Annotated in this window: 59 protein-coding genes (2 of these 59 only partly in view); 23 read left to right on the top strand and 36 right to left on the bottom strand. The window is 46.2% G+C overall.

Translation table 11 applies throughout. The features are described 5' to 3' along the window. Together LRP50_RS12985 and LRP50_RS12980 are read right to left on the bottom strand one after the other, a co-directional pair. Positions 1-281: the 5' end (the start) of an aspartoacylase gene (locus LRP50_RS12985; protein WP_274164891.1), read on the bottom strand. Its footprint begins 610 nt before the window's first position; the window shows 281 of its 891 coding nt (coding positions 1-281); the start codon lies at positions 279-281; its stop codon lies off the left edge, out of view. Positions 282-387: 106 nt separating this feature from the next. Then, on the bottom strand, positions 388-1,047 hold the full coding sequence (locus tag LRP50_RS12980; RefSeq protein ID WP_274164890.1) for a pyridoxamine 5'-phosphate oxidase family protein: 660 nt from the start codon (positions 1,045-1,047) through the stop codon (positions 388-390). A 127-nt stretch (positions 1,048-1,174) separates the two neighbouring features. Between LRP50_RS12980 and pdxR the strand changes: the two genes are divergently transcribed. Further along, a complete protein-coding gene (gene pdxR / locus LRP50_RS12975) occupies positions 1,175-2,674 on the top strand; it encodes a MocR-like pyridoxine biosynthesis transcription factor PdxR (protein ID WP_274164889.1) in 1,500 nt (499 codons plus the stop codon). Between the two features lie 2 nt (positions 2,675-2,676). Here the strand turns inward: pdxR and LRP50_RS12970 are convergent, their stop codons facing one another. After that, positions 2,677-3,276: a pentapeptide repeat-containing protein gene (locus tag LRP50_RS12970; RefSeq protein WP_274164888.1), complete on the bottom strand. Its 600-nt coding sequence runs from the start codon at positions 3,274-3,276 to the stop codon at positions 2,677-2,679. Positions 3,277-4,071: 795 nt separating this feature from the next. Here LRP50_RS12970 and LRP50_RS12965 point away from each other — a divergent pair. The 3 genes from LRP50_RS12965 (at position 4,072) to LRP50_RS12955 (ending at position 6,868) form a co-directional block, all read left to right on the top strand. After that, positions 4,072-5,427, top strand: a complete 1,356-nt coding sequence (locus LRP50_RS12965; protein ID WP_274164887.1) for a sigma 54-interacting transcriptional regulator — start codon at positions 4,072-4,074, stop codon at positions 5,425-5,427. A 311-nt stretch (positions 5,428-5,738) separates the two neighbouring features. Further along, a complete protein-coding gene (locus LRP50_RS12960; RefSeq protein WP_274164886.1) occupies positions 5,739-6,053 on the top strand; it encodes a hypothetical protein in 315 nt (104 codons plus the stop codon). 83 nt (positions 6,054-6,136) lie between these two features. After that, positions 6,137-6,868: a UTRA domain-containing protein gene (locus LRP50_RS12955; protein ID WP_274164885.1), complete on the top strand. Its 732-nt coding sequence runs from the start codon at positions 6,137-6,139 to the stop codon at positions 6,866-6,868. Between the two features lie 46 nt (positions 6,869-6,914). Here LRP50_RS12955 and LRP50_RS12950 read toward each other — a convergent pair whose 3' ends face one another. The 4 genes from LRP50_RS12950 to LRP50_RS12935 form a co-directional block, all read right to left on the bottom strand. Next, on the bottom strand, positions 6,915-7,304 hold the full coding sequence (locus tag LRP50_RS12950; protein ID WP_274164884.1) for a response regulator: 390 nt from the start codon (positions 7,302-7,304) through the stop codon (positions 6,915-6,917). A gap of 185 nt (positions 7,305-7,489) precedes the next feature. Next, positions 7,490-8,704: a glycosyltransferase family 4 protein gene (locus LRP50_RS12945; RefSeq protein ID WP_274164883.1), complete on the bottom strand. Its 1,215-nt coding sequence runs from the start codon at positions 8,702-8,704 to the stop codon at positions 7,490-7,492. Between the two features lie 183 nt (positions 8,705-8,887). Next, positions 8,888-10,735 (bottom strand): GGDEF domain-containing protein, encoded by a 1,848-nt coding sequence (locus LRP50_RS12940; protein WP_274164882.1) that lies wholly within the window; start codon positions 10,733-10,735, stop codon positions 8,888-8,890. A gap of 258 nt (positions 10,736-10,993) precedes the next feature. Then, a complete protein-coding gene (locus LRP50_RS12935) occupies positions 10,994-11,158 on the bottom strand; it encodes a hypothetical protein (protein WP_274164881.1) in 165 nt (54 codons plus the stop codon). 367 nt (positions 11,159-11,525) lie between these two features. On the opposite strand from LRP50_RS12935, the gene LRP50_RS12930 reads away from it, so the two are divergent. Continuing rightward, complete coding sequence (locus tag LRP50_RS12930) at positions 11,526-11,873, top strand: hypothetical protein (protein ID WP_274164880.1); 348 nt, start codon at positions 11,526-11,528, stop codon at positions 11,871-11,873. An 86-nt stretch (positions 11,874-11,959) separates the two neighbouring features. On the opposite strand, the gene arsJ is transcribed toward LRP50_RS12930, so the two are convergent. Beyond that, the gene (arsJ, locus tag LRP50_RS12925) at positions 11,960-13,198 is read right to left on the bottom strand and encodes an organoarsenical effux MFS transporter ArsJ (RefSeq protein WP_274164879.1); all 1,239 of its coding nucleotides are present in this window, start codon (positions 13,196-13,198) and stop codon (positions 11,960-11,962) included. 13 nt (positions 13,199-13,211) lie between these two features. Continuing rightward, on the bottom strand, positions 13,212-14,228 hold the full coding sequence (locus tag LRP50_RS12920; protein WP_274164878.1) for an ArsJ-associated glyceraldehyde-3-phosphate dehydrogenase: 1,017 nt from the start codon (positions 14,226-14,228) through the stop codon (positions 13,212-13,214). A gap of 467 nt (positions 14,229-14,695) precedes the next feature. Between LRP50_RS12920 and LRP50_RS12915 the strand changes: the two genes are divergently transcribed. Continuing rightward, positions 14,696-15,070: an NADH:ubiquinone oxidoreductase gene (locus LRP50_RS12915; protein ID WP_274164877.1), complete on the top strand. Its 375-nt coding sequence runs from the start codon at positions 14,696-14,698 to the stop codon at positions 15,068-15,070. Here LRP50_RS12915 and LRP50_RS12910 read toward each other — a convergent pair. Further along, positions 15,056-15,304 carry a hypothetical protein gene (locus LRP50_RS12910; RefSeq protein ID WP_274164876.1) on the bottom strand — a complete coding sequence of 83 codons (249 nt, stop codon included), beginning with the start codon at positions 15,302-15,304 and terminating at the stop codon, positions 15,056-15,058. The genes LRP50_RS12915 and LRP50_RS12910 overlap by 15 nt on opposite strands. A 98-nt stretch (positions 15,305-15,402) precedes the next feature. On the opposite strand from LRP50_RS12910, the gene LRP50_RS12905 reads away from it, so the two are divergent. Next, positions 15,403-16,929 carry a sensor domain-containing diguanylate cyclase gene (locus tag LRP50_RS12905; protein ID WP_274164875.1) on the top strand — a complete coding sequence of 509 codons (1,527 nt, stop codon included), beginning with the start codon at positions 15,403-15,405 and terminating at the stop codon, positions 16,927-16,929. 58 nt (positions 16,930-16,987) lie between these two features. Here the strand turns inward: LRP50_RS12905 and LRP50_RS12900 are convergent, their stop codons facing one another. Next, the gene (locus LRP50_RS12900) at positions 16,988-18,160 is read right to left on the bottom strand and encodes a GNAT family N-acetyltransferase (RefSeq protein WP_274164874.1); all 1,173 of its coding nucleotides are present in this window, start codon (positions 18,158-18,160) and stop codon (positions 16,988-16,990) included. Positions 18,161-18,458: 298 nt separating this feature from the next. On the opposite strand from LRP50_RS12900, the gene LRP50_RS12895 reads away from it, so the two are divergent. After that, on the top strand, positions 18,459-19,094 hold the full coding sequence (locus tag LRP50_RS12895) for a 2OG-Fe dioxygenase family protein (protein WP_274164873.1): 636 nt from the start codon (positions 18,459-18,461) through the stop codon (positions 19,092-19,094). Continuing rightward, the gene (locus LRP50_RS12890; RefSeq protein ID WP_274164872.1) at positions 19,072-20,325 is read left to right on the top strand and encodes a cysteine desulfurase-like protein; all 1,254 of its coding nucleotides are present in this window, start codon (positions 19,072-19,074) and stop codon (positions 20,323-20,325) included. The genes LRP50_RS12895 and LRP50_RS12890 overlap by 23 nt, the downstream gene beginning before the upstream one ends. 81 nt (positions 20,326-20,406) lie before the next feature. Here the strand turns inward: LRP50_RS12890 and yqfB are convergent, their stop codons facing one another. After that, a complete protein-coding gene (yqfB, locus tag LRP50_RS12885; RefSeq protein ID WP_274164871.1) occupies positions 20,407-20,730 on the bottom strand; it encodes a N(4)-acetylcytidine aminohydrolase in 324 nt (107 codons plus the stop codon). A gap of 297 nt (positions 20,731-21,027) precedes the next feature. Here yqfB and rluF point away from each other — a divergent pair, with 297 nt between their 5' ends. Continuing rightward, a complete protein-coding gene (gene rluF / locus LRP50_RS12880) occupies positions 21,028-22,308 on the top strand; it encodes a 23S rRNA pseudouridine(2604) synthase RluF (RefSeq protein WP_274164870.1) in 1,281 nt (426 codons plus the stop codon). Between the two features lie 287 nt (positions 22,309-22,595). On the opposite strand, the gene LRP50_RS12875 is transcribed toward rluF, so the two are convergent. The 3 genes from LRP50_RS12875 to LRP50_RS12865 all read right to left on the bottom strand — a co-directional run bounded on the left by LRP50_RS12875 (position 22,596) and on the right by LRP50_RS12865 (position 26,374). Further along, positions 22,596-23,126 carry an MltR family transcriptional regulator gene (locus tag LRP50_RS12875; RefSeq protein WP_274164869.1) on the bottom strand — a complete coding sequence of 177 codons (531 nt, stop codon included), beginning with the start codon at positions 23,124-23,126 and terminating at the stop codon, positions 22,596-22,598. Between the two features lie 76 nt (positions 23,127-23,202). Continuing rightward, positions 23,203-24,351, bottom strand: coding sequence for a mannitol-1-phosphate 5-dehydrogenase (locus LRP50_RS12870; RefSeq protein WP_274164868.1), 1,149 nt, complete (start codon positions 24,349-24,351; stop codon positions 23,203-23,205). A gap of 73 nt (positions 24,352-24,424) precedes the next feature. Continuing rightward, the gene (locus tag LRP50_RS12865) at positions 24,425-26,374 is read right to left on the bottom strand and encodes a PTS mannitol transporter subunit IICBA (RefSeq protein ID WP_274164867.1); all 1,950 of its coding nucleotides are present in this window, start codon (positions 26,372-26,374) and stop codon (positions 24,425-24,427) included. A 573-nt stretch (positions 26,375-26,947) separates the two neighbouring features. Here LRP50_RS12865 and LRP50_RS12860 point away from each other — a divergent pair. Both LRP50_RS12860 and LRP50_RS12855 read left to right on the top strand, forming a co-directional pair. Beyond that, positions 26,948-27,211: a DUF5062 family protein gene (locus LRP50_RS12860; RefSeq protein ID WP_274164866.1), complete on the top strand. Its 264-nt coding sequence runs from the start codon at positions 26,948-26,950 to the stop codon at positions 27,209-27,211. A 64-nt stretch (positions 27,212-27,275) separates the two neighbouring features. After that, the gene (locus LRP50_RS12855) at positions 27,276-27,740 is read left to right on the top strand and encodes a DUF3429 domain-containing protein (protein ID WP_274164865.1); all 465 of its coding nucleotides are present in this window, start codon (positions 27,276-27,278) and stop codon (positions 27,738-27,740) included. A gap of 37 nt (positions 27,741-27,777) precedes the next feature. Here the strand turns inward: LRP50_RS12855 and LRP50_RS12850 are convergent, their stop codons facing one another. After that, positions 27,778-28,050: a hypothetical protein gene (locus tag LRP50_RS12850; protein WP_028023959.1), complete on the bottom strand. Its 273-nt coding sequence runs from the start codon at positions 28,048-28,050 to the stop codon at positions 27,778-27,780. Between the two features lie 271 nt (positions 28,051-28,321). Between LRP50_RS12850 and LRP50_RS12845 the strand changes: the two genes are divergently transcribed. Further along, positions 28,322-28,561: an RNA recognition motif domain-containing protein gene (locus tag LRP50_RS12845; RefSeq protein WP_274164864.1), complete on the top strand. Its 240-nt coding sequence runs from the start codon at positions 28,322-28,324 to the stop codon at positions 28,559-28,561. Between the two features lie 89 nt (positions 28,562-28,650). Here LRP50_RS12845 and msrB read toward each other — a convergent pair whose 3' ends face one another. Continuing rightward, complete coding sequence (msrB, locus tag LRP50_RS12840) at positions 28,651-29,094, bottom strand: peptide-methionine (R)-S-oxide reductase MsrB (protein ID WP_274164863.1); 444 nt, start codon at positions 29,092-29,094, stop codon at positions 28,651-28,653. Between the two features lie 144 nt (positions 29,095-29,238). On the opposite strand from msrB, the gene LRP50_RS12835 reads away from it, so the two are divergent. Continuing rightward, entirely contained in the window at positions 29,239-29,898 is a 660-nt protein-coding gene (locus LRP50_RS12835; protein WP_274164862.1) for a hypothetical protein, read from the top strand. 86 nt (positions 29,899-29,984) lie between these two features. On the opposite strand, the gene LRP50_RS12830 is transcribed toward LRP50_RS12835, so the two are convergent. The 8 genes from LRP50_RS12830 to LRP50_RS12795 form a co-directional block, all read right to left on the bottom strand. Further along, positions 29,985-30,848, bottom strand: a complete 864-nt coding sequence (locus LRP50_RS12830) for a lipase secretion chaperone (protein ID WP_274164861.1) — start codon at positions 30,846-30,848, stop codon at positions 29,985-29,987. 107 nt (positions 30,849-30,955) lie between these two features. Beyond that, entirely contained in the window at positions 30,956-31,897 is a 942-nt protein-coding gene (locus LRP50_RS12825) for a lipase family alpha/beta hydrolase (protein ID WP_420791221.1), read from the bottom strand. 246 nt (positions 31,898-32,143) lie between these two features. Continuing rightward, complete coding sequence (locus LRP50_RS12820) at positions 32,144-33,208, bottom strand: succinylglutamate desuccinylase/aspartoacylase family protein (protein WP_274164860.1); 1,065 nt, start codon at positions 33,206-33,208, stop codon at positions 32,144-32,146. Further along, positions 33,192-34,100, bottom strand: coding sequence for a 30S ribosomal protein S6--L-glutamate ligase (gene rimK, locus LRP50_RS12815; RefSeq protein ID WP_028023965.1), 909 nt, complete (start codon positions 34,098-34,100; stop codon positions 33,192-33,194). The genes LRP50_RS12820 and rimK overlap by 17 nt, the downstream gene beginning before the upstream one ends. A 4-nt stretch (positions 34,101-34,104) precedes the next feature. After that, entirely contained in the window at positions 34,105-34,533 is a 429-nt protein-coding gene (locus LRP50_RS12810) for an ATP-dependent zinc protease family protein (RefSeq protein WP_337992916.1), read from the bottom strand. Positions 34,534-35,126: 593 nt separating this feature from the next. Beyond that, positions 35,127-35,609, bottom strand: coding sequence for a GNAT family N-acetyltransferase (locus LRP50_RS12805; protein WP_274164858.1), 483 nt, complete (start codon positions 35,607-35,609; stop codon positions 35,127-35,129). 35 nt (positions 35,610-35,644) lie between these two features. Further along, complete coding sequence (locus LRP50_RS12800) at positions 35,645-36,121, bottom strand: GNAT family N-acetyltransferase (RefSeq protein WP_274164857.1); 477 nt, start codon at positions 36,119-36,121, stop codon at positions 35,645-35,647. A 419-nt stretch (positions 36,122-36,540) separates the two neighbouring features. Next, positions 36,541-37,401, bottom strand: coding sequence for a DMT family transporter (locus tag LRP50_RS12795; protein ID WP_274164856.1), 861 nt, complete (start codon positions 37,399-37,401; stop codon positions 36,541-36,543). 121 nt (positions 37,402-37,522) lie between these two features. On the opposite strand from LRP50_RS12795, the gene LRP50_RS12790 reads away from it, so the two are divergent. From LRP50_RS12790 to LRP50_RS12780, 3 genes are all read left to right on the top strand, one after another. Then, the gene (locus tag LRP50_RS12790) at positions 37,523-38,011 is read left to right on the top strand and encodes a MarR family winged helix-turn-helix transcriptional regulator (protein ID WP_274164926.1); all 489 of its coding nucleotides are present in this window, start codon (positions 37,523-37,525) and stop codon (positions 38,009-38,011) included. Between the two features lie 87 nt (positions 38,012-38,098). Then, on the top strand, positions 38,099-38,362 hold the full coding sequence (locus LRP50_RS12785; RefSeq protein WP_274164855.1) for a ParB N-terminal domain-containing protein: 264 nt from the start codon (positions 38,099-38,101) through the stop codon (positions 38,360-38,362). Between the two features lie 171 nt (positions 38,363-38,533). Beyond that, positions 38,534-38,950: a BLUF domain-containing protein gene (locus tag LRP50_RS12780; protein ID WP_274164854.1), complete on the top strand. Its 417-nt coding sequence runs from the start codon at positions 38,534-38,536 to the stop codon at positions 38,948-38,950. 83 nt (positions 38,951-39,033) lie between these two features. Here the strand turns inward: LRP50_RS12780 and LRP50_RS12775 are convergent, their stop codons facing one another. Then, the gene (locus LRP50_RS12775) at positions 39,034-39,918 is read right to left on the bottom strand and encodes a LysR family transcriptional regulator (protein WP_274164853.1); all 885 of its coding nucleotides are present in this window, start codon (positions 39,916-39,918) and stop codon (positions 39,034-39,036) included. 117 nt (positions 39,919-40,035) lie between these two features. Between LRP50_RS12775 and LRP50_RS12770 the strand changes: the two genes are divergently transcribed. The 5 genes from LRP50_RS12770 (at position 40,036) to LRP50_RS12750 (ending at position 43,834) form a co-directional block, all read left to right on the top strand. Continuing rightward, positions 40,036-40,899: an MBL fold metallo-hydrolase gene (locus LRP50_RS12770; protein WP_274164852.1), complete on the top strand. Its 864-nt coding sequence runs from the start codon at positions 40,036-40,038 to the stop codon at positions 40,897-40,899. A gap of 469 nt (positions 40,900-41,368) precedes the next feature. Then, positions 41,369-41,704, top strand: coding sequence for a DUF1428 domain-containing protein (locus tag LRP50_RS12765; protein WP_274164851.1), 336 nt, complete (start codon positions 41,369-41,371; stop codon positions 41,702-41,704). A 324-nt stretch (positions 41,705-42,028) separates the two neighbouring features. Next, entirely contained in the window at positions 42,029-42,508 is a 480-nt protein-coding gene (locus LRP50_RS12760; RefSeq protein ID WP_274164850.1) for a cupin domain-containing protein, read from the top strand. Then, positions 42,509-43,267 carry an SDR family oxidoreductase gene (locus tag LRP50_RS12755; protein ID WP_274164849.1) on the top strand — a complete coding sequence of 253 codons (759 nt, stop codon included), beginning with the start codon at positions 42,509-42,511 and terminating at the stop codon, positions 43,265-43,267. Positions 43,268-43,429: 162 nt separating this feature from the next. Beyond that, positions 43,430-43,834: a hypothetical protein gene (locus tag LRP50_RS12750; RefSeq protein ID WP_274164848.1), complete on the top strand. Its 405-nt coding sequence runs from the start codon at positions 43,430-43,432 to the stop codon at positions 43,832-43,834. 50 nt (positions 43,835-43,884) lie between these two features. On the opposite strand, the gene LRP50_RS12745 is transcribed toward LRP50_RS12750, so the two are convergent. The 9 genes from LRP50_RS12745 to LRP50_RS12705 form a co-directional block, all read right to left on the bottom strand. Next, a complete protein-coding gene (locus LRP50_RS12745) occupies positions 43,885-44,784 on the bottom strand; it encodes an AraC family transcriptional regulator (RefSeq protein ID WP_274164847.1) in 900 nt (299 codons plus the stop codon). A gap of 14 nt (positions 44,785-44,798) precedes the next feature. Continuing rightward, on the bottom strand, positions 44,799-46,274 hold the full coding sequence (gene xylB / locus LRP50_RS12740) for a xylulokinase (protein WP_274164846.1): 1,476 nt from the start codon (positions 46,272-46,274) through the stop codon (positions 44,799-44,801). 4 nt (positions 46,275-46,278) lie between these two features. Next, entirely contained in the window at positions 46,279-47,088 is an 810-nt protein-coding gene (locus LRP50_RS12735) for an L-iditol 2-dehydrogenase (RefSeq protein WP_274164845.1), read from the bottom strand. Next, a complete protein-coding gene (locus LRP50_RS12730; protein WP_274164844.1) occupies positions 47,085-48,485 on the bottom strand; it encodes a mannitol dehydrogenase family protein in 1,401 nt (466 codons plus the stop codon). The genes LRP50_RS12735 and LRP50_RS12730 overlap by 4 nt, the downstream gene beginning before the upstream one ends. Beyond that, positions 48,478-49,581 (bottom strand): ABC transporter ATP-binding protein, encoded by a 1,104-nt coding sequence (locus LRP50_RS12725; protein ID WP_274164843.1) that lies wholly within the window; start codon positions 49,579-49,581, stop codon positions 48,478-48,480. Before LRP50_RS12725 ends, LRP50_RS12730 begins: the two co-directional genes overlap by 8 nt. Then, positions 49,578-50,411 (bottom strand): carbohydrate ABC transporter permease, encoded by an 834-nt coding sequence (locus LRP50_RS12720; RefSeq protein ID WP_274164842.1) that lies wholly within the window; start codon positions 50,409-50,411, stop codon positions 49,578-49,580. Before LRP50_RS12720 ends, LRP50_RS12725 begins: the two co-directional genes overlap by 4 nt. A gap of 9 nt (positions 50,412-50,420) precedes the next feature. Then, positions 50,421-51,281, bottom strand: coding sequence for a carbohydrate ABC transporter permease (locus LRP50_RS12715; protein WP_028023983.1), 861 nt, complete (start codon positions 51,279-51,281; stop codon positions 50,421-50,423). Positions 51,282-51,346: 65 nt separating this feature from the next. After that, the gene (locus LRP50_RS12710) at positions 51,347-52,663 is read right to left on the bottom strand and encodes an ABC transporter substrate-binding protein (protein WP_274164841.1); all 1,317 of its coding nucleotides are present in this window, start codon (positions 52,661-52,663) and stop codon (positions 51,347-51,349) included. A 232-nt stretch (positions 52,664-52,895) separates the two neighbouring features. Then, the gene (locus LRP50_RS12705; RefSeq protein ID WP_274164840.1) at positions 52,896-53,795 is read right to left on the bottom strand and encodes a mechanosensitive ion channel family protein; all 900 of its coding nucleotides are present in this window, start codon (positions 53,793-53,795) and stop codon (positions 52,896-52,898) included. A 385-nt stretch (positions 53,796-54,180) separates the two neighbouring features. Here LRP50_RS12705 and LRP50_RS12700 point away from each other — a divergent pair, with 385 nt between their 5' ends. Further along, complete coding sequence (locus LRP50_RS12700) at positions 54,181-56,853, top strand: M4 family metallopeptidase (RefSeq protein WP_274164839.1); 2,673 nt, start codon at positions 54,181-54,183, stop codon at positions 56,851-56,853. Between the two features lie 20 nt (positions 56,854-56,873). Here LRP50_RS12700 and LRP50_RS12695 read toward each other — a convergent pair whose 3' ends face one another. Continuing rightward, positions 56,874-57,070 carry the final stretch of a chloramphenicol phosphotransferase CPT family protein gene (locus LRP50_RS12695; RefSeq protein WP_274164838.1) on the bottom strand. The gene runs 379 nt beyond the window's last position, so 197 of the gene's 576 nt are visible here — the last part of the coding sequence; the start codon falls outside the window, past its right edge; it ends in the stop codon at positions 56,874-56,876.

Raw genomic sequence — 57,070 nt, 5'->3', positions numbered from 1 at the left:
TTTGGGCCAAGCTGAGCGTTGATCACTTTGGCACGGCTTTGCTCGTAATTGCTTAATGCCATGTTCGCGAGATCGGCAGGAAGGAACTGTCGGTTGAGATCGCAATCAAGATAACGTTTGTTATCGCGAAAGCCATTAGGGTTAGCAAAGAGTGTTTCCGTTTCAAAGCTGGCGCGGCGAATAAGCGCAGGGGAAGCCTGCCACTTTTTAAGAAGATAAATACCGCTGAATTCGTTGCCGTGGGTACCGCCGACAATGGCTACCCGATTGAATGTGCTCATCCTTGTCCTCTCCTGATAGACGAAAATTCAATATATCAGGGAGATGAGCAATCCCCAAGCGCTTCGACATACTTGAGGAGTGCATAATCATTCAATAATCGTATGGTTACTCGTCATGCCAACGGTCTTTGTACGCACTTGAGTAGTCTGGTACGTCGGTAATTTTGTTGTCAGACGTTGGTTCCAACGGCCCGACAACAGTGCGAAATGGCAAAATACCTGCCCACACATCAATGTCCATGTCTGCCAGATCATCGTTTACGCCATGACGTCCAATTTTTACCGAGGTTTCATCCAGCGGCATCACCAGCATTTCTGTGGCGGTGAGTTCTTTCTCGTTGCCGGGGCGCGCTTCTTTGCTTCGCCCTGGGGCGATTTGCTCAAGAAACGCATCCAGTGCGATGGATTTTTCGCCGTTGTCATCCACCACAGAAAAGCGGCCAAAAGCCATGGCGCAGCGATAATGCGCACTGTGATGAAAGGCAGAACGTGCCAATACCCATGCATCCAAAATTGAGAACGTCATGCTGCATGGCTCACCATTTTTAAGGTGCTTCAGCATTTGGCTGTTTTTCGCGCCATGAATATAGATGTTGTTGCCGATACGCCATGCAAGCATAGGGATGACAGTAGGGCCGCGTTTGTCATTGAACGCGACGTGCGCGAGTTTGGATTCGTCAATGATGCTGTAAAGCGCCTCTTGGTCTTTCACGGCTTTGTGAGCGCCTTTTCTTACGCGTGTTCTTTCTGTTGTTCCTACTGTCATAACCTTTCCCTTCTTTTGGCGCTGTTTTGCGTTTGTTTGTCCGTTGACTTGCAATTTACGGATAAACTGGCACCTTAAATAGAGCCAGTTTGAATAACTCAATAGATCCAATTTGAGGCGAGGTGAGATGCAACCCATTGATATCGGTGATTTACGCTTAGATGCGAGCAATACGTCCAAGCAAAGTGCCTTGTACCTTGCGGTTCAAGACAAGATTTTGAATGGCCTGTGGCCGACGAACGGACGTTTACCTGCGACGCGCTTGTTGGCGGAAGAACTGCGCGTGAGCCGAAACACGGTGACTGCCGTGTATGAGCAATTGAAAGCGGAAGGCTACATTGAGAGCCGACGTGGCGCAGGGTATTTCATTCAATGGGCAATGCCTGATCAGTATTTGCATACAAATATCAACAGCGAGCGCCAGCGCTCACCGGAAACTAAATGCGTTGTTGCTGATAGGGAAGAAAAGCGACCGCCTTTTGATGCGCATGTTAGAAACCGACCTTTCGCGCCCGGAGTGCCCGATCTTGCGCAATTTCCCTACAAGAAGTGGGCAAGATCGCTGCAATGTCATTTTCAACGCGCGCACCTTGGTGGGCAGAATGACATTCAGGGCAATCTTGCGCTTCGCCAAGCACTGAGTGACTACCTGTCATTTAGCCGCTCAGTGGATGCGTCGCCGCAGCGCATCATCATTACCGTGGGTGCGCAACAGGCGTTGTATATCGCCATTAACGCCATTCTTGATGCGGGTGAGAAGGTGATGATGGAAAACCCCGGTTACGCGCAAATGCGCAAGGTGCTTGATCGCAGCAACATTGATGTGTCCTACATGCCTGTTGATGCGATAACAGGGGCAGATATTTCATTGCTCGATAAGTTTGATGGCAAGGCGGTGTACCTGACGCCAAGTAATCAATACCCCATGGGAACAAGTTTAAACACCAATGACAGGATGCGATGCATTGAGTGGGCAACGCAGAAAACCCAAGGAGAGCAAGCAAGGTGGATCATCGAAGATGATTACGACAGTGAATTCCAATTCGCGAATCGTCCCTATCCTTCACTTCAAGGTTTAGCGGCCAAGTTTCAAGGTGAAGCCGCCAACGTCATTTATATCGGCACGTTCAGTAAAACACTGCTGCCTGCGATCCGTGTCGGCTACATGGTGGTGCCAGAGTCTCTCGTCGAGAAATGCTTGAGCGTAAAAGACGCTATCGGCGGCGACACTGCCATGCACATTGAAGAAGTCTTGGCGGAGTTTATCGCGGAAGGGGATTACCTTCGGCATATCCGAAAAATGCGGACCTTGTATCAAGAAAAACAGCGGGTATTTGTCGAAGCCTTACATCAACATTTTGGCGACGAAGTGGAAGTGATCAGCCAAGCGGCGGGGTTGCATGTTACATTTCGTTGGCAAGGTGGATTAACCGCGCTAGAAGCCAAAGCGTTGTTAGAAGAAAAGGGGGTAACGATCCGCACATTGCTGTTTTACTGCGATGCCGACTCAGTGAGTGACATGCCCGAGTGGATGCAGCGAACCTTGGTAGCAGGGTTTGGCAACAGTTCGCTGGATGATATCCGCCAAGGCGTGAAGAAATTGGCAGAGTGTTTTTCTTGCCAGTAGGTTTAGTCAACCAATTCGATACCCAGCGCTTCTAACAAGCCAAGCGCTTCATAGCGAGAAAATTTGGCGGCGGTGAGATTGTTATCAAGAACACTAAGAAACAGGTTGGTGGACTCCGTAAAATCTGCGTTTTGTAAGTTGGTACGCATAAACACGCTATGAGTGAAATCACAGTAGGTCATTGACGCATCGCTGAAATCACCTTCTCTAAAATCCGCGTCGTGAAGTTTGCACTCTTTGAGAATCAGTCCTTTCAAGGTTAACCCAAAAAACGAATTGTCGTTCATGATGCACTGGCGAAAAGACATGTCGGCATCAGCGCGATAATTCGGCCAATCAGCCAAGCTCCAGTCAATGCCTACGAGCTTACACTCAATGAAAGACACCTCTGAAAAGCGGGCAAAGGGGACTTTCATTAAGCTCAGATTGCATCGAATGAAGGTGCAGTTGATGAATTTGCACTGTCTAAATTTTGATTCAGAGAACTGACAGTCTCGAAATTCACACTCTTCGAATTCAATAGATTCGAGGTTTTCTCCTGTTAAATCAATTCGATCGAAAGTCTGATCATAGTACTCAGAGTGGCTTTGCGGTTTATTCATGGTGCTCTCGTTGTTTGTAATGGCGTATCCCGACCAATTAAGGACGGATAATGGTGCGATTATACAGAGGAGTTCCTGCAAACTTCGTAAAGAATTTGCTGTGCAGATCGCCATTCAAGATCAAAGAATGTGCCTAGAAAATAAGAATTAAACGTAATTCTAAATATTGCGCAACGCGACGTTAATCCGTGCTGCTAGAGTGACTATGAGCGGTTAGAAATCATGCGGATATGAATAGGTCTAGGCGTGGTCTGCTATTGCGCTTGACTGTTCTGGTGTTGGTCTTGACGAGGGTTGGATACCTTTCGCGGAACAGAATTGTCAGGAGAAAGCAAAAGATTCTTTCTGGGTATTCGTGTGATTGAAGAGGCTGGGTACATAATTGAACGCAACGCAATAATTGCATCTTATTGCATATTATTGTAGGCAATTTTTCTCCGTCTATATGCTCTTGATTATCTCGCTGAGAGAGTCAGAAATGTGGTCTTGTATCAAAATAGATTTCCGGCACTCTCTGTTGTTACTTTTTCGATGTATATCGTTTTTAGCTATAACGACATAACACCTGTGACTTTAATAAAACCAATGGGGTAATCAAAATAATAACTCAAGGCGAGTGGAAAGTAGTGTGTAGTTTGATTCCTTAGCCAGATTTACTCCAATGGGTTTGATGCGCCAAAAAGGCAATAAACACGGCTTCCGTGTTGCTTCCGAATGTGACTGCTTGCAATGCACTCACGCTTGGCCTGAGGCCTTTCACACATAAGGTGTTAATACCCATAAAGGGGGAGAACCATGGTCGATACTCATCAGGGTTTGGCTTCTCAGTTACATGAAGCGCTGCTAATTGTAGAGGATGACCCAGAAACACAAAGAAAATATAGCCAAGCGCTGGAAGGCGAAGGCTCTTTACTCACTGCGAACTCTTTGGGTGTATCTGCATCTTTGCAGCAGTTTTTGACCGCAGTTGTTTTGATTGGGCGGTGTGACGCAAATACCTTGTCTTTGATAAAAGAGATGCTGTCTTATGCGCCGCGCACGAAAATCTTGGTTGTGGTAGAAAATGACAAAGACAGCGATGCTGTGCTTGCTTTAGAAGCTGGCGCATTTGATGTGATAGAGCGGCCATTTAGTGATGAATACTTAAGGCTGCTTATGCGCCGTGCCCGTCATGTCGCTAAGTTGGAACAAGAAGTTTATCGTCTTAAGAGTTTTGAGCGTCGGCAAGATTCTATTGTGGGTGGAAGCCCACAGATGATGCAGTTGCTACGAATGGTTGACCGTGTGTCGTTAACGGATATCAACACTCTTATCATTGGTGAAAGTGGGACGGGAAAAGGTCTGCTTGCTAGAGCAGTTCATGATCGTAGTTCTCGAAGTGAGAAACCGTTTATCACGATTAACTGTGCGTCTATTCCAGAAGCATTGCTCGAAAACGAATTATTTGGTGTTGAAAATGACACCTCCGGTGTTCATCGAGTGAAGCTGGGTAAAATCGAATCTGCACATGGTGGAACCTTGTTTTTGGATGAAATTGGCGACATGCCACTGCACATTCAAGGCAAGATTTTACGATTCTTGCAAAGTAGGCTCGTGGACCGTGTTTCAGGTAGGCATGCCATTCCTGTCGATGTGAAAATTGTTTGCGCGACACATCAGGATTTGAGGCAAAAGAGTTCGGAAAAGCGCTTTCGAGATGATTTGTTAAACATCGTTGGCGAAGTGGCAATTTCCATTCCCCCCTTAAGAGAGCGCAGCGATGACATTCTATTGCTCGCCAAGACCTTCTTGCTTCAGTTTAATCAGTCGATGAATCGTAATGTTTCAGGCTTTACTGAAGATGCCTTGGAAGCCTTGCAGGCTCATGTATGGCCTGGGAATGTTAGGGAGCTTCAAAACAAGATTAAGTCTGCCGTGATTATGGCCGATGGAAACCACATTACAGCATCCGACTTGGCGCTAACAAAAGAACACAAGAAGGATTCAGGCTTACCACTGAACATCCGCCAGGTAAGAGAGGAAGCAGAGCGCCAAGCAGTCACGCGTGCTCTGGCTAGAGCGGAAGGAAATATGTCTCAAACTGCAAACTTGTTAGGAGTCTCTCGTCCGACTTTATACACCTTGATTGATAAATATGCGCTGCAGCGCTAACCAACGCTGTGCCATAAGTTGGTTATCGTGGCTTGATTCAATAGTGAGACTGAAGGTGAAATAGGCGTTCCTTTTGCTTTGGCTTCTTTGAGGAGCATATACAGTGAATATAGGTATGGGTTAATTGTAGCGGTTGATGTATGTGTCGTTGATTGTCTCTGGCACGAATAACGTCAACGTAAATTGAATTAACCTGCCTACTTCTTCTTGATGAAAACTTGTTGTAGCAACAAGCGGTGTTTCCACAACCCTCGCTTGTTGATGTTTCCTTTGTTTGTGGCGTTTTGGCGATAGCGATATGGAGTAGCAGGATGAGAGTGGCTGAATTAGTGGATAGCAATTTGGTTCTGAAAGCTGAAGTCGATGTATCTCTTTCTGAAAATTTTTCACTTGATGTGTGTAGCTATGAATCTGGCGATCAGCTTGTTCTATTTAGCCCTAACACGGATGATGTGATGATATGTGATAGTGCAACTAGCGTCTTCTTGTCTCTGATAGAAAAGAACCTCCCTCTTGGAGCAGCATTGTCTGCTTTGTCTGTTTGCGAAGCTCAATACGCTCGACGTTTGCTTCAAGAGCTAGAGCGTATGGACATAATCAGGCTTACTGGCGTTCGTGAGAGCTAAAAAACTTCCTTCGAACGTCCACCTATCGTGTTTCTCTAAGCTGTATTCTCTCTGTACCTGCGGTATGCTAAAACGATTGTTAATTGTTGAGCGAAATCACGACCTTGCAATACATCAAAATCAAGAATGCCATCAAAGAGCAAATTCAAAGCGGTCAGTTAGCGGCTGGAGCAAAGCTTCCTTCTGAAAGAAAACTGTCTGAATCTTTCAAAACTACCCGAGTTACCTTGAGAGAATCACTTTCGCTGCTTGAAGCAGATGGTTTGATTTATCGCGAAGACAGGCGTGGTTGGTTTATTGCTCATCGTGCACTTCGTCTCGACTTGTCCGTACCTTTTGCATTTTCATCGGTAGCTCAAGCTCAGGGGCGCTCTTCTCGTACTGAGTTGGACGTTGCTGAGAGTGTGATGGGTAATAAAGAAAGCACGCAATATCTATCTCTTCCCCCCTTTACGGAAGTCTACGCGTTTGGGCGTATTCACTACCTCGATGGTAAAGCGGTGATGTATGCCCAGCACTATGTGCGAGCGGATCGGTTTCCCAACCTACTTCAGCACCCATTGGATGGAGATTTATCCTCGCTCTATCGTGAACATTGGCAGCTAATTACCACATCCTGCAAATACTCGGTGCGTTCTTCGACCTTTGACGATGATATTGCAAGCAAGATAAAAGCGACAATGGGCGCGCCCGCTTTGCGTATTTCTAAAGTGAATGTTGACGAAACAGGTGTCGCGCAAGAATACGTGGTAGAGCATTGGCGTCATAATGCAGTGACGTTGGATATGGCGATTGAATTCACATCGCTATCATAGAGAAGTGGCATCAGGCGACTCCCTGCATGATGACGTGATATAACGCTTATTTATCGCCCGACTTTAACTTTATTTGACGTTCTATCCGTTGGATCTGCTTTTGTAGCGTCGCTGCGTTAAAGGGTTTTATGACGAACCCATTGACGCCATTTTGTATGAGTTCTTTAACGCGTTCTTTATCTTGCTCGCTAGAAACAACCAGTACGGGAGTGTGTTTGAGTGTCGGGTCTGCTCGAACTTCTTTGAGCAACTCTCGTCCATCCATTTTAGGCATATTTAAATCAGTGATCAGCAGATCATAGCGATTCTTTTTGACCATTTGCAAAGCCTGCCAACCATTGGTCGCTTCCTCTAGATCAAAATAATTGATACTTCTGAGCAAATTTAGCATGACATGCCTGATGGATGTCATGTCATCCACGACCAGAATTTTCATTGATGAGAATTACCTTAAATTCAGCTGCCTGAATAAAATATAGTCTAAAGCTCAGTAACATCGAGTTGTGTTGACGATGATTTTGTCAAGAAAACGGTACTATACGGTGAGATATTATCCATTGTTGTTAGCGGAATAGGCGGATTTTAAGGCTCTGCACGGTGAGTGCTTGCTAGGACTAGTGATTAATTCTGCGAAGAATGAGTTTGCCTAAAAACGTTGACAGTAACTTTAGGCGTGTTTGGTGATTCGTTGCGTTGAAACAGATCTCGATATTGGGATTCATACACTTCTGGATGATGCTTATCTTGAACATAGCGCCGTGAAGCTCGACCTAACATCAAACGTTTATTGCTTTTCAAAAACAATTCTAAAAGTTGGTCTCGTAGCGGGTCATTATCTGCATTTGTTGACCAATAAACAGGGTGGCCTTTTTTATTGGTTGGAGATTGATGGGGCAGGCGAGTGGACGCAATGGGTAAGCCCATAGACATGGCTTCAAGCAAGGATACGTGCTGCTCCTTTGGCTGCAGGTAAACGTAGATGTCAATATGCTTGTAAAAGAGAGAGAGGTTGTTTAAATGGCCGGTGAAACTGACCTGTTTTTCAGTGACTCCTCGATTGTCGAGCTCATGTTGTAGCTTGCTTAGGTGCGGCGTGTTACCCACCACAATCAGCAACGTCTGTTGCACAAACATGGGAGATCGTAAGCACGCAGCAAAATACTCATCAAAAAAATCGACAATAACTTGCTTGCTTAGTCCGGAGACGTTTAAACCAATAGCTAAACGATGTGATGGAACAGCAACGCTGCCAATAAGGTTATCGGTGATTGAGCTTTCAACAGCGCGCAATGGCGGGCATAACTTTTGGCTGTCGATTCCATGGCGGATCAACTTGATCTTGGCGCTGGGGATCTTTGCATTTTGATTTAGCCATGCATGCGCCATGTCTGAGGGGGCGACCACGAAGTCAGATGAGTGTGAGAGCGTGCGATGCATCCATTCATGAAACCACACACTGAGCGCATTACGCGGTTTTTCTTCCTGACGATGAACATGCAGTTTTACTGGTACATTCAGCCTTTTTGCTACCCACTGCATTGGATAGAGCTTGCTGCCATAGGTCATACAAACATGAGGTTTAAGGGCAATGAGTGCATTTCTGCACTCTAGATATTGGCGGAGGTGCGAGTCTCCGACGTTTAATTCTAAACAAGAGACGTTTGCGGGTAAGTGTTTGGTAGATAATATTTTCGATCGCTTAAGTACGATTAAAGTGTGTTCAAATTCGGGTTGTCGAAACTGACGAATGTTAGAGAATACCTGATCATTCTGCATCTCGTCGGCCATGGAGTTCACGATGTGGCAGATATGAATAGGTGAAGGTTGAACTAACATTTCAGTGACTCTTTCACAAACGAAAATGGTCTATACATAGTCGCATGGTTGCGCAAGGCTACTTTTCTGAATTCAGAGACAAAAGCGAAAAAAATGGCTGAAATTAGGCGTGCTGACGTTAAACAGAGAGGCGTACCGACGTTAAGAGTGCAGGGCGTCGGTACAAATGAGTATTAAAATGGGCTAAAGGTGCTCTTTGTCTAAAGCAAGGTAAGGCTGCATGACAGCCCGATTTCGACCCGCATGTTTGGCTCTGTACAAACTCTGATCAGCAGATTCTAAAAGCTCATTAGGCTTGGTCCTACCATGTGGTTCACAAGTGACACCGCCAATACTGATAGTGATAATCCCGCTGTTTACGCTGCCTTGGTGTGAGATACACAGATCTCTGACGGTTTGGCACAATTGCCACGCAATTTTTTGCGCTTTGTCCAACTCACAGTTGGGTATTAAAACGGAAAACTCTTCGCCGCCGAACCTAGCAATGGGCGCATTCCACGTTTTAGCTACTCGGCTCATTGCGTGTGCAACACGAGACAAAACGTTATCACCTTGCAGGTGGCCGTAGATGTCGTTGTATGCTTTAAAGTGGTCGATATCGATCATCATCACCGCCACACTGGATGCGTCATCTACAGCGTTGTATAAGGCAGCACTTAACTGACGACTAAAAGGGCGACGGTTTAGTAAGTTCGTCAGTTCATCGGTTTCTGCTTCCACCCGCAGTCTTTCATTAGCCATGATGAGTTCTTCTTGTAGCTCAGTCATTGCGAAGTGGTCACGCTCGCGAATGGTCAGTTCACTGAGCATGGTGGCAAAACGTGTTAGAAGCAGACTTTTATTCTCGTTCCAATCAAGTGAGGTGTGATTGTTGGTCGCGGCGAGCAGCCCAAAGCTCTTTCGACCATCAGTGAGGGGGAACATAGCCAAGCTGTGGATGCCGACATCTTCAAGGAAATCACGCTCAGCCAACGCGTTGTCACTGAGGTTTTCAATGTCGACCACGGCGACACTTTGCGCTTCCATCAACCATCGCTTCACTTTATACATGTTGCTGAAGTCGATGGTTGGCTGATGGCTGTCTTCTGGAAACGAAGCGCGATAGCTAATCATGTCTTGTTCAAACGACAACCAGAAAATATGGTCAGATCCGAATAGCTCCGCCAATCTCGGCATGCTGCAGCGAACATCATGTTCGATATTGGTTTTGTGGCCTTTTAAGAGCCTTAGTGATAAATCGGCTAGCAATTTATTGGCGAGATTTTGCCACTCGACAGTTTGAGTGCGCGCGTTGACTTCTTCTAACAACAGCGACTTATGTTGTTTCAATGTGCGTTCACTCAGGCGTTTTTCGATAGCATCGGCGCGAATACGCATGTAAAGCTCTTGCACAGATCTTGCTAATTGACCAATTTCATCTTCATGGCGTGTTAGCGTTTTTGGGATCGCGAACTTGTTGACACGGTATAGATCAATTTTGTCGATACTATTAACGAGAGCTTTAACTGGTTTTATGTATGTTTTTCTCAGCGTGATCAGCAGTAACAATGCGATAGCTAACGCTTCGACGAGGTAGATCAGCGCAGAAGGCAAGGCATGATTGAAGGCATCGTTTTCGATTGTATCAAGTGCTAAATAGATATTGAGCTCGCCGACGCCATCCTCCGCTATTGATATTGTGTGTTCTTTATTCTGACCTTCTTGGTCTACTCGGGTCACATTGTCTGCCCAAAACTCTTCACCATTGCTTGTGACGAAGTAGACATTTGACACATAGGGCATATCAGCAAGGCTAAGCAATTGATGAAAAAGCAAAGACGTATCTTGTTTTTTCAGAGAGTAGCGAATGGTCGACAAGGTGTCTTTTGCTCTGTTTTCTAGTGCAGTGACCGTTAATGAATGGATACCGGTATAATTGAGGTGAAGTTGCACGGAAATAGAAACGACAGCGAATGTAAGGCTTAATCCAAGGACTATTGCAGTAATTTTTGACTGGATACTTTGGCGCAATGTTGAAAAAGGATTTTGCATGCACGACTCATTGTGATGAACAGAACACTGTCTTTTTGATAGTTTACCTCAAAAGGTGCCCAACTCAGTTTAAATTGATCTGCTGTTTATAGTATCAATTGAGCATTTTATCATTATCCATCAAAATGAAGGGACATTCAAAGAGTTATCTTTAATGAAAAAGCCTCATTGCGTTGAACCGTAGCGTCATGATAGCGACCTTGTGAAAGTTTTGTTCGAGAGTCACCTCAAGACGTTAACGTTCGATTTTGGTTAGGATTATTGTTCTTGCAAGACACAGATACGATGACTACCTACTTGGCTTTCTTCACCCATGTCGAGACAAGCATCTAAGTAGGTGAATTTTTGAAACTCGACACCAAGAATAAATGCGCCAAAAACCAGTACGACGACAATAACCCATCGGAAAATCTTTAATTTCATGTAATATTCTCGCCCCAAAGTTCGCCAATCATTTCGAGTGACATCAGATTATCGTGTATACCTCATCGAGTATACCCTCCCGACGAGTGCCAGTGCTCTGTGATGGATGAAGCAATCGGTTTGATCGGTGTGATAGGCAACGTCGAGGTGGCTTCAAGGCAAGATTAGGCTATAAAACTCATGGGAACGGTCGAGCCTTCGTGTTAGCAGGTTATGCTGAGCCGATAGACCCAGATCTGTAAAATTGAAAGTATAGACTGTAATGAAAACAACAATTTATTTCCGATGATTTCATGGCATCCCTACGATCTCCCTCTATACTCAAACCTTGTACACCTCGGTTTTCACATGGAAAAGAGATACAACATTGAAAACTAAAAAACGAATCAGAAAGTTCTTCCCGTTAGATTTTTATGGGGCAGACAGAGGGTGGCGTTTTGTCATTAGAGCCTATAGCACTTCAGAAGTTTTTGATGCTCTGATGTGGCGTTCTTACCTTTCTGTCCGCAGACAAGATTTCAACTTGCTGCATTTAGCCATTGAGACATTTTCCTACGAGAGTGACTACTCAGAGGGGCATGTTGCAGAAATCTCGGGTTCACATGGCGCATTAATGCGCGTCAAAATGCTAGGGCCTGTTGTTGAAGTCAGCGCACTGAATAACGCTTATTTGGAAAAGCAGCGCGAATGCGCGGAATTGTGCCCTGTGGCATAGCCAATAGCATTGGTCTATAGATGAAAAAATGCCGAGTATTTTGCTCGGCATTTTTGTGTCTGTACTGTGCCAGGTAAGTTAAAAAATCACAAACGCGACGAAGAGCTCGACACATTCTGGCTACCAGTGGGTAACCAGTAAGAGACAGTACAGGCAATGGCGAGCAGAATGCTGGAAGCCCACAAACACGCGACTAGGCCATGTTCTTGGTATATCCACCCTGATAGCAGTGTCCCAAGTAGACGGCCCATGGCATTCGCCATGTAGTAAAACCCGACGTCGAGTGATACCCCGTCTTCTCGTGCATAACTCACAATGAGATAGCTGTGAAGAGACGAATTGACTGCGAATATCCCGCCGAAAACTAGTAATCCAATCACGACGCTAAATATTGGCGCTATACCATTAGCCAGCGCCAATGCAATGAGCGCCGGTATCACGGTTAACATTCCTGCCCATATCATGGCCACGCGCCCATCGGGAACCTTACCCGATGCTTTACCCGTGATACTAGGCGCGAACCCTTGCACTATGCCATAGCCAATCACCCAGCATGCGAGAAATCCGCCGACGTACCAATGGTTCCAACCTAATTGACTTGCAAGGAACACGGGAAGTGCAACGACAAACCAAACATCTCGGGCGCCAAACAAGCACATACGCGCAGCAGACAGCACATTGATTGGTGCACTCTTTGAGAACAGTTGCGTGAATTTGGGTTTGTTCTTTGCTTGCCCAATATCGGCATGTAAGAAAAACAAACTGCTTATCCACACAATGGTCAACATGGCAGCCATCAGCCCAACCGCACCTTGAAAGCCGAACAGCGAAAGTAACGCACCACCCAGGAAAAACCCCGCGCCTTTGAGCGCATTCTTTGACCCTGTCAGCACCGCGACCCATTGATAGAGTTTGCCTTCTGCATTGGCAGGAACAAGTGTTTTGACCGCACTCTTAGCACTCATTTTATTGAGGTCTTTAGCGATACCTGACACTGCTTGTGCGGCCATGACCCATCCTACAGACAGCAATGTAGTCGGCACCAATAGCATGCCCAGCGCTAAGATTTGCAGGCCCAATCCGATGTTCATGGTGCGATTCAAGCCGATATGTGCACCTAGCCACCCACCCACGAGATTGGTGACGACACCAAACAGTTCGTAAAACAAAAACAGTAACGCGATATCAAGCGGGCTGTATCCCAAACTATGAAAGTGAAGGACAACCAGCATTCTTAAGGCACCATCAGTGAGCGTGAATGCCCAGTAGTTGCCAGTAACAATCAGGTATTGTTTCAGTTCTGACGAAAGAGACGCCAATGCCATGAATTGTTATCTCCTACTGTGTCGCTTTGTCTTTGCGACCAACCATGAGTGCGAGTTCGGCGGTACGGTTTGCATAACCCCACTCATTGTCATACCAGACGTAGAGCTTAACCTGAGTGCCGTTAATCACCATGGTGGATAGGGCGTCTATGATTCCAGAGCGAGGGTCGGTTCGGTAGTCGATCGACACCAATGGACGTTCTTCATATCCCATGATCCCTTTGAGAGCGCCGTCAGCAGCTTCTTTGAGCATCTGGTTAACTTCTTGCTCGGTTGTGGAGCGGCTGACTTCAAAAACACAGTCAGTCAACGACGCGTTGGTTAATGGAACGCGCACAGCATGACCGTTAAGCTTGCCTTTAAGCTCAGGGAAAATATGCGTAATAGCAGTTGCAGACCCCGTTGTGGTTGGAATCAGTGAACTTCCACAGGCGCGAGCACGACGAAGGTCTTTATGTGGCGCATCGATGATGGTTTGTGTGTTGGTAATGTCGTGGATGGTTGTCATTGAACCATGCACAATCCCCAATTGTTCATGGATGACCTTAACGACAGGCGCCAAGCAGTTTGTTGTACAAGATGCTGCGGTCACAATGGGGTGGTTTTCAGGGTCGTAGTCTTCGTGGTTAACGCCCATGACAACGTTAAGTACGCCATCTTCTTTGACAGGTGCAGTCACAACCACGCGTTTTACGCCTTGTGCGAGGTAAGCGTCTAGCAATGATTTGGTTTTCATTTTGCCTGATGCTTCGATAACGATGTCGCAACCCGACCAATCAGTATCTTCAATGGCGCGGTTTTGGCTGCATGTGATCACGGTATCATTGACGGTGATTTGGTTTCCGTCAGCGTGTGCTTCGTGATGCCAGCGGCCATGAACAGAGTCGAAATTGGCAAGGTGAGCAAGTGTTGCAGCATCGCCCTCTGGGTCATTGATCGCAACAAATTCTACGTCGCTTTGATCAAATGCAGCTCGAAACGTGAGGCGGCCCATTCTTCCAAATCCATTGATGCCGATTTTGATTGTCATTCTTGATCCTTACTTATCTCTCCGTGAAAACGGAATGCGATGAAAAACTAATATGCGGAAAATCATATATACGAAATAACATATGTAAAGTGAAACTTCGTTGACAGTAAATAGAAGAGTGCGAAAACCCGGAAAACTGAAGGACTGTGTGGCGAAATCCAGAGCTTGAGTCGAACAAAAAGTAGCGTATGCAGAACGGTAACACTCGCTGAGTCGCAAAAAAATAATTTAATTCGTAACAATATGTTTCCAGTGGTAACAAGACAACAAATTATTAACTCGGAATTTTGATGCTAACCCAAAGAAAAATAGATGTTTCATTGTATACAAAGGTATGAATTGGTAAAGAAATGTAGCTGACATGTAACATTTTATGTTTTAGCAACTGTCTACAAAGTGTGCAAAAATACGCATCAGCGAGCAAAAGTTGCTCAGTATGTTCATTCTTTATGGTTGTAGGAGTTGAGATGGCCTTTTTTGTGGTTATTTTTCTATCGGTTGTCGGCGGCATCCTTGCTGGTGATCATTTCCACTCGTACATGGTGGGGTTCTCACTAGCCACATTGGCGGTAGGCTGTTGTTATTGGTTGAGTTTTCGCCATACGAAATACCCGCAACTTGCTCTTCTCATGCTTATTTCGGGTTTCGCCGTCAAGATGGGCATCACCGTATTTGGTGTTATGTGGAGTGTTGAAAGAGAATTGCTCACATCGCCTTTTATTTTTGCATTGTCATACTTGTTCTTCTCTTTGGTCGCCACGTATGGCTACTTCAAGTACAGAGAATACATGGGCAAGCGAATTGACGCAGTGAAGGCGAAACTGCAATCAAACGAAGGCTAATGCTGGTAAATCTATAAAACCGTTTCGATGAAAACAGAAGGTGGCTATGCCACCTTTTTTGTTTTCAACCTTAAACCACACTCTTCTGCTGCCGGTTAACTGTTTCTGCGTAACGATGTTTCTGCGTAACCATGTTACGTGTTTGATAGCCGTATCAATTTCCCGTTCTATTTCTGTTGTTTGATCTTCTTTTCGCTTTCCTAAACATCCATCACCGGGTTTGTCGAGTTGCATTGACGTAGGACTCACAGAATTTGGTGTAACACACTGCACCCTCGGTCTCTTTACTACAATACATAGTACTAATAAATAAAATAAATTTTCGAGGAAGCATGTCGAAGAGAAACCTAAATCTCACTCTCTTTGCTTTGTGCATATCCATGCTGACGATTTCGTTGGGCTATACCGTTAAGCAGACTGACTACATTGAAAAGCTAAATGAAGATTGGCACATAGAGTCACAAGAACAGGTGAATGTGGCACTCGAGCTGGCGGCGCTAGAGCGCGCATTTGGCTATTTAGGTTTTATTCATCATTTTAAAAATTATGTTTTGAGAAGAACGGACTACTACTACATTGAGGCGACTGAGAGCTATTGGAAGGCCAATGATGCCTTGTTGAATTTGTTTCTTGCTGATCTGTCTGAAACCCACATGAAAGATCTCATTGTTGTCCAAAGCACATTGAATGAGTACTTTCAAATGCTGAACCTAATCTATGTGGAGTATAAGTATGAACCTGCCGTTGAAGTGGACAAACTCGTTAAGGTTGATGACAACGAATCTCGAAAAGCACTGACACGTCTTCGTGCGGACTTAGAAACAAAAGTCTCTTTGAAATACACCTCAATTAATGAAAGTAATCAGAAAAATCAGTTCTGGCTTTATGTGTCTTCATCATTCCCTTTGGTCGTGATCCTTGCTCTAGCACTTTCGGTTTCTATTATCGCTCGGCGTTTTTTCTATCGGTTACAAGAGACAGATGCAATTTTTAACTCATCTCCAGATGGGTGCATATACGTAGACGATCAAGGCCGTATCTTGCGAACGAACCATGCTGTAACAACAATTTTTGGTTACAACGAGAAAGAGCTAATGGGAATGGAAATTGAAAGCTTGATGGACGAATCTTTACGCGAAGCTCATGTAAAATATCGAGAAGATTTTTCAGAGGCTGTTCGAATGAGGCGAATGTCAAACTCATCAACTGAAGTGACAGGGCTGTCAAAGTCGGGTGACACCATGCCTCTATCCGTGACGATTGCGTCTTTTCAGCACAATAAAACGCATCGAAATATTGCGATAGTTCGCGACTTATCACATCACAAGAAACTTGAAAAAGAGTCTCAATACGACCTTTTAACGAATCTGCGAAATCGCCGCTCGATGGAGCAGTTGTTTGGTGTCGAAGTGAAACGTGCCAAGCGATATGGGCGAAACCTTTCAGTGTTACTCATCGATATTGATCATTTTAAAGAGCTAAATGACAGTGAAGGTCACACAGCCGGTGATGAAGGGTTGGTAATGACAGCAGATCACCTCCGCAATGTCTTTCGCAAGGTGGATCATATTGGCCGATGGGGAGGCGATGAATTCATGGTTGTCTGTCCAGAATTGAGCGCAGAAGAAGCAGAGTGTCTCGCGGACCGTGTGTGTATGAGCTTCTCTAAATTGCCATATTCGTGGGATTGCCGGATCACAATGAGCATTGGCATCGCTTCTATGTCGCCCAATCGTGCTTCAGGCTCCGTGGAAACCTTGTTCAAAGAAGCGGATAAAGCGCTGTACGCTGCAAAAGCGCAAGGGCGAAACCGACAGCAACATTTCAGATCATTGCGGCGGCCCAAATTGGTCAACTAGCCCATTTGGGATAGCCAGGATGTGTTGTGGCGCGTTGCAAAGTTCGAGAATAGCGAGGTTATTGTGATTCCATTCGATATGGCAGGTGTGCCTTGGCATCTTCTAGGTATTGCTGAATAAGGTGATGTTCTCGCTGTAAGTAGTCGCCGATCGCTTGATGAAAGCCTTGGTGTTCTAAGTGGTGGGCTGAGTAGGTGAGTATGGGTTCAAACCCACGCATAAGTTTGTGTTCACCCTGAGCACCCGCATCGAAACGGTGAAGACCATGCTTAATGCAGTATTCGATACCTTGGTAGTAGCAAAGCTCGAAATGAAGATTTTCGTATTCTGCTAGACATCCCCAGTAGCGCCCATAAAGAGTGTGTGTCGATTTGAAATACAGTGCGCCAGCAACCGGTTCATCGTCAATAAATGCCAGAGCTAATACAAGGTTGTCTGTTAAAGAGGCACCCAATTGCTCAAAAAACGCCTGATTTAGATAGCCAGTGTGCCCCGAACGTTTCAAATATGTTCGCTGATAAAAACGGTAGAAGGTTTGCCAATCTGATGGACAAATATCATCACCTTCACGTATCTCAACGTTAACGTTTTGCACCGAAATACTCTTGCGTTCCTTACGAATATTCTTCCTTCGGCGTGATGTCAACGTGGCGAGAAAATTGTCGAACGTTTCGTAACCTCGATTGAACCAATGAAACTGAACGGCACGCCGTTCCATATACCCGTAATGGGTTATTGAAGAGAGTGACGTTTCGGTCGGGAATAATATGTGAGTGCCTGAACAGCCCAACTGATTGGCGAGAGAGCGCATGCCACCGAGCAGGTAGGCTCTCACTGCACGTTGGTCATGTGTTGGTGAAACAAAAAGACGCTCACCGGAAGCAGGAGTAAACGGAATCGCACAGACCAACTTTGGGTAGTATTCAATACCCGCATCTTCATAAGCTTCAGCCCACGACCAATCAAACACATATTCGCCATAAGGGTGAGTTTTCAAGAAGCAAGGCATTGCGCCAACAAGGTGGTTTCGATGGTAAACCGCTAGATACTGAGGTAGCCAACCGCTTTTTCGACCAATGACTTCACTCTTTTCTAGGGTGGTAAAAAATGCATAACGAGCAAACGGATAATCATCCGGTAGAAGCGCATTCCATTCGTCCTCTGCAATCGCTGTGATAGAAGAGACTACGTGGCATGTTAATTCGTCTGTTTCGTTTTGCTGCTTACTCATTCCGTTTTTCGTGTCCTTCGCTTTAAACCGTCAGCATTTCCTACTCGCATCTTGATTGAGCCTTGGTTAAATAACAACCCACAGAATTGAGGGGTATATACCCCAGCGAGGTACAAAATACCGATGGCGGGAGCAAAAGCAATGCAATATGCCAGATTGACAGTGTGGTGATATTTAATACTGGTTTATCAGTCTTTATTGGTGTTTTGGGCTTGATGTTTGTCTTTGGTGTGGCATAAGATTTCATTAACAATCTGATAACAGGTTGGGTTCTGCTACGGTTAACAGGGAATGAAAGATGCAAAATAAATTTCTGATCGAAGCTTTCCAAACACCAGAAGAAGTATCGTCAACGTTACTTCCTTACTTTGCCAAACTGAGTGAAGACCCGTATGTCGACAGTAACGTACGCTTTAGAAGCTACGCGCGCTTTACGTTAAACGACAGGGGCGAAATAACACGCTTACCTCATCAATCATTTATGCAGTCTTCAGATGTTAATCGGGTGGTGGGGGATGTTGAACGTCACTTTGCACCGATGGATGATGACATGGTGGCACTTCCTGAATTTGTTCACCTATTGCGCTCGTTCGCATCTGCAACAGGTTTGGATCACGCCAGTGGCGATATTGATGTGCACCAAATTCGAGTGACCTGCTCAGCGCAAGACACCAGTGCCCCCGCGCCAGAGGGCATTCATCAAGACGGATTTCGTTTTGTGGGTATTTTCTGTGTTCAGCGCCAAAATATCGCGGGTGGATTCACTCAAATCTATACCTCGCCCGTTGAGCAACACCCACACCTCAATACCGTACTCGAGCCTAATCAATTCGTGATCCTCGATGATCAGCGATACTACCACCACATATCAGAAACGCTGTCGAGCGAAGCCGGCGAGGAGGGCGTGCGTGATGTCTTCGTTTTCACCGCTTAATCAAGACAATGTAGAGCAGCTGCGGGCAATGTTTCCCGCGTTGAAACGAACCGTTAACGGCGTGTCGCCAGTATACCTAGATGGCCCTGGTGGCACTCAGCTTCCAGATTCGGTGATTGATGCATTTGGACATTACCTTCGCAGTGGAAACTCAAATTTAGGTGGCAAGTTTCTCGTCAGTCAGGAAACGGTATCGTTGGTGGATCGTGCTCGTGCTAGTGCGGCTGCGCTGGTGGGGGCCTCTTCGACAGAGGGTATTTTCTTTGGCGCAAACATGACGTCGGTAACCTTCTCTTTTAGCCGAGCACTAAGCCAAGAGTGGCAAAGCGGGGATGAAGTGATTGTCTCTGTGGCTGATCATGGTGCGAACCGATCAAGCTGGGTCATGGCAGCACAAGACCGAGGCGTGACGGTGCATTATCTTCCCGTAATCGATGATTCCAGTGCGTTAGATTTAGATGCGTTGGCAGCCTTACTGAATAGCCGAACGCGGCTGGTGGCTGTGACCGCTGCCAGCAATATCACTGGCACCATGACTGATTTGGAAACGGTGATTGCAATGAGCCACGACGTGGGCGCGAAAGTATTTGTGGATGCGGTACATTTACTGCCGCACCAACTGGTTGATGTACACGCATTGGATGTCGATTTTCTTGCAGGCTCTGCGTACAAATTCTATGGCCCACATCTTGGTTTTCTGTACGGTAAGCAGGAGTGGCTCTCGTCAATTCCCCCTTATAAAGTTGAGCCTGCGCCAACCGTTACGCCAAACTGTTGGGAAACCGGCACACTGAATTTTGAAGCGCTAAGTGCATTTGTTGCAGCTGTGGATTATTTAGCCTCGCTGGGCGATGGTGGAACACTTCGTGAACGATTGGCTTCGGGATATGACAACATTCATCAGTATGAAATGACGTTATCCGCTTATTTCTTAGCGCAGTTACAGCGGCTGGAAAATGTGCAGTTGTATGGTGTCGAACAGGTAAAAGGGCGCACGGCGACGTTTGCTCTGAGATTCGGTGACATAGACCCAACGATGGTTGCAGAAGCGCTAGGCAAGCGACAAATCTATGTTTGGAGCGGTCATCTCTACGCCGATAAACTCACTGACGCGTTTGGTGTGACTGCGAAAGGCGGCATCTTGCGTGTGGGCTTGATGCATTACAATACGATAGAAGAGATCGATGTTTTCTTCGATGCACTAAAAGAGGTTTTATCAACACAGTCCTAACAACCAGTAAGTTGTAATGCGTTCGTTGATGATTCGCCGACCTTTTGGGTCGGCGTTCTTTCGTTATTTGGCAATAGGGATTTATTCGCCGACTAACGTATAGGTGATCACATAGAAATCTTCGTCGTTCGGGTAGATCTCGCGGATCAGCGGCTTGAGTTCATCCAGCGCAATGAACTCTTGAGCTGCGTGTTCTTCGTTGATGTCATCAAAGCCAATTTTTTCGACTGATACGATGTCAATCTGACAGACGTATGCGTCTTTCTCCAGCGTATGAACATCCACGCGTGTGCCTGGAACGTAATGGGATTCAGATTCATCTCTGATCGTGATGGTTTTCTTACCTGACGCAACAAGCGGCGTCAGCCATTCAAAGAACGTGATTTTAGTAGGTGCTTGGCTCACAGAGATTGCCTCAAATAAGTGAGATGACAATAGGAGCGCATTAAAGCACAGAGTGGTGCGATTGCATTGGGATTTTAGAGAAAGAAGCCGATTTTTTGGTGATAAACGACGCGAGGGGGGAGGGTTAAAGCGATTGGCATAGATAAAAGCCTGTATCCCGCTATCTTGCAGGGTTTGGTTTAACGTATAATTAGCGGTTATACCCGCGTCAACCGCGGAGCGCCAGCCTTCAAAATGGCATAGCGCTTTGATCGCTTGGTTGAACGAGAACAGTACAATTTGAGATAAGAAACGTTTGTGAACACAAGTAGCGGAATACGTCTAAATAAATTCATCAGTGATTCTGGTTTTTGCTCGCGCCGCGAAGCAGACAAATTCATTGAACAGCAAAAGGTCACCATCAATGGCATCATCCCTGAGCTTGGCACGAAAGTGTTGCCGGGTGATGAAGTCATGGTGAACAACAAACGCATCGATAAAGTGCCTGAAAGCAAAGTCGATCGTGTTTACATTGCTTACAACAAACCAATTGGTATCACCTGTACGACGGCGCGAAATGTGCGCGGGAATATTGTGGAAGCAATTGGTCATCCTAAACGTATTTTCCCTATCGGACGTCTAGATAAGCCATCAGAAGGGCTTATCTTTCTCACGAGCGATGGCGATATCGTGAACAAGATTCTTCGCGCTGGTAACAACCACGAGAAAGAATACTTGGTGACCGTTGATCGTCCTATCACACCTAAGTTCGTTGAGCTGATGTCTAACGGTATCCCGATCCTAGATACCGTGACCAAACCTTGTGTTGTAGAAAGACAGAGTAAGTTTGTTTTCAAGATCATTCTGACTCAGGGTTTGAATCGCCAAATTCGCCGCATGTGTGAATATCTAGGTTTTGAGGTCACCAAGCTAAAGCGTATCCGCATCATGAATGTGCGTTTGGGCACGCTGAAATTGGGCGAGTGGCGTGAACTGACGGCGCAGGAAATGGACGACATTAACGCAGCTGTTGTGGATTCAAAGAGCACCTTTGAACCTGATGCGGCGTTTTCTGAGGAAGGCATTGGCAACGGAGATGTAAAAAGCGCCGCTAGCGATGCGGCAAAACAGAACTTGAGTTCCGGCAAAATTTCTTTTGCCAAACCTAAACCGGCTGCTCGCAGCGGTCGTGGAGGCCAACGTTCTTTCTCTAAGGAGGGGCAACGTCAGGGTGGTCAACGTAAGGACGGCGAACGCTCGCCGTCATCTCGCCAAGATGGCGGACGCAAAGACAGTGATCGCAAAGAGAACGGTCGCAAAGAGAATGCGCGTTCTGATGATGCCCGCCGTAATGGTCGTAGAGATGACAATCGAAGTGAGCGCCCGAAAAAAGATGCTCCGCGTAATGAGGGGAGACCTCGCGGCGACGATACACGTCCAACGGGTTCTAACAATGGTGACTCGCGTAAGCAGCGCCCACGTCCAAGCGGTCGTCCGCAGAACGATCGCTCACATGGCTCGCGTAATGAGGGTTCTCGCAAAGAGGGTGGTCGAAGCGGTGGCGCACCGAGTGGGCGTAAGCCAAAGGAGCGCCGTTAAAGCTACGTTGTGCACTTAAGTTCAGCACTGAAAAAGGAGTGACGATGTCGCTCCTTTTTTGTGGCGAAAGCCTTTATCTGCATAGGTTACCGTTACAGTCAGTCTTAAAAGCAACAATGAACAATGTGCCTCTGAGAAGAAAACAAATATTTGAGGAGTGAGGGGGCTACTGTTTTGGTGGTGGTATTGAAGCTGAACGTGTTTCGTAGAATAAACAATGAGGAAGGCGATGTGGTGTCGAGAGTATGCATCCTTGCATTCTCTCTGAGGTCTTTGGTTACGGAGCGCTAGAAGGGACTCTCTTTGTTCAGCGCATTGCAAATTTCTACAATGGCCAGTGAAAGACCAGACACAATCATCTGCTGCTGACGCTTAAGCTGAAGTTGGTAGAACTCCAAGTCAATGTCATCATCGGGTTGTGTCTCATCCAATTTCACCATCCCCATCTTCTCTGATAAGTGAAGCTTCTTAATGGCAGTGAGAATGAATGGATGGGTGAACGTGTACTCTTCCCCATCGCTGTTGAGTTGATTACGCAACTTAATAATATCATTTATATCTTGGTAGGCGGCGTCTGGCAGCACGCCCAATCCATAAAGTAATTTTAGGCGCACAGAGAGATCGCCGAGCGGGCCATTGGTATCTAGTAAAGGGCCCACGACGGATGTCACCGCAAAATCGTCTTTGCGGAAAATCCGCTGTACCAAGGAATCGATAGCATCATTAAAGACCTCGACAGAGGCAATAAAAAAGCCGCGCACCGACAGTGCACTATTAAGCCTCTCTAAAATTTGAGTTTCATCTATTGGTGCGACCATTCTCGGTTCGGTATTCTTCCTTGGTATCGGGAGCTTTCGCTCCCGTTTGTCATTGTCCGGACTTGGACGTTTGACGCTATAGCTGGTGGTAGATTGACTCAATGCTTTGCGCCTCTTTGCTCGTTTCTTCTAGGCCACAATAATGCTCAAGCGTTTTGACTACACCGTGTTCTTGCAAATAAGTTTGAAGCTCTACAGCTTGTGGATCTGAGCTATTGGTGTATTTCAATGCAGCTGCAATGCCCTTCAATAGCGCCTGATTGTCCGTGCTGTATTCTATTGTACCGATTAACGGCCTGATTAATCTATCGTTAGGGCCTAATTTTCTGATGGGCTCACGACCAACTCGTCCAACTTCGTCAACAAGGTAGGGATTTGCAAAGCGCTCGATGATTTTATCGATATAGGCATAGTGCTTATCACGATCAAATCCATAACGTTTAATAAGTACTTCGCCGCTCTCCATCATAGCTTGTGTCACTTCTGTGCGAATGACCGCATCACTGATGGATTCACGAATGGTACTGTAACCGGAAAGGCAACCAAGGTATGCAGTAATACAATGCCCAGTGTTCAATGTGAACAACTTCCGCTCGACATACGCCATAAGATTACTGGTACGTTCCATGCCTGTAATCGCAGGTATCTCACCTTTGAACTGTTGGTCATCAACAATCCATTCGCTAAAGCTCTCAACCGTGACTTCAAGTGGGTCGTCGTTCGCCGCATCCATCGGGGGAACGATACGGTCTACGGCAGAATCGACGAACCCAACGTACTCTTCAGCTTTCGCTTGTTCTTCTTGGTTCAAATGCAGGTAAACCTCCGTTTTCAGGTGGGTGCTACCACGCACCATGTTCTCGCAAGCAATGATGTTTAGCGGAGATTCATTGCCGTCTGTAAAGCGCTTCTTTAAACCTTCAGCAATGGTGCGAGCAATCTTGTCGAGGACATTTGCACCTACGGCTGTGGTCACCATATCGGTGGTTGCAATGCGGTCTATGACATCTGAACTCATCGAGTTGACCGCTGAAATGTGGCTAACCGATTCGATTTTGCTTTCTGTGCCGACCACGCGCACGTTGTATTTCTGTTCATGGCTCAATTGATCAATGAGTGGTTCATTGACATCGGCAAACGTGACGGCGACGTTTGAATCGGCAAGTAGTTTACCGATGAAGCCCCGTCCGATGTTACCAGCACCAAAATGTACAGCTTTTTTCATTGTTATTACCTCACCAACATCTTGTTCTAAATGAGAAGCCAGCGATTGCTGGCTTCATTTGCTTCTACTGGCCTTATGCAGCCTCAGAAGCCGATAGAATTTCCAGAACTTCGTTTACGCTGCTCGTTGAAGCGAGACGTTCGATAGCATCAGGGTCATCTAACGCGTTGGTGATTGCGGTAATTACTTGGATGTGTTCGTCGTTTTTCGCTGCGATGCCAATAACGAGTCTTGCAACATCGTCTTCGTCATCAGTGAACTGAACACCTGCAGGGTATTGGCAAATAACGATTCCGGTTTTCTTCACCTTATCTTTCGCTTCAATCGTGCCGTGCGGCACTGCAATTGATTCGCCAAGGTAGGTAGAAACCAACTTCTCGCGTTCGAACATTGCGTCCACATACTCTGGCTCAACGTAACCCAATTCAACCAAACGTTCACCCGCAAAACGAATCGCTTCTTCTTTACTATCAGCGCGAAGTGCTAAATGGACGTTTTGTATTTCTAGCTTGAATGCTGGCACTGGCTCTGGTTGCAGTGTTGGTTCATTCGCCGCGAGTAAAGGTTTTTTGATGTACTCAGCATCATTTGCCGCCTTTGGGCCTTGGGCCGCCAGCAATTGCGTAACTAAGTTGTTGTAAACGACACCGTCGAGGAAGTTCTTCAACGAAATGTGGTGAGCGTGTTCTGCATGTTTACGAGCACGGTCCGTCAAATCTGAGTGAGTGATAACCACGTCAACGTCTGCAGGCAGATTGTTGATAGCGACGTTGGTAACAGAGATTTCGAGGCCGGCTTCAGCCACTTTTTTACGGAGCAGACCTGCGCCCATGGCACTGGAGCCCATACCCGCATCACATGCGACGATAATGCTTTTCACATCAGCCATGTTCACGTTGCCGCTAGATTTTTGAGCAACCGCCGCGCCTTTAGACGTCGCTTTCATGTCTTTCATTTGAGATGTGGCTTTGTTTAGCGCGTCCTCATCACCGTTTTCATCAGTCTCACCCTGTGCTTTAAGCAATACGGAGGCAACAAAGAAAGAAACGGCGGTAGAAGCGGCAACAGAAAGCAGCACACCAACCAGTGAACTCTTAGGCGTCATCAACAGAATCGCGAAGATAGAACCTGGCGATGCAGGCGACACTAGGCCAGCGTTGAAGACGGTCAGAATGAACACACCTGTCATACCACCAGCAATTGCAGCAATAAGAAGGCGTGGGTTCATCAATACGTATGGGAAGTAGATTTCGTGGATACCACCGAAAATCTGAATGATAGATGCGCCGCCAGCGGTTTGTTTTGCCATGCCTTTACCGAAGAACATGTAAGCCAGAAGAATACCAAGACCTGGACCTGGGTTTGCTTCAATCAGGAAGAAGATAGACTTACCCGTTTCTGCTGCTTGCTGAATACCCAACGGAGAGAATATACCGTGGTTGATCGCATTGTTGAGGAACAGAATCTTTGCTGGTTCTACAAGAATGGAAGTCAAAGGGAGGAGATTAGCTTCTACAAGGAAGTTAACGCCAGAAGCCAGCATGTCAGAAACGACTTTAACAAATGGACCTATCAGGAAGAATGCGACAATCGCACACAACATACCGATGACGCCGGATGAGAAGTTGTTGACCAACATCTCAAAGCCACTTTTGACTTTGCCTTCGATTTTCTTATCGAATGTTTTGATTGCTAGACCGCCCATAGGACCAACAATCATCGCGCCCATAAACATAGGGATGTCTGAGCCAACGATAACGCCCATCGTGGTGACTGCACCTACCACAGCGCCTCGATCGCCACCGACCAACTTACCACCGGTATAACCGATAAGAAGAGGGAGTAAGTAGGTGATCATTGGGCCAACCATTGCTGCCAGTGTTTCGTTAGGCCACCAACCGGTTGGGATGAAAAGTGCGGTGATTATGCCCCACGCGATAAATGCGCCAATGTTAGGCATAACCATATTTGAGAGAAACCGACCAAAATTTTGTACTTTGATCTTCGCATCTGGTGATATCATAAGTGTTACCCGTTTGAAGTTTCTTTAAATTGTGTAAAGCGGTTCGCCAAAACCGCTGGTTTGTTTGTCGTCAACATCAAATTACCACACAAACGCTTAAAGACGCCGATGACGGGTTTTTTTTGATCATCGTCACGTTATCACCCCCGTTCTTTCTGAAAAAAGTGAGACCTATCTCGCATTTGGCTTGTAATTTTATTTCAAATTTTAAGTTAACAAAAAGTCAACATTTTTAACGACATCTAAAAGAGATTTTTGTCACATTTATATCTTATGCCTGGGTGATATTTATTGTGATATAAATCACTAAAGTGAATATTTCATGTCCCCATGCGCAAATTAAGGTGATCTAAATCACATTTTATTTGTTAATTCTCTTGGTCAATAAAGTGATGGCTCTCTCTAAAAGCCATTTTGTAATTTTTTGACATTATGTTAATGACCACTTCTGATGTTATCAGCCAGTTGCGACTCATCATTCTCCATTCCTTAGATGCACACCCCGCTTGAGTCTGTTTGAGTATAGTTATGTCTCTGATATGCTGGTTCGAGGAATTACGCTGGAGTGAAAGAATGAAAAAAATTAAGCACGAAGCCCAGTTATTAAAAAAGGCATTGAGTATTGGTGAGCAATACGCCAAGAAGCGTGGGTACATAACTTTTGATGAAGGAACGTCTAATAAGATAAAAATTGAATGCATCTACCGCTTGTTGGTGGATGATAAAGTGATAGTTCCCCTTGCTTCTGACAAAGAAGACGGCCCAAATATGAAGCATAAACTGGTGCTTTGGATTCAAAAACAGCTTCCCGAAGGGCACCCACTTCTCGTCGACTGATAACCCACTGCAAGTCATCTACGTAGATTGACCATAAGCTAAAGCAACATGAGAGGTTCTGAGCATGAAAAAAACAGCACTTATCTACGGCGCAATGGGATTAATCCCGTTTATTGCTTTTGGCATCTTGTTGCCCATTTGGCCTATTGATTGGCAAGGCGCTCTAATCCATACCTTCTTGAGTTATAGCGCGGTGATTTTGGCCTTTCTTTCTGGCGCAGTCTGGGGAATGACAATCAGTGGCGCAAAGCCTGACAAACCGACAAACGGTCTTACTGTAGGCATTGTTTTCTCTTTGGTTGCGGTGGGCGCATTGTTGATGCCGTATCCTTACTCACTCTACTTACTGATCGCGTCCTTTGTGATTTTGTTTGCGTTAGAAGTTGGGCTGATGTTCAAAGGGATTTATCCGTTTTGGTACACGTTAATGCGAGCGGTACTTACGGCGGTTGTGGTGGTTTGCCATGTGTTCCTGCTTTACTGGTTGGAAGGCAACGGTATGAGTGGGCTAGCCACACAAGCAGCATAAAAAAAGCGCCTAAGGGCGCTTTTTTCTCTCTATTGCTTTAGTCTTCTAAATCATCTTGCCATGGCATTTCAGGCAACATATCTAAATGTTCTTGGTAGCGTTTAAGGTTGAACTCACCACCACCTTTTGCCACGTCATAGACTTCGACCATCAGCGCACATGCAATGTATTCAATGGCTTCTTCCTGTGAAGAACCTGTCATACGCAGACGCATCAATGTTTCTTTCACTTTTTTAGGGTGATTGTCGTTGAGTTGGTTTTCAACGATCTCTAAAAGATGTTCGCTGGTGAGGATGTCGTCATCGTTCATGAATTTTCGCCTTGCGCTCGCGCTGTTATTAAGTTTTTACCGCTGTATGGTACGGCAAAAAGCGTACTTCTCGCCACCGAGACGACAAAATTTTTACTCCCTTGACTGAAACTGGCATTCGAGAGTTCGGTCGAAAGTGCTCGCTGGATGAGGTTCAAGGATAAAACTGGACCAAAAAAGCAACGAACGGTCAATGTGATGATTCTTTTCTTGGTTTGCTCATGCTTACCTGAGACAATTCAGCGGTAATTTTTATATCAGACGGCTTAATATGAAACTTTTAGTTCGCAACCTAGCGCGCACCATGACTGAGCATGAAATCCGTGTTCTTTTCTCCACACATGGTTCAGTGGGAGAGTGTACGCTTGTTCTAGACCAAGAAACGGGTCTATCGAAGGGATTTGCGTTTGTTGAAATGCCAAATGAAGATGAAGCAAAAGCAGCGATTGCTGGCCTAAATCTTAGCGATGTTGCCAAGAGCAAGATCCGCGTAAAGAAAGCTGATCGTTAATTCTGCTTTCTCTTATACCTTAAAAGCCAGCCTTTCAACGGGCTGGCTTTTTCGTTTTATGCTTCAATAAGCTTACGCGCTTGTTAGTGCTAGGCTTCTTTGTTCATTGCGACAGCATTAATGCAGTAACGAAGCTTGGTGGGTTCAGGTCCATCAGGGAAGACATGACCAAGGTGCGCATCACACACGTTGCATGTCACTTCAACACGCGTCATTCCGTGCGAAATATCCATGGTATACGCCACTACATTTTCCTCGAGTGGTGCGGTGAATGACGGCCAACCTGTTCCAGAGTCGAATTTCTCTTGCGCATCAAACAGGCGAGTGTCGCAGCATGCGCAGGCATAAACGCCGGGCTGAAAAATACCGCACATCTCTGAGCTAAATGGACGTTCGGTGCCGTGCTTACGTGTGACATAAAATTGCTCTTCGCTTAGCTCGGCCTGCCATTCCACTTCTGTTTTCTCAACCCGACGTGGAGGGGTAGGGTTACCGTGTTTTGCTGTGGTTAATACAGACTCCCAGTTAAGCATAGTGTCACCTTCCTATCTATTTAATTGATAACCCACGTCGCGCATGAACACGCGTGGTGAATGAAAAGACCGACGTGCCACAACAAATATTTCATTACGAACAAGGTGACCTCAGTGTGGGATGATTTGTACTAAGGTTGATCCATGGTTCGTTATCCCCATTTATTGCTCCAACAGTGCTTTAGTTTGTCAGTGTTACGCACATGGCTGGTTTTGCTGATCGTGTCTGCTGGTGGTTGTTCCACATCAAACTCTACGACAGATACGTTGTCGGATTTTTCTCAGATCAAAGATGATGAGGTTCTTCTTGTTGGTCGCGTTACCGTGCTCCCCGCAGTAGTGGGGGCGTCGTTAAAACAAGAGACTGACACCTTTATGCCATTTGACGGTGAACGGGTGCTGGTCTGGCTGGATACGAATGTGCCAGAAAATGACTCCCGTGGGAAAATGGCCGTGACCTCGAGCAGTGCGCTTGGTCTGTTGGCTGACTGGAACATCCCCTTTTATATAGCGATCCCAAAACAAACCCAGATGCTGACTGGACTTGAGCGTGCTCTTCGTGAGGGAGAATCGTTGCGTTATGTCAACTTGGTGCTGCCTGAGTGGTTTACTGTACTTGTGCGTGCCGACGATGTTGCCGTGTACATTGGCAATCTGCGTGTCTATGTTGATGAGTTCGACGAGATTGTTGCCGTAGAAGTTGTGGATGAATCTAAGTCAGCCCGCCAACGTATTCGTCAGCGCTTTGGTGAGCAGATTCGTTTCCGTGTATCTTTACTGGCACCCTCTGACTATCTGCAATGATTTGATCACGACTGTTTGCTCTCAAGGCTATTGCCATATCCATATGTATGTTCTTCAATGAGAAAAAACCTGAACATCACGCTGGATCATTGGCTTTGCTCACTTAGGGTCTCTAAGGCTTCAACGCGACGGAAATCTTCGAGATCGAAGTGAGAATGCTTGAGTGTAGCGAGTGCCTGATCTTGCTCATCCTTCGATAGTGTGGCCTTTTGCAGTATTTCGCTGCGTTGGGCAAGATACTGTTGAAATGTTTGTTTAAAGGCGGCTTCTTGTGTCTCAAGAGCCTCAAGTCGTGATGCGGCTTCCTCCCCGACGAGGTCACGAATTCTCTCCGACTTCGTCTTGTCATCGAGTGATAGGGCGGTACTTAGTTGCCCAATCAGCGCGGCATTTTGGTAGCTCTCTTTCATGTCAGGGGTTAGTTGGTCGAGTTCTGACTGCCACTGTGCTTGGTAGCTGTCTTCATCCAGCCCTAGTAGTTCAATCTCCAATCGCTTTATCGCCATTTCTCGCGTCAGGTTTTGTTCATAGAACAGACGTTTTTGTTCTTCTTCACTGAAATGCTCTGATTGCATCGACAGGCTTTGATGATGGATATATTGCAAATAATCAATGCCAGAAAGTGATTGTGGCGGTGTGATAAGAGCCAGTGATTGACGATACGCCTGATATTTTTCAAACAGTATTTTTTGGCGTTCACCAAAGCTCATTGTGTCCGCAAAGTCGGTATAGGATTCATTAAGCTGTGCTAGGTTTTGTTCGCCCAACGTTGAAAGAAAATATTCAAACGTATCGCGATCTGATGAAATATCAACGTCTGTGCCTTGGTGTGAGCGCACTTGTGACTGTTCCTCGTTCTCATCTTTTGAGTAAACCGAAACAAACACGGCAAAGATGACGCCTGCCACAAGCAATAGAAGAATTTTGTAAGTTGTAAAGCTAATGCGCATGGCGTGCTCCTTGTCATCGTTGAATTAACGCTCACGTACCGAGTCAACTCTCTTGCAAGGAGTGAGCGTTAATTTCTGGGCGTGTACCTATGTTCGGTATCGCTTTATTACAAACCTTGTCGTTTTAATCGATTAGCGTGTTGACGAAAAATCGTCACTGGATCGGTTTCAAACAAGTGGTGCAGCCCGAAAAACTGATTCACCTCATCCAGATGATTCATGCGGTAGTTACTGCGAATAACACGACCCAAATGCGTTGCACAGCGACCGACAAGGCCATCGTTAGGTTCTGAAAAGAACAGCCCCGTCACAAACAGCGCTGGGTCGGTGATATCAAGAATGTTGGTGGCAGTGCTAGTGCCTGACCATGAGTAGTAGTAAACGCCATTGGCTTCACGGTAGCGACCCTCTCCGCATCGCGAAGTCGGAATGCCTTCGGGATATTTGGCATTGAACGCTCGTGAACCTTTGGTGGTTAAAGAGTGAAGGGAAGCAAGCGGGTCTTGAGGCAGATGGCTGCCACCAGACAGGGCACTAATTAAACCCGATAAAGCGCGAGCGGCACTGACCGCTAAGGCTTCCCCTGCAGAATTTGGAGCAAATGCTTTTCTCACCACATCGGCAAACTCAGAGCCTTTATTGACACCGCCAACACTGGCGACTGATGCCACATAATGGGGTGCTACAGAAGCCACATAGCGCGCTGTTGGGCTGCCATGACTGTGTCCGATGAGATTAACCTTTTGCGCACCAGTGACGGCGCGTATCCAACGAACTTGCTGTAATAGTTGCTCGCCGCGTGCTTCCGAACTGTTAGTCGCAGAGACTTGAGCAACAAAAACTTTAGCGCCACTGCGTGTTAATGCTTGAGGAATGGCGTGGAAGTAATCGACGCCGAGGATCCGGTCAAACCCAAATAGGCCATGAACCAGCACAATGGGATATTTTGTTTGTGTGTAGCCTGTCGTGGAGGTGCCGCTGGTGCTTGATCCTGCAAAAACAGAAATAGACGTTGTTGCGAGTAGCAGTGACAGTATGAATCCTTTCACAATAATTACCTCTGGTCAGTCCTCTGATGTCGGTTACATATTAGCCACCTGTTAACCATGGTTTTTGTCTCATTAGTGAGATGTTTGTTAATTGTTAAATTTTATTGTGTGGAAACTAACGGAGAGAGCGGGTTGTCAGCAAGGAGCAGGCAAAAAAAAGAGCTGCGTGAGAACGGCAGCTCTTTAATGCAGGATAACCTGTTAGAAGCGAGGTTATCCGATGTGTTAAATCAATGATGGGATAGCTTATTGAACGCCGATACCAAACTTGATTTCATTGCTTGAATCGTCGGTCACTTCATCCAAGTAATGTTCTACTTGTTGTTCTACCAAGCGATCTGGCTCTTCAAAGTAAGCAATGTGGAAAATTGCATCTCCTTCGTTAACCAACGGCAACGTTTGCTGACCAATGATGATGCCACCTAGTGGAGCAATGGTCTGGATTTCTTCGCTTCCGCCTGGGCTGCTGATTGATGCTAACAGTTGGCCTTTACTGACACGCTGACCTAGGGATACGTGTGAACGCAAAATACCGTCTGACTCTGCACGAAGCCAACGCGTAGCGCGAGCAATAACAGGTTCAACTTTCGACTTGCGTGCACTCTTACGGATCATGCCTAAGTGCTGCATTACGCGTTTCACACCGTTCACACCTGCAGTAATCGCATACGGTTCGAATCGAAGCGCTTCACCCGCTTCATAGGTGATTACAGGTATGCCAATTTTCTCGGCTTCAGAACGTAGAGAGCCTTCACGAAGAGCAGCATCGATAACAACAGGCGTACCGAATGCAATGGCCATTTCATTGGTTTCTTCGTTAGACAAGTTTGCACGAATTTGTGGCAAATTTGTACGATAGATAGCGGCAGTATGCAGATCCATAATATGGGTGCATCGGCGTACGATCTGTTCGAAGATCTGGTATGCCATGCGTCCTGCTATCGAGCCACGTTCTGAACCTGGGAAACAGCGGTTTAGGTCTCTGCGATCAGGGAGATAACGTGACTTGTGAATGAAGCCGAAAACATTGACGACTGGAATCGCAATAAGCGTGCCTTTCAGCGTCGCTGGGTTAATGCGTTCTAGCGTCTGACGGACAACTTCAACACCATTCAATTCGTCGCCATGAATGGCGGCGTTAATCATTAGAACAGGGCCGGGCTTCTTTCCATGAATAACTTCCGCTGTCACTGACAGCGGTGAGTGTGTATAAAGCTTGGCAACTTCAAATTCAACGCTTGCGCGTTCACCTGGCGGGATGGTTATCCCGCCAATTTCAAATGCGTTATTTTTATTATTGGCTTTTGACACGTGTCCTTGTCCTCGGAGAAGAGACTATTTTCTCTATATGTTCTATGACCAAACTTGCCACGTCTTTACCCGTTGCAGTTTCGATCCCTTCTAGACCTGGTGATGAGTTAACTTCCATCACTAGGGGGCCGCGCTCAGAGCGCAGTAAATCAACGCCTGCAACATGTAGGCCCATAGCCTTCGCAGCAGCAACCGCTGTTTTACGTTCTTCTGGTGTAATGCGAACAAGTGACGCACTACCACCACGGTGAAGGTTTGAACGGAATTCACCCGGCAGAGCTTGACGCTTCATCGCTGCGATGACTTTGTCACCGATAACGAAACAGCGAATATCAGCACCGCCAGCTTCCTTGATGTATTCCTGCACCATGATGTTAGCTTTCAGACCCATAAAGGCTTCGATTACACTCTCAGCAGCTTTACGCGTTTCAGCCAAAACCACACCAATACCTTGTGTGCCTTCCAACAGCTTGATAACAACGGGTGTGCCACCAACCATGCTCAGAAGGTCTTTAATATCACCTGGTTTGCTTGCAAAACCTGTGATGGGCATACCAATATTTTTACGAGACAGTAATTGAAGCGAACGAAGCTTGTCACGTGAGCGTGAGATAGCCACTGAATCGTTAACGGTGTAGATACCCAGCATTTCAAACTGACGTAATACGGCACAACCATAGAAGGTCACAGAAGCACCAATACGTGGAATAACAGCATCAAAACCTACCAGATCTTCACCCATAAGATGAATAGAAGGCTGTGTTGAGTTGATGTTCATATAACAGCGCAGTGCGTCAATGATTTTGTATTCGTGCCCACGTGCTTCACACGCTTCGATCAGGCGACGGGTCGAGTAAAGGTTTGCGTTGCGAGATAGAATTCCAATTTTCATAAACTTAACCTTGTGGCGCTTCAACGATGAATGATGCTTCTGAATCGACCAGTAGTCGGCCTTCCATAGCGGTTCGTCCCAGTAACATTCTAAATTGCATGTTATCGCGTGCTGTTAATGTCATCTCTATTGGGTAGCGCATTGTCCCAATAACTAATGTTGTTAGGATGACATAGCGGAAAGTCTCATGACCGCCCGAGTCGCGAACTGTTCGCATGTCGATGACTTTCGCGTGGCATTCTTGCTCTGTAACGCTGTCATCTTGAATTGGATGAACCCAAAACTTCACCCATTTTTCGTCATTTTTTTCGTATTCTTCAATACCAAAAGTGTGCAGGCACGATGTTCTAGCCCCGGTGTCCACTTTTGCTTTAATTGCAGAGATGTTTAGCTCTGGAAGGCCCACCCATTCACGCCAGCCGACAGTCGTCATTGCATTTGCTTTAGTTTGGTTTGATTCTTCGACCTGTGTTGGTCGAGCTGCGTTGTTGTCAGTCATCTCTGTCAATGCCCCGGATAGTGTATTTCGGTATGATGGAGTGAGCGCGCCAGTCGTTGACACTAACTCAAGTAAAACGATAGCTGCTCTGCGAATTTTTTCCGCTCACATTTATAAGAACCGATTGAATAATCAACACTATCGTTACAGCTCCGGCGGCACAATTATCGCATCCACATTGACAGCACCGCACTAAGGAGGGCGCAAGTTACAGCTTTGCTTTGTGGTCGACAAGTCAATCTTTAACTCGTGACGATAAATTTATTTTATCGATGTTATGTGTGAGTTTAATGCGTAAAAAAGGGGGCGGTTTGAAAGGTATGACACTAGCGAGTTCGCGGTGTGCCTGATGCCTTGCAGAGGGAGTGAGAAGTCGAGATTTTGTTTGCTGTAACAGAGTGATATATGAATTAAACGTGGCGATATTTTAGTGTTAAAACAGCGCCATCTGTTTAGTTTTATTCGTGTAAGAGTAGAGTAAATAGTGTGGCTGATATTTAGGCGTAGCTTGCTTAGCCAAAGCTTACTTAGGCATAGCTGAGATGGCTGTATGCTGTCGCATTGCGCCATTCACAAAGAATATCGACTAACCCTTCTTCATTGTGGTGCTGACCAACTTGGCATTCAACGAAACCGTGCTTTTGCCAGAAGGTACGAGCACCATGGTTAATTTTAAAAGTATAAAGCTTGAGATCGCCGTGGCTCGTATCTTTGATCAATTGCACGAGTAACGAACCAATCCCCATTCGTTGAGAACCTGGCGCGACGTAAAGTTGCGTAATAAATTCGCCGTCGGCGGCAATCATTCCCAAAACTCGGCCTGTTCTGCGTTCAATGCCGAGGTAAATACGATTGGTTGCGGCAAGAATTCTGTTCAAGTAGTAGCGATGAGCATCAAGGTCGTGCATTTCAGGAATACCCAAGGCTTTTTCTTTACTCAAGCGCCACATTTCAATCGTTTGTTCGGTATATCGTGGGTGGTAGTCAACAATCTCAATTCTTGGGTTCATAGGCTCTTCTGAATCAAACGTCTATTTTGCTGAATTTAGAGGGCTGGACTGAACTGCTGCAGTGCACGAGTATAAAAGGCGCTATTAGGGTCTTCTACGTAGTCAGCGAACGGGGAGCAGATTTCGAAACCAAAACGTTCATACAGTTTTCGCGCAGCGTCGAATTCTATTTCAGTGCCCGTCTCTAAACTTAGACGTGAGTATTGGCGCCTGCGTGACTCTTGAAGAATATGTGCGAGCAGGTTCGCAGCGACGCCTCGACGGAGAAAGTTTTCTGACGTCCGCATCGACTTAATCTCACCGTGTGTTGGGCTGAGTTTTTTCAGTGCGCCACAGCCCGCAAGCTGACCGTCAATCCATGCACTCCAAAGCGTTACGTCGGAGCTTTGTAATCCAGAGAGGTCAAGTGCATGAACGCTTTCTGCGGGGCTAATTTCATGCATACGTGTTAGGTGCTGCTGGAGGAGGGCTTGAATCTCTTTGCCGCTAAGATCGTCTATTCGTATTTCCATGATCATTTCCTCCTAAAACTAAATTCAATCAGCATTTAGCACTGTGTTTCGGCGCTGTTCAAGTTTGAAAACTTGGAAGATATGGAGCGATATTCGGAATAGGAGAGTGGTAAATACCCAATGTGTGTTATATCAGTAACGTTATTCACTGAGTTGCACTTATTTTGTGGTGGATTGATTCAAACGAAATGGGAGGGGGGATGTCTGTGTGTGAGTTTTATTTTCTGATGTAAGTCACACAATTAGTGTGTTTGAAAGCGCTTTTATTACCAATATTTGTTGCTGTGAACTCTTAATTAAATAGGAAGAGAAAGAGAAAGAGGAATAGAAAGAGAAATACGCCAATGGCGTATTTCTCACTGATGTAAAGAGGTCGACGATCCGAGTTTAAAGCGCGAATGGGTCAGGCTTATTGCAGGTTAAAGAGGTCTTTGGATACGCGTACGCGCTGCTTTTTGTTTTATTTTTATCATTAACAAAAGGCTAATTATCACCACGCCAATGCCCATCCATTGATAGGGGCCAAGCACTTCTCCCACTAAGAGGATCCCCAAGCTGACCGCAGCAACGGGGTTTAACATGCTGATCATGGCCATGGAATCAGCGCCTATCTTCTTAATGGAGCGTGAGAATGCCCAGTAGGCAAACGAACTATTCAGTAAGCTAACCCAAAGTAGGCCTGGAAGTTCATGAAGAGTGATGGCTTTTGGCATGCCCTCAATGAGAAACGCGATAGGCACTAACAGCAGTCCACCCAGCGTTAATTGCCACGCGGTCAGCCTGAAAATATCGGTGACGGGCCAGCTCTTTAACCACAACGAAGATCTCGCGACTAAAGCCGTAGCGCACAGCGCTGCTGCGGCGCCGATTGGATCGATGTCGGCACTGGGGTTAAGAATCAGCACAACACCGCCCAGCCCAATTATGGCGAGCAGTAACATTTTAAATTCGGGTCTTTTTCCTTCTACTAGCCATTGCATAAACATGAGTTGTAAAGGTAGTGTCGCGCCGAGTGTACCCGCCACTGACCCAGGGAGCTTGTAAGCAGCAATAAAAAGTAGGGGAAAGAAGGCGGCAATGTTAAACACACTGAGCAGCGTCATTTTTCCCCAAGGGAGAGGAGGTTTGCCGGGTTTTAGGAGCAACAAGAGCAAGCCTGCGGGTAACGCACGCCAAACGGCGACCCAAAATGGCGACAAATCCTGTAAGAAGAGGCTCACAGCGGCATAGGTGCTTCCCCAAAGTAAAGGGACGAGTGCCGCGAGTAAGTAGTTTGCCACATTGAGCTCCTATTTTTATTGTGAACCAAGGTTTTCTTATCAGAAAGTATCTTTCCTGAAAGATAAAGTATTCGCTTTTTAACTTTCATTCAAGTATCTTTTGAAAAAGATATTTCAAGTGATGGTATTAGAGATGGATCACGTAGAGACAATATTGGGGCAATGGAAGAAACAAAGGCCAGATTTAGACTGTTCACCAATGGGCGTTATTGGACGAGTTGGACGAGCTAGACAGCTGATGACGAACAAACTTGATGACGTCTATAAACGTTATGAGTTGAGCAGTATAGAGTTTGATATTCTTGCCTCACTAAGACGCTTAGGAGAGGCGGTGACGCCAACTGAGCTCTACCAAACCTTGATGCTCTCTTCTGGTGCTATGAGCACACGTGTTGACGGGTTGGTGAAACGCGGATTGGTTGAGCGACAAGCAAGTGAAATAGACCGAAGAAGTTGTCTCGTGACGCTGACAACGGAAGGGTTGGCATTAATCGATAAGGTGGTAGAAGCGCATGTTGCAAATGAACACCAGATGCTTCTCGCCTTAACGGAAGAGGAACAAGCGCAATTGGCGATGTTACTTAAAAAATGGCTTGTTGCGAACGAATAGCGTTAAAGCGGCTTTTTCTCACTATTAGTTGACGCAGTGATGAGCGTGGGCGACATACTGTATTGAATTGGCTAAGAAGGAGATTGCATGGAATTCATGCCTATCAGTGAGCTTGTGAAGATGGATCTACATTGGCTGCGTGGTGAAGATAATCGCTTTAAATCTGTGTTGAGAAGCCTCAAACAAGGTGAGGGGATTAACGAAGCCATCCAGTTGATTCGATGTGCCTGTGGTAAAACGTATATCCTGCAAGATGGTGGTCATCGTATCTCTGCCGCCTTTAAAATATTTAAAGAAACTGGCAACGACTTGCGCATCCCGGTATCAATTTTCCAATCAGATATCCCCTAACTTCCCTCGCTCATCCCACGATCAGAGAAAGTCGAGGTAACGCCATGATTAAGCGATTTTCTTATGAAGGGGTGCTGAGGGAATGCGTAGAGCGGTGATTAACTGCTAGAGTAAACTAATAAGGAAAATAAACTATTTAACAGTACGATATACGTATTTTGGGTGGACTGAATGATTCGTCTTATCTATGCAAGCGCAGCGACTTGCGATTTCTCAGAATCAAAATTGATGCAATTGTTGGGTAAGGCAAGATCAAACAATGAAACTGCCAATGTGAGCGGGCTTCTACTCTATGCAAAGGGAAATTTCTTCCAAGTATTGGAAGGTGAGAAATCGGCTGTCGAGGTGCTATTTAGCAGGATACAGCAAGACGAACGTCATACGAGTGTTGTGGTGCTTGATCGGAGTGAAATCACTCACCGAAACTTTCCGAATTGGTCAATGGGTTTCAAAAACCTCGAGCAGTTTGATAAAACTCAGTTGCGTGGTTACAACGACTTTCTTGAACGACAGTTAACAGCAGAAGACTTTGGTGAAATAGGCCCTGATGTCATCTATCTTATCGAACAATTCAAACGCATTTGGTAGTTACGTGGAGAGTACATACAGGTAATTGACCGTTTCTCCTTTAAGGTGATGGCCAATTTTTTGGCAACCAAAGCCAGTAGACATTAGAACTTCCCATCAAAATACTCGACAAGAAAATCAATCAAGGCACGCACTGGCCTTGAAAGATGTTTGCGTGAAGCATAAAGCAGATAGATGGTCAGGGTATTCAACTCCCATTCCGGTAATACCACTTCCAATTCGCCTTTTTCAATCATCTCTTCGACCAGATAGGTGGGTTGCATTGAAATCCCCATGCCTGCCAGTGAACCGTGAAGCAGCACCGTGGCTTCGTTCCCCGTGATATGACAAGTCACCTCTATGCTGCATTTATTGTGGCCTTGGGTGAGATGCCATTCATGTCGGCCAAAGTTTTTGTAGCCCAGACATTCATGTTCCCTGAGGTCTTCAGGTACTTTAATCGGTGGCTTCGATTTTAGGTAGGCAGGTGATGCAACCAATGTTGATTCACATGGGGCGAGTGGGCGGCCAATCAGTGAGGGATCTGGGTTACTGGCTGTGCGTATGGCAAGGTCGACGCGCTCAGCGACCAGATCGACAGCTCTGTCCTGAGCATCAATGTCGATGATCACTCCCGGATGGCATTCCCGAAATTTGTGTAACGCGGGCATGAGTTGGGAAAAACCAAAAGACATACTGGTACTGATGCGAATGAATCCACTCAGGGATTCACCCGGCATCAGGCTTTCTTCTAAATGTAATGCTTGTTCAACCCATCGCTGCATATCCGGCAGTACCTGCTTACCCATATTGGTAAGTGATACCTTGCGGGTGGTGCGGTTCAAAAGCCTTGCCCCAAGCCAGTTTTCCATCGCTTCGACATAGCGTGTCACCATAGGGCGAGACATTGCCAGCCTGTCAGCGGTAGCAGTGAAACTTTCGGTTTGGGCGACATCTAGCAATACTCTTGCGGCAGTTAACTTATCCATAAGTTCAGTCTTTATTGGAGCGATTTAAGAAACAATGATGCAAAGAATAGGCGCTATTTCCGAGCATATCCAATCGTTATGCTTCTTCCCAAGCCCAAATAAAGAGGAAGTAAAACAATGAAAACAGCAATCGCATTCGCGCTATCTTTTGCTCTCGTCACTCCAGTGATGGCACAGAGTACACCACTGACATTTGACGTTTACTACGGTGACGACAATAGCTTTAACGTGACTTCTACTGTTGTTTCAGGCGAAAAAGAAGTGATGGTAATCGACACTGGCTTTACTCGCGCAGACGCCCTGCAGATTGCCTCCAAGGTGTTGGATTCCGGTAAAGAGCTGAACACCATTTATATCAGTCAGGCAGACCCGGATTATTACTTCGGTGCTTCACAATTGCTGGAAATTTTCCCCCACGTGAATGTGGTGACGACCCAAGCGGTAAGGGATGCGATCGTGAAAAAACTGGAAACCAAAATCAGTTTCTGGGGCCCGAAAATGGGAGCTAATGCACCCCAACAACCACGTGTGCCGGATGTATTCAAAGGCAAGGAGCTGAAAATTGATGACACAGTTATCCAAATCAAGGGTACTGACGGTGTGCTGGCGCATCGACCTTACCTCTGGATTCCTTCAGAAAAAGCGATTCTGGGTAATGTCGGTATCGTAGAAGGGATGCACGTTTGGATGGCAGACACTCAAACTGAAGAAGAAGTGACAGCCTGGCTAGAGCAACTCCATGAAATGCAGTCACTGAAATCTGAACTGGTGATCCCTGGACATATGAAAACTAAGGGCAAGCTGGATCCTTCAACCATCGAATACACGGCAACTTGGATTGAACGCTTTGCTGATGCAAAAGCCAAGAGCAAGGACAGCAAAGGCGTGATAGATACCATGGTCGGTTTTTACCCAGAATTAGGGGCGACCTTCACGCTTGAGCTCGGCGCACAGGTGCACGAAGGTGAGGTTCAGTGGTAATGAGCGAATCAGGCAGTTTTCCTATCTAGGGTGAACTGCCACCGCCATGGTGGGTGGCTCGGGTTCCTTAGAGTTCATTGTGTAATCGCATTGTCTTTGTTGTGTTGTTCACTCGTTCCTATGTTACGTAGCCGCTAATTTTTTCTTGTCATCATTCATCAATAAAACCAACAGAGTATAAGAGACTATTTGCATTTCTCATGGTTGATTCATTTCTAACCAGAGCGCCTGCATTAGAATTCTGTTAAGTGTCTAAATGCGAGGTTTGTTTTCGTATGGGTGGGCAGATTTTGGAATATTCCTAATGATATCAGTCAACTGAATTTCAATTGGCATATGTTGTTTTATTTGTAGTTCAAGAACTAGAAACTCAGAAAAGGGTCAGCGCGAGCGCAGAGTCAGTGGTTAAACATGATGATGCTTACTCGGTTGCGATAGTGAATACTTCGAAGAGTTGAGGAAATGGATCGTGCTTTATGTTGATGGTTTAATTACAGCGTTGCCGGTGACGAATAAAGAAATCTACCGACGATTAGTGACGTCAGTGATCCCTCTAATGAGAACCTATGGCGCATTGAATGTGGTGCATTGTGCGGATGAGAGTGTGGCTCAATCGCGCTCGAATCATCGATTAGCAGCCTCGGTCGTGTTGTTTTCTTGGATTGTATGGCCGTCGCGTGAGGTTCGTGATCAGGGTATGGAAAAAATGCTTTCCGATCCGCGTTTTGATGATGTCATGAATCCGGCGTCTTTCGACGGAGAGAGGATCGATCTTGATGACTCGCTATTTCCACAGTTGCATTAACAGCCCGCCTCAATCCCTTCGTCGTACCGGAAAACCTCGGCGTGTCTGAATTGAGGCTCGTTGAACAATATATTTGGAGTGCACGAGGCATGGATGTCATCCCCTAAGGACTAGGCTCCACAAAGCTAACCAAAGCTAACCAAAGCTAACCAAAGCTAACCAAAGCTAATCAAAGCAAAGCTAACCAAAACAAATCCCCTTTCTGAGACCTGATTCGCACCCTTTTCTCCTGTTATCCAAGGAACGTATTATATTGCCTGTTATTTCGACGGGGAGTGTTGTTATTCTGTTCGTTTGTTAATGCGTTGCATAAGGAATATTGCGATGAGTGATTACATTGTGAAAAAAGACAAGATCGAATCAATGGAAGGGATCACTAAAACCCATTTTTTGAATCCCAACGCGGTGAGAACAAATAAATCACTGGGTGATCTCGTTGGCTTAACGGGTATTGGATTTCATATTGTTGAAATCGAACCAACCTATGAATCTACGCAATATCATGTTCACTACTTTGAAGACGAATGCGTCTATGTACTATCGGGCAGCGCGGAAGTGACCATTGGAGAGGAAGCATTTCCTGTCGCAGAAGGCGACTTTATTGGTTATCCCGCAGGTGGCCTACCTCATACCATGGTGAATACGGGCGATACCACGTTGCGTTGTATCGTGGTTGGGCAGCGCCTCGCCCATGATGAGGCGGATTATCCACGACTCAATAAGCGAATTTTTCGCAACCAAGGAAGACCTTGGCAAGTGGTAGATATTGATACGATTGATTTTCCAAATGCAGGTAAGAAATAAGTGTCGCATTCTTATGGTGAAATTGCGCTGGTAACAGGTGCAAGCAGGGGTATTGGTGCAGCGACGGCAAGACAGCTCGCTGCACAAGGATATGTGGTGTGTGTTAACTATCAAGCAAGAAAAGATGCGGCGCTTGCTGTGGTTCAATCGATTGCTGATGCTGGTGGGCGAGCTTTCGCCGTTCAAGCTGATATCTCTCAGGAAGAGGAAGTGCTCCAGCTTTTTGCCAGTATCGATGATGTCGGTTTACCTCTCACTCGTTTGGTGAACAATGCCGGTATTTTGTTTAAACAAAGTAAATTGGTGGATATGACCGCCGATCGTATTAATCGTGTTTTGCTCGCTAATGTGACTGGCTCCTTGTTGTGTGCGAGAGAAGCTGTGAAGCGTATGGCGCGTTCTAATGGGGGTAAAGGGGGATCTATCGTGAATGTCTCTTCAGGGGCTTCTCGGTTAGGTTCTCCTAATGAGTATGTTGATTATGCTGCGAGCAAAGGCGCAGTGGATACGTTCACCATTGGTTTATCCAAAGAAGTGGCTGGAGAAGGTATTCGAGTGAATGGTGTCCGCCCGGGGCTAATTCATACGGATATTCATGCTGATGGTGGAGAGCCGAACCGCATTGATCGTCTTCAGGACAAAATCCCTATGCAGCGCGGTGGTCGTCCGGATGAAGTGGCTGCCTCAATTTGCTTTCTTTTGTCTGACGCGTCGTCGTTTACCACGGGGAGTATCATTGACGTTTCGGGGGGGATTTAATAGGGCTCTACATACCGGGCCTTCTCGGTGGCTTTGTGTGAACGGGATTGGCTCGAATGTCAGGGTGTTTGATTACATACCTTGCTTCAAAAAATGTGATTTAGGATAAACAACTTTCCCTATTTGTGAAATAATGCTGAACATCATAAATGGCTGATAAGTATGATGTTGTTTCTTATTCGACCTTCCAAAATTTCCCTTGTTGTATGTTTATTCATATTGAATGCGCCAACAGCACTTTCTGCGGAGTATTTGACCAGTTCAACGGTTGGATTCAGCACCGACAAATATGATCATCAGCAGGTGAACATCAGTGAACCAATTTGCCGAGACAAACTTCGAACACTGTTATTGCAGCAGCAAATCGTATTCAGTGATAGTCGACAACCCTTGGAAGAAAGACGGCTTGCTGAAGAGAGTATTGATGTTGCACGTGCAGTGTTTACTGAAAATCAGAGCTATTGTGATGCCAGCATGGCTTTGACGCGTTTCCTCGAAAATGAAGAACTGGAAAAGGCACAAATACCTAAAACTGGTCAGATACAGAGCCTAGATACACGTCGGTAGAGGATATTATCGAGTGTTCAAACCTAGCGTTAACTGCAACGAAGTGTCATTCAAGGAGACAAGTCGAGGTTAACTTTGCGAGTAGGAGTTGAGTGTTTCTTGCGATAAGCCAATGGGCTTAGCCCATTGATCCTGCGGAACTGTCGGCTGAAGTTGGCAAGGTTATGAAAGCCAACTGTTTGGCTAATGTCTGCAATGGTGTCATTGGTGTCACTTAATAAGATACAGGCACGCTGGATCCTCACGCGATTGACGAAGTCGGTGAATCGGTGTCCCGATGACTGGTGAAAAAATCGAGAGAAATAAGATTCTGACATGCCTAATTTGTCGGCGAGTGTTTTTAATCGAAGGGGGTGTTGATAGTTTTGCATGACATAATCAACTACCTCGTTAATTCGACTTTGCAAGGTACCCGCATCTTTTACTTCCGAAGCGGGCATGTTTGATAGTAAGCGTGTGTTGCTTCGGCTGAGATAGTTAATAAAGGAGAGAAAATTAATTAGTCGCGTTACGCCTTGGCTTTCTTTCACTTTCAAGAAGTATTCCACTGCAGTGTCAAAAGGCACATTCAAAAACTCGATTCCCATTTTTGCTTGTTCTAAGAGTGGACCAAACTGGACCAATTCTGGGAATGACTTTGCTGCTGTGTAAAACAAGTCCGGCTTGAACAATATCACCATGTCACGGAGTTCGTGAGTTTCTCCTGGTGTTAATTGACTTTCCCAGTTATGGGGCAGCCACGGGCCAACCAGTGTGAGTTGACCGGGTGAAAAGGGACCAAGATGGTTTCCGATCATGGCTTTCCCATTGGTTTTTACGATGAGATGTAATTCATATTGTTCGTGGACATGCCAGTGGATGCTGTGATGAGGAACACCATGCTCCTTGTAAAACACCGACTTGTCTTCAATCTGAATAAACTCCCAAACTGGATCTTTCTCAGCTGACATCAGGGGTTTCCTCTCTAACACGTTTCTTGTCGATTGGTTGGTAGCAATGCTTGGTACAATTGGCCAAAGTGTGCATGTTTCTTTAAATAAACACTGTGCCTGTTTCTATTCGGCTGAAACACTCTCTCAACGCTAGGGGCTGTGCAAATCGCTTCAATATCTTGCTGAGTATGGCCCAGTATGGCGAGCCTCGCTGCCCCCATAGCGGGGCCTGTTTCCGAGCCTTGGTACTTATGAATCGATACGTTCAACACATCCGCAAGAATTTGAAGCCAGAACGCACTTTTTGTACCACCACCAATAGCACCTAGCGCAGTCAATGGGTGATCGTTTTGGTTAAGCGCTTCTATGCAATCTCGGAAGCTGAAAGCGATACCTTCCAAAATAGCCACAGCCATGTCATAGCGTTGCGTGTGGGCTGTTAGCCCATCGAAAGCGCCCGTTGCAAAAGGATTGTTGTGTGGAGTGCGCTCCCCCGTGAGATAGGGCAGAAAATATACGGTTTGATGAATGTCGTAATGTGACTCTGCTTCTTCAAGTAGCGTAGCAATGGGGGTTGATGTGATTGACGCGAACCAGTTCAGCGGACTGGCACCATTGAGTAAGCACGCCATATGACACCATCGGTTCGGTAACGCATGCGCAAACGCATGGATGTATGCATCTGGGTTTGCGGTGTATTGCTCCTTAGCAACAAATATCTGCCCAGACGTCCCTAGTGATAGGAAGGCGTCCCCTTCGTTGATCGCGCCAATACCTATGCCGCCAGCAGACGCATCGCCTGCTCCCCCTACCACGAAGACATCTTGGGAAAGTCCCCATTCTATTGCGACATGGGCGAGCAGCGCTCCGGTGTTTTCATTGCCTTCTGCTAGCGAGGGCATTTGCGAACGATTAAGGTGACATGCACCAAGTATGTCGTCATCCCAATTTCGTTTTGCTTCATCAAGCCACAATGTACCCGCCGCGTCGCTGATATCGGTAAAGTAAGTGCCTGTGAGTTGCAAGCGAACGTAGTCTTTCGGTAGAAGCACTTTGTGGATACGTCGGAACAACTCGGGTTCGTTGTCGTATAGCCACAGCAATTTGGGTGCAGTGAATCCCGGCATAGCGGGTACGCCGGCGACATGCCCGATATTGGGACATATTCGGTTAAGCGTTTGGCTTTGTTCAAAGGCTCGCCCATCGTTCCATAGAATAGCGGGGCGTAGCGGCGTTCCGTTCTCATCTAAACATACGGCACCGTGCATCTGTCCTGATAGCCCGATCGCCGCGATATCTTGCCATACCGTTGTGTTCTTTGATTTAAGCGCATGGATTGATGAGCAAGTTGCACGCCACCAAATGTCAGGATTTTGTTCGTTCCATAACGGTTTTGGTGAGTCGATACCGTAGGTTTCTGTATGACTATCATGGACATTGCCAAGCGAGTCAACGAGAAGAACCTTGACGGCAGAAGTGCCAATATCAATACCTAGGTATGCTGTCATTTGTTTAGCTCATGACGTTGCCGCCGTCGACATTGTATGTCTGGGCAGTGATGTAATCGGAAAGTGGAGAGGCAAGAAATAACGCTGTACCCGCAATATCGTTGGGCACACCCATGCGTTTCAGCGGGACGTCTTCGCCAACTTGTTTTTTCTTTTCGCCTAATGGGCGATGCTCGTATTTTGCGAATAGGGCATCGACGCTGTCCCACATTGGCGTATCTACGACGCCAGGTGAGATACCGTTCACTGTAATGCCATACTCAGCCAATGCTAAGGCGGCAGATTGGGTGTAATTGATCACGGCGGCTTTGGTTGCGCAGTAGTGGGCAACTAACGCTTCTCCTCGTCGACCTGCTTGTGACGCCATGTTGATGATTTTGCCGCCATTGCCTGCTTGTACCATCTCTTTCGCAACCGCTTGCATCAGGAAAAACATGGCTTTGACGTTGACATCGAAAAGCCGATCAAATTGTGCTTCAGTTGCGTCTAGCAATGGGCCCATGTCAAACACGGCAGCATTGTTAAATAGCACATCAATAGAGCCATACTGTGACAAGGTAGTCCTCACCAATAATTGACGAGATTCTGCGTTGGTAATGTCAGCATGCAGGTAGCAAAGGCTGTCACCGTATTGGTCAAGTAAGGCTGAAATACCCGCTGACGGATCCTTGGGTAAATCAGCCACAACACACTTTGCGCCACTGGCGAGATAAGCATCGGTGACTGCGAGACCTATACCTCCATTTGCACCGGTTAACAACGCCACTTTTCCTTGAAGCAGTGGCCTTCCGTCGTGTTCTAGTGCAAGTGTCATGGGTAGCGCTCCTCGTAGATGTTTAAGGTTTGCTGAATTTGATTTGCTAGGGCTTGGCTAAACATGGGAAAGCGAGTTGTTAACCCGTGCCAAATATCAGAATCATTTAGAAATGCCTCGATCGGCTCAGGGCTTTGCATCCATTTTCGTGCAACTGAGATATACGGATCTTTATAATTGAACTCAAAACGATCACTGATATTGAGTACAAGAAAGCAATACCAATATGCGATCAACCTAATGGCGGCTGTCGGCATGTAATCCCTATCAAGATTGAGCTTCAATGTAGGTAAAATGAACTGCGGAAACTTACTAATGCTGTCCATTGCGATGCGCTCAATGGAATCTGCGATATAACGATTACTAAAGCGGGAGATAATCACTTCCCTGTATGCTTCAAGATCAAACGGACGATCATAAATAGTTGGTATCACTTCGTTCTGGTGATATTGCTTGAGCCACTCATTGAGTTCCGGATCGCGAATATTCTCGTCAAAAGTCACGTAACCGCGCAGTGCCCCAACATAGGACAGCAGGAAATGGCCGCCATTGAGAATGCGAATTTTTGCTTCCTCATAGGCATGGACATTGTTAGTGAGCGTGACGCCTACTGTTTCCAGCGGCGGGAACGTTGTCGCAAATTTGTCTTCTATCACCCATTGTTCAAAATCCTCGCCCATGATGGGGCACTCATCATCTATGCCGGTGTGTTGTTTAACCTCTTCGACCAGTGATGTAGTGGGTACGGGCGTAATTCTGTCGACCATGGAGCATGGGAATGTAGCATTCTCATCAAGCCAAGCGATAAGGTCAGTTAGCTTGGTGGATTCAAGGAATTGATAAAACACATTTCTTAGTCGATTACCGTTGTCACGCAAGTTATCGCAAGTCGCGACAGTGATAGCGCCATGTTTCATTTTCTGGCGCGTTATCAGTGCCAAGGTGAGAAAACCAAAAAGCGTTTTGGGCTGACCTTGTTGTTGGCATATTACCTCAACATCGTGCGCAATTTCGGGGTGTGCAAGGTTGAGGTCATCACTATCCGTTAAATAGTAACCGCCTTCGGTCACTGTAATGGTGATGGCTTTGACCTTGTCATCATTGAAAACCTGTGCAATCACACTTGCGTCTTCAGAGGCATCTTCAACGGCATTAATACTGCGTATGTTGACGAATTGCGCCGACCCATCCGGCGCAATTCGTTTAAAGTGGTAACTGCCGTTTTGTTTTTTCAGCGCCGTTGGAATCGCTCGTGTTTCCTGCCGAAGATTGATGACCGTGTAATACCAGTGCTCTTCTTCCGGTAAGGTATCGTTCAGCAATTGCAGGTAATAGGCTTGATGACCTCGGTGGAAGGCACCGATGCCAAAGTGAACGAGACGATTGTTTTCAGACATGACTTACCTCACCGTAGATGTTGGTGGTTTTATCATCACTATCAAACAAGTACACTTTTTCTGAATCTAGCTTTATACCAACGGTGTCACGCAGTTTCGGTGTGTAGATGGGGTCCGCTCTTACCACAATGGTTTCTCCGCTTAACGTGCGGACATAGGTCAGCGTTTCACTACCTAATTGCTCGATAACTTCAACATCGCCTTTGAGATCCCCATCTTCTGGGGCACAAAGGGTTAGCGATTCAGGGCGAAAACCAATGCTGGCTGAAGACAATGCGCGATCTTCATAGGCCGATTTGGACAAGCGAATGTTGGCGTCATCGTTAAAATGAACATCAAGAGTGTCACCATCACCGACCTTATTCACGGGCAAGACATTCATCTTAGGCGTACCGATAAATGTCGCCACAAAGCGACTGGCTGGCTGATGGTACAGCTCTAATGGTGTGCCGATTTGTGCGACTTCACCTTGGCTCATGATCACCACTTTGTCAGCGAGCGTCATGGCTTCGATTTGGTCGTGTGTCACGTAGATCATGGTGCTCTCTAACTCTTGGTGGAGTCGTGAAAGCTCAATACGCATTTCGACACGCAACGCTGCATCGAGGTTAGACAGAGGCTCATCAAACAAGAAGACTTTTGGGTTTCTCACAATGGCTCGCCCAATGGCAACACGTTGGCGTTGACCACCAGAAAGCGCCTTGGGTTTACGATCTAACAAGGCTTCCAGCTTGAGCGCTTTTGCGACCTTCCCAACTTTTTCTTCGATTTCTTGCTGAGGTCGTTTCGCCAGCTTAAGTGCAAAAGACATGTTGTCTTTGACCGACATGTGGGGATACAAGGCGTAACTTTGGAATACCATAGCCACGTCGCGTTTTGACGGATGGGTTTCAATGATGGATTCACCATCAAGATGAATGTCACCATCTGACGAAGATTCTAAGCCCGCAATGGTACGAAGCAATGTTGATTTCCCGCAGCCTGATGGGCCAACAAAAACCACAAACTCGCCTTTCTTGATTTCGAAATCAATGTTCTTAAGTGCCAGCGTTTCGCCGTATTTTTTATAGAGATTTTTGACTTGTAAGTAACTCATTTCACAGCCCCAAAGGTTAATCCTTGAACCAGTTGTTTCTGACAGAACCAACCAAGAATGACGATAGGCGCACACGCGAGTGTGGACGCAGCAGACAACTTCGCCCAGAACAACCCTTCCGGACTGGAATACGTCGAAATCATGGTGGCGAGGGTTCCAGCATTGGCTGAAGTCAGGTTGATTGACCAGAATGCTTCGTTCCAACTCAGCACGATGGATAGCAGCGCTGTTGACGCAATACCACCTAGTGATAAGGGCAGCAGAACATGGCGGATTTCGCCTAGCGTGTCTGCGCCGTCAAGACGCACGGCTTCAAGGATGTCACGCGGGATATCCTTGAAATAGGAGAACAGCATCCAGACCACGATGGGTAAGTTAATCAAGGTATAAATGATCGTTAGCGCAAAGGTGGTATCTAACAGTCCTGTCTTCTGACATAACACGTAGATAGGAACCAGCACGCCGACGGCTGGCAACATCTTGGTGGATAGCATCCACAACAACATATCTTTGGTGCGTTTTTGAGGATAAAACGCCATCGAGTACGCTGCTGGAATAGCAATAATCAGAGCCAAAATAGTGGAACCGAATGCGGTGATCACTGAGTTGATAGCAAACTTCATGTAGTCGCTGCGTTCTTGAACAATGCCAAAGTTCTCTGCGGTTGGTTCAAATATGAACGTAGGAGGAACGGAAATTGCCTGCTGCTCTGTTTTGAATGCTGTAATTAACATCATGAAAATTGGAAAGAAAACCAGCAGTGCCAGCGCCCAGCAAATAATTGGGCGGAGCCATCCGGTTTGATCGATGAGTGAAACGTCTTTAGCCATGATGCCTCCTTAAGCGACCAAGTTTTTGCCGATTGCTCGGATAAGAAAGAACGCGACAATGTTGGCAAGAATGACGGCAATCAGTCCCCCAGCAGAGGCGACACCCACATCAAATTGCATCAGTGCTTGCGCGAAGATCAAATACGCGAGGTTGGTCGATTCATAGCCTGGGCCACCACCCGTAGTGACAAAAATCTCTGCAAATATGGATAGCATGAAGATAGTTTCAATCATCATGACAACAGCAATTGGACGTGCTAGGTGCGGCAATGTGAGGTAACGGAATACTTGCCAACCCGTTGCGCCATCAAGCAATGCTGCTTCTTTTTGCTCGTGATCCATGGATTGCAACGATGTGATAAATATCAAGAGAGCGAAGGGCATCCATTGCCAACTTATCATGGCGATGATTGATCCCAGCGGAAACTGGGTAAGCCAGTCGATCGGCTCTAGTCCGACGCTTTCCCAAAGCGATGCCAGTACACCGTAAACTGGGTGCATCATCATGTTTTTCCATATCAGCGCATTTACTGTTGGCATGATGAAAAAAGGTGAGATCAGTAAAACGCGTGCTATTCCACGGCCAAAAAAGGGCTTGTCGAGTGCGATAGCAATCAGCAGCGCACCGAGTACGGTGACCACCAATACCATGCCCACTAACGTCAAGGTATTGAACAGTGCTGGCCAGAATGCATCATCTGTATAGAAGAAATCGAAGTTCATCCAACCGACAAACTCGTTCTCTCCGGGGTAAAGTAGGTTATATCTGATGGTTGAGAAATATATCGTCATAGAGAGCGGGACGATCATCCAAAGCAGCAAGCTGATAAAGGATGGGGCAACCAACAGTCGAGGCAACCATTTTTGCATGAGCGACTACCAATAAAACTGAAGATGAAGCCGGGCATATAGCTGCCCGGCCAAAGGAGGTGCTTTTACTTGTAGTAACCAGACTTACGCATTTCGCGGTCTGCTGACTTGTTTGCACTTTGAAGCGCTTTTTCTACCGTGGTTTTCCCCGCCAATGCAGAAGACAATTGTTGTCCAGTTGCAATACCGATGGCTTGGAATTCTGGGATAGCAGCGAACTGAACGCCAACATATGGGCTTGGGTTCTGTGTGCTGTTTGATGGGTCTGCTGAGTTGATTGCAGCCAATTCCGCTTCTGCAAACGATGCTGCATCGAGGAACGCTTGTGTTTCATACGTCGATTGGCGTGTACCTGTTGGCACGCTTGCCCAACCATTCTTCTCAGCCACTAACTTGATGTAGTCTTTCGAGGTAGCCCAAGTTACGAATTTCTGTGCGGCTTCCGTATTTTTGGTGGCAGAAGGAACGGCCAAAGCCCATGCCCAAAGCCAGTTTGCACCGCGGTCGGTAACAGCCACAGGAGACTGTGCAAAAGCAACTTTGTCGTGCACTTTGCTCTGCTTTGGATCGGTGACGAATGATGCAGCAATCGTGGCGTCTATCCACATGCCACATTTACCTTCGTTGAACAGTGCAAGAATTTCGTTGAAGCTGTTAGAGCTCGAACCTGGAGGACCATAAGTGCTGAGAAGGTCTACATAGAAGCTGACAGCATGGTTCCATTCAGGTGAATTTAACTGTGGCTTCCAATCTTCGTCGAACCATTGCGCACCAAATGAGTTTGCCATGGTGGTTACGAATGCAGTGTTGTCGCCCCAGCCTGGTTTACCGCGTAAACAAATACCATAAACGCCGTTGTCAGGGTCGTGGATAGCCGCTGCTACGTCACGGATGTGGCCCCATGTGGCACGATCAGGTACTGTCATGCCAGCTTTGTCCACGAGATCTTTGCGGTACATGACCATTGAGCTTTCACCATAAAATGGTACAGCATAAAGTTTGTCATCTACCGACAGGCCTGCTCGCATCGCAGGAAGTAGGTCGTCCACATCATAGGCTTCGTCGGTTTCAATTTCTTTTAGCCAACCTTTTTTGCCCCAGATTGGTGTTTCGTACATACCGATAGTCATCACGTCAAACTGTCCGCCTTTTGTGGCGATATCAGTGGTGACGCGCTGGCGAAGTACACCTTCTTCTAGTGTTACCCAGTTGAGTTTAATGTCGGGGTTTTGTTTTTCGAACTCTTCGCTAAGTTTCTGCATTTCAATCATGTGACCGTTGTTGACCGTTGCAATGGTCAACTCAGTAGCTGCGTATGCAGACATTGAGAAAGCGGTACAGCATGCGGCAAAGGCAGTTAACGTTTTCCTTGTAGACAGCATTTTTAGTTCCTCATGGTTATAAGATGCACATCGGTTGTTGTTAACATCTGTTTAACAATGAAAGTACAAAAAAAGACATGTGGAAACAAAAGCAGTGAAGAAAAGTACTTTTCCGTATGTGGAATGATGAATTTTTTACTTAGAGAGGGTGTTTGATGGTGAGTTTGGATGATAAATAAGACACAAATCTGCCCATTAGGTTAGGCAGATTTGTGGTGCGTTTTAGCGAGAATCAACAGTGAAGAGCATTCGATTCGAGTTCTGATAGGAGGTCATCCGCTATCGCAACGGGTGCTTGCTTGAGAATTCGTTCACAGTAAAGCGTCATAAAATCTTCCCTGATCATTTGCTCTAATTCTGGCGCACGTTCAGTGGGGCAGAATAAGCGAATATGTACTTGTGGGTCGCCAAGATCGGTTGATGTTACATGGATATGTGGGTCTGCACCGGGTAAATCTACGCCAGCATGGCGCTCAATCATATGGTTATATCTTGTCGCAACTTCATAGAAATCTTCACAGTGATCGTCAATACGTGCGAGCAAACTTGGCACCATAGGGTAGAGGTTTGCGGTTTCTTTTACAGTGATTTTAAACTCATGATAAACATAGCGTTTCATGAAATTTAAGTTTTTCACGGGTGTGGTAAAAAACAAGCTATTGGGAAAAGTAACGGTTTTTCCTGTGTAGTTATAGGTACCATGGTGAAGATCGATTTCTTGAATCTTGGTTGCCATTAAGTTGTGTTCGATCACTTCACCACACAATGAACCCACTTCGATCCATTCACCAATCTGAAACGAGCGAGAACTGGCTCGTTGAATCGATCCCGTAAAGCAAAGAATGATTTCTTTTGAAGCAACGACGACCGCGACTGCGATGGCGGTGAGTGACAAAGCAAATTCGTTGATTTCTGATCGCCAAACCAAAAACATCACGATGAGAAGAAGAGTAAAAGAGCCATTCTTTGTCTGTGAGATCCACTTACGTTGTTCTTCACTCAGGAAGTTGGTATCGCCCCAGATGAGCTTGATCATGATGCGTCGAATGGTCCAGATAACGAAAATGATCAGTAAGGTGAGGAGAAATTTGTGTTCAGTAAAGAACGTGATGAGCGACTGAAGTTGTTCCACTGGCGTTTCCTGTTATACGAGTGTATTCAATAGGTAGAAACCTTTTTTGCCACACTACTGACTATATACCGTCTTATCAAGAGAGGGACGTGACTGTTTTGAGTTCAACTTGATTGCGCTTAGGTGATTGCTTCAAGTTTAGCGTGCTCGGTGATTGTTAGCGGTTAGCGAAAGTCAACGCCGTGTTCATTGTGCTTACTGGAGGCATAGGCCGGAAATAGGTTGAAATCTTTCGGTATCAAACGTTTAGTAAGGCGCTTTTTGTTGGGTGAAAAGTGAACGAAAAAAAAGCAGTAAGAACTGCGGTATCTGCCTTTATCAATTCCAAAACCTCTACCATTATTAATTAGAGATCATGTGTCTCAAATAAGGTTCTGGTGGCTTAATGTCGATACTGCGATGCCAATGCTTGGTGCTATTTTTAGTAATATTTTCCGCTGAGTCAGCCAGTGGAACTATCGTTGAATCTGTCCACGGCGATGTCTCTATCTTGTCAGATGCTCATCCGACGGGTTACTCAACGCAACAAGGTTCGCCATTCTCAGGCTTCGTACCCACCGAAACCGTCGTACTTCCTAATGGCAAAGTTAAAACTAAGCACCAGCAGTATTTTCAAGGGTTGCCTGTCCGAAAAGGGCGGGTTGTTTCAGACAAAGGCATTGACGGATTCGCCAATGCACGGGGTAAACGCGTTGTTGGTCTATCCCAAACCTTAACGAAGACAACGCCTTCTGTTAGCCATCATCGAGCGAGACAACTGTTAAAGAATCAGCATCCTACTTCCCCACCTTACAACAATATTGTCGTGCCGGAAGATGAGTGGAGCGAGTTATTTGTATGGCTTGACGAAAACACTCAACCCCACCTCGTGTATGAAGTGAGCTTTTTCATGCCGACGACAAAACCGACTCGGCCCCATGCTTATATTGACGCTAAGACCGGTAAAATTTTGAAAATGTGGGAAGGTCTGGCGCACGCATCTGATATAGGTGGAGGCCCAGGTGGCAATGAGAAAACAGGGCAATACGTATTTGGTTCAGATTACGCGGGTTTTGCGGTCGACAAAGTGGGTACGACATGCAAGATGGAAAATGCGAACGTGAAAACCGTCAATTTGAATCATGGTACATCCGGGTCGACGGCTTATTCCTATACATGTAATGACGCGAGTAATACCAATTCATACAAAACGATAAATGGTGCTTACTCTCCGCTGAATGACGCGCATTTTTTCGGCCAGTTAGTGTTTGATATGTATAACGACTGGCTAAGTATGGCACCGTTAACGTTTCAGTTGGTCATGCGTGTTCACTACAGCAATAACTATGAAAATGCGTTTTGGAATGGCTCTTCAATGACGTTTGGCGACGGTTACAGCACCTTTTATCCTTTGGTGGATGTCAATGTGTCTGCGCATGAAGTGAGCCATGGATTTACAAGTCAAAACTCGAATCTGATTTATTCGGGTATGTCTGGCGGTATTAATGAGTCTTTTTCTGACATAGCGGGTGAAGCGGCCGAATATTACTGGAAGGGTACGATTGATTGGGTCGTTGGCTCGGACATATTTAAAACCGGACGTGGACTGCGATATTTTGTCACGCCATCAGATGACGGACGCTCTATTGACCATGCGAATGAATATTACTCAGGCATGGATGTTCATTACTCGAGCGGCGTGTTCAATCGTGCTTTTTATCTTCTTGCCACAACCTCTGGTTGGGATGTACGAAAAGCGTTTGAAGCATTTGCTTTTGCTAACAAGCTCTATTGGGAGGCCGACTCGAATTTTGATGATGGCGGATGTGGGGTTGTTCGTGCTGCCAGTGATCTTGGCTATAGCACATCCGATGTTGTGAATGCGTTTGAGCAGGTCGGTGTATATGCGTGTTTGGACTCAACCGAGTTAATCGATGAGGTCCCGGTGACCAATGTGAGTGGTGGATTGGGTTCAGAGACGTCGTTCTACTTTTCGCTACCTGTTAACACAGACAGTGCCAGTGTGACGCTATCTGGAGGTGCGGGCAACGCGAACCTGTTTGTGAAATACAATGGTCTGCCTTCACCGTCTGACTATGATTGTGCATCGACAGGGTCTGATAACAATGAAGTGTGTGATGTCACCTTCCAAGGTAGCGGTGAATACAATGTCTTGCTGGTGGGTGAGACGAGCTTTTCTGGCGTAACCATTGAGTTGGATATCACATTGACACCACCACAAGTGCTTTCGATTGGCGACAGCCTTTTGAACCTAGCGGGTTCTCGTGGTGACATGCTGTTCTATAAGTTCGCGATGCCAGAAGATGGCAGTGATGTGCGCGTGAGTATTGCAAATGGTGATGGTGATGCTGACCTGTATGTGAATAAGGGCAGTGCCCCGTCTCAATCTGACTATGATTGCCGACCTTACTACTATGGCAATAACGAAACCTGTGAAGTGACTGGTGGCGCGGGTGAAGATGTTTACATCATGCTTCATGGTTACAGTAGCTACTCAGGTGTGACGCTAGCCGTCGAGCAGGGGAGTGTGGTACTGCCTCCTGAAGAGCGTGCACAGCCTATTGATCCAGATTCACCGATTTCTAATCTTGAAGGGTTGGTTGGCGAAGCGATTTATTATTCGTTCAGCGTCACGAATGCCGGTGTATTGGCGTCTAACCAATCATCTTTAAAATCCGCTTTAAGTGTAGGAGCATCAACGCTTTCTTCTACTACGGTGACTGTCTCACTATCAGGGGGGATTGGAGACGCCGATCTTTACATTCGGGAAGGGGTAGCGCCAACAACGACGTTGTATGATTGTCAGTCAGGGGGCAATTCGAATCAGGAGTCATGCTCATTGTCGGGGATGAGTGCAGGCACATACTATGTGATGATATATGGCTCAGAAGCTTTTGAAGGGGCAACGTTGTCAATGTCGGAAACAACGGCGCCTCAATCGACAGTCGATTCGGGAGGCGGAGGGGGAAGTGGGAGCACGCTATTTTTATACTGCTTCGCGTTGATGTTCTTGTTAGGTTCTAAGCAAGCAAAAAATCGTAGGCTTCACCTACGTTAGTTTGCGACATCGATGTCAGATCATGCGATCTGTTCTAACTCTTTTTTGCTGATGGATGCGCCTGAAAGTACAGGTTTATTCTTTAGAAATGTCATTATTTTATCGGTATTGGCTTGTGGGGAGAGTGTTGTCGTGTCTACTTCAAAGTCGTAGTTCATATTGGTGTGTACATGGTTGTATTCGCTTTCCGCCAGTCCAATGGCGCGATCTCCGCGTT

The sequence above is a fragment of the Enterovibrio gelatinilyticus genome (genome assembly GCF_028683095.1).
Classification (GTDB): Bacteria; Pseudomonadota; Gammaproteobacteria; order Enterobacterales; family Vibrionaceae; genus Enterovibrio; species Enterovibrio gelatinilyticus.
This window is presented reverse-complemented; position numbering and strand designations above follow the sequence as displayed.

What these genes read in the sequence shown, in the direction of transcription:
- LRP50_RS12980 (WP_274164890.1), bottom strand. Translation starts at nt 1,047, where the DNA reads ATGACAGTAGGAACAACAGAAAGAACACGCGTAAGAAAAGGCGCTCAC.
- pdxR (WP_274164889.1), top strand. Translation starts at nt 1,175, where the DNA reads ATGCAACCCATTGATATCGGTGATTTACGCTTAGATGCGAGCAATACG.
- LRP50_RS12970 (WP_274164888.1), bottom strand. Translation starts at nt 3,276, where the DNA reads ATGAATAAACCGCAAAGCCACTCTGAGTACTATGATCAGACTTTCGAT.
- LRP50_RS12965 (WP_274164887.1), top strand. Translation starts at nt 4,072, where the DNA reads ATGGTCGATACTCATCAGGGTTTGGCTTCTCAGTTACATGAAGCGCTG.
- LRP50_RS12960 (WP_274164886.1), top strand. Translation starts at nt 5,739, where the DNA reads ATGAGAGTGGCTGAATTAGTGGATAGCAATTTGGTTCTGAAAGCTGAA.
- LRP50_RS12950 (WP_274164884.1), bottom strand. Translation starts at nt 7,304, where the DNA reads ATGAAAATTCTGGTCGTGGATGACATGACATCCATCAGGCATGTCATG.
- LRP50_RS12945 (WP_274164883.1), bottom strand. Translation starts at nt 8,704, where the DNA reads ATGTTAGTTCAACCTTCACCTATTCATATCTGCCACATCGTGAACTCC.
- LRP50_RS12940 (WP_274164882.1), bottom strand. Translation starts at nt 10,735, where the DNA reads ATGCAAAATCCTTTTTCAACATTGCGCCAAAGTATCCAGTCAAAAATT.
- LRP50_RS12935 (WP_274164881.1), bottom strand. Translation starts at nt 11,158, where the DNA reads ATGAAATTAAAGATTTTCCGATGGGTTATTGTCGTCGTACTGGTTTTT.
- arsJ (WP_274164879.1), bottom strand. Translation starts at nt 13,198, where the DNA reads ATGGCATTGGCGTCTCTTTCGTCAGAACTGAAACAATACCTGATTGTT.
- LRP50_RS12920 (WP_274164878.1), bottom strand. Translation starts at nt 14,228, where the DNA reads ATGACAATCAAAATCGGCATCAATGGATTTGGAAGAATGGGCCGCCTC.
- LRP50_RS12915 (WP_274164877.1), top strand. Translation starts at nt 14,696, where the DNA reads ATGGCCTTTTTTGTGGTTATTTTTCTATCGGTTGTCGGCGGCATCCTT.
- LRP50_RS12910 (WP_274164876.1), bottom strand. Translation starts at nt 15,304, where the DNA reads ATGCAACTCGACAAACCCGGTGATGGATGTTTAGGAAAGCGAAAAGAA.
- LRP50_RS12905 (WP_274164875.1), top strand. Translation starts at nt 15,403, where the DNA reads ATGTCGAAGAGAAACCTAAATCTCACTCTCTTTGCTTTGTGCATATCC.
- LRP50_RS12900 (WP_274164874.1), bottom strand. Translation starts at nt 18,160, where the DNA reads ATGAGTAAGCAGCAAAACGAAACAGACGAATTAACATGCCACGTAGTC.
- LRP50_RS12895 (WP_274164873.1), top strand. Translation starts at nt 18,459, where the DNA reads ATGCAAAATAAATTTCTGATCGAAGCTTTCCAAACACCAGAAGAAGTA.
- LRP50_RS12890 (WP_274164872.1), top strand. Translation starts at nt 19,072, where the DNA reads ATGTCTTCGTTTTCACCGCTTAATCAAGACAATGTAGAGCAGCTGCGG.
- LRP50_RS12875 (WP_274164869.1), bottom strand. Translation starts at nt 23,126, where the DNA reads ATGGTCGCACCAATAGATGAAACTCAAATTTTAGAGAGGCTTAATAGT.
- LRP50_RS12870 (WP_274164868.1), bottom strand. Translation starts at nt 24,351, where the DNA reads ATGAAAAAAGCTGTACATTTTGGTGCTGGTAACATCGGACGGGGCTTC.
- LRP50_RS12865 (WP_274164867.1), bottom strand. Translation starts at nt 26,374, where the DNA reads ATGATATCACCAGATGCGAAGATCAAAGTACAAAATTTTGGTCGGTTT.
- LRP50_RS12860 (WP_274164866.1), top strand. Translation starts at nt 26,948, where the DNA reads ATGAAAAAAATTAAGCACGAAGCCCAGTTATTAAAAAAGGCATTGAGT.
- LRP50_RS12855 (WP_274164865.1), top strand. Translation starts at nt 27,276, where the DNA reads ATGAAAAAAACAGCACTTATCTACGGCGCAATGGGATTAATCCCGTTT.
- LRP50_RS12850 (WP_028023959.1), bottom strand. Translation starts at nt 28,050, where the DNA reads ATGAACGATGACGACATCCTCACCAGCGAACATCTTTTAGAGATCGTT.
- LRP50_RS12845 (WP_274164864.1), top strand. Translation starts at nt 28,322, where the DNA reads ATGAAACTTTTAGTTCGCAACCTAGCGCGCACCATGACTGAGCATGAA.
- msrB (WP_274164863.1), bottom strand. Translation starts at nt 29,094, where the DNA reads ATGCTTAACTGGGAGTCTGTATTAACCACAGCAAAACACGGTAACCCT.
- LRP50_RS12835 (WP_274164862.1), top strand. Translation starts at nt 29,239, where the DNA reads ATGGTTCGTTATCCCCATTTATTGCTCCAACAGTGCTTTAGTTTGTCA.
- LRP50_RS12830 (WP_274164861.1), bottom strand. Translation starts at nt 30,848, where the DNA reads ATGCGCATTAGCTTTACAACTTACAAAATTCTTCTATTGCTTGTGGCA.
- rimK (WP_028023965.1), bottom strand. Translation starts at nt 34,100, where the DNA reads ATGAAAATTGGAATTCTATCTCGCAACGCAAACCTTTACTCGACCCGT.
- LRP50_RS12810 (WP_337992916.1), bottom strand. Translation starts at nt 34,533, where the DNA reads ATGACGACTGTCGGCTGGCGTGAATGGGTGGGCCTTCCAGAGCTAAAC.
- LRP50_RS12805 (WP_274164858.1), bottom strand. Translation starts at nt 35,609, where the DNA reads ATGAACCCAAGAATTGAGATTGTTGACTACCACCCACGATATACCGAA.
- LRP50_RS12800 (WP_274164857.1), bottom strand. Translation starts at nt 36,121, where the DNA reads ATGGAAATACGAATAGACGATCTTAGCGGCAAAGAGATTCAAGCCCTC.
- LRP50_RS12790 (WP_274164926.1), top strand. Translation starts at nt 37,523, where the DNA reads ATGGTATTAGAGATGGATCACGTAGAGACAATATTGGGGCAATGGAAG.
- LRP50_RS12785 (WP_274164855.1), top strand. Translation starts at nt 38,099, where the DNA reads ATGGAATTCATGCCTATCAGTGAGCTTGTGAAGATGGATCTACATTGG.
- LRP50_RS12780 (WP_274164854.1), top strand. Translation starts at nt 38,534, where the DNA reads ATGATTCGTCTTATCTATGCAAGCGCAGCGACTTGCGATTTCTCAGAA.
- LRP50_RS12775 (WP_274164853.1), bottom strand. Translation starts at nt 39,918, where the DNA reads ATGGATAAGTTAACTGCCGCAAGAGTATTGCTAGATGTCGCCCAAACC.
- LRP50_RS12770 (WP_274164852.1), top strand. Translation starts at nt 40,036, where the DNA reads ATGAAAACAGCAATCGCATTCGCGCTATCTTTTGCTCTCGTCACTCCA.
- LRP50_RS12760 (WP_274164850.1), top strand. Translation starts at nt 42,029, where the DNA reads ATGAGTGATTACATTGTGAAAAAAGACAAGATCGAATCAATGGAAGGG.
- LRP50_RS12750 (WP_274164848.1), top strand. Translation starts at nt 43,430, where the DNA reads ATGATGTTGTTTCTTATTCGACCTTCCAAAATTTCCCTTGTTGTATGT.
- LRP50_RS12745 (WP_274164847.1), bottom strand. Translation starts at nt 44,784, where the DNA reads ATGTCAGCTGAGAAAGATCCAGTTTGGGAGTTTATTCAGATTGAAGAC.
- xylB (WP_274164846.1), bottom strand. Translation starts at nt 46,274, where the DNA reads ATGACAGCATACCTAGGTATTGATATTGGCACTTCTGCCGTCAAGGTT.
- LRP50_RS12735 (WP_274164845.1), bottom strand. Translation starts at nt 47,088, where the DNA reads ATGACACTTGCACTAGAACACGACGGAAGGCCACTGCTTCAAGGAAAA.
- LRP50_RS12730 (WP_274164844.1), bottom strand. Translation starts at nt 48,485, where the DNA reads ATGTCTGAAAACAATCGTCTCGTTCACTTTGGCATCGGTGCCTTCCAC.
- LRP50_RS12725 (WP_274164843.1), bottom strand. Translation starts at nt 49,581, where the DNA reads ATGAGTTACTTACAAGTCAAAAATCTCTATAAAAAATACGGCGAAACG.
- LRP50_RS12720 (WP_274164842.1), bottom strand. Translation starts at nt 50,411, where the DNA reads ATGGCTAAAGACGTTTCACTCATCGATCAAACCGGATGGCTCCGCCCA.
- LRP50_RS12715 (WP_028023983.1), bottom strand. Translation starts at nt 51,281, where the DNA reads ATGCAAAAATGGTTGCCTCGACTGTTGGTTGCCCCATCCTTTATCAGC.
- LRP50_RS12710 (WP_274164841.1), bottom strand. Translation starts at nt 52,663, where the DNA reads ATGCTGTCTACAAGGAAAACGTTAACTGCCTTTGCCGCATGCTGTACC.
- LRP50_RS12700 (WP_274164839.1), top strand. Translation starts at nt 54,181, where the DNA reads ATGTCGATACTGCGATGCCAATGCTTGGTGCTATTTTTAGTAATATTT.